This window comes from Peribacillus saganii (assembly GCF_003429095.1).
GTDB classification, from domain to species: domain Bacteria; phylum Bacillota; class Bacilli; order Bacillales; family DSM-1321; genus Peribacillus; species Peribacillus saganii.
Genome location: NZ_QVTE01000030.1, coordinates 57,672 through 115,342, shown reverse-complemented (window position 1 = coordinate 115,342; position 57,671 = coordinate 57,672). Strand labels below are relative to the sequence as shown.

The 57,671-nt window shown below is 39.3% G+C and carries 55 protein-coding genes, 1 pseudogene and 1 riboswitch (2 of these 57 cut by a window edge); of the genes and pseudogenes, 20 read left to right on the top strand and 36 right to left on the bottom strand.

Features of this window, described 5'->3' with window-relative positions; translation table 11 throughout:
• Positions 1 to 1,037: the 5' portion of a glycoside hydrolase family 13 protein gene (locus tag D0469_RS10930; RefSeq protein WP_117326778.1), read on the bottom strand. It extends 646 nt beyond the left edge of the window; the window shows 1,037 of its 1,683 coding nt (coding positions 1-1,037); its start codon is at positions 1,035 to 1,037; its stop codon lies off the left edge, out of view.
• Positions 1,038 to 1,427: 390 nt separating this feature from the next.
• On the bottom strand, positions 1,428 to 2,333 hold the full coding sequence (locus D0469_RS10925) for a LysR family transcriptional regulator (RefSeq protein WP_117326777.1): 906 nt from the start codon (positions 2,331 to 2,333) through the stop codon (positions 1,428 to 1,430).
• A 154-nt stretch (positions 2,334 to 2,487) separates the two neighbouring features.
• Between D0469_RS10925 and gdhA the strand changes: the two genes are divergently transcribed.
• Positions 2,488 to 3,873 (top strand): NADP-specific glutamate dehydrogenase, encoded by a 1,386-nt coding sequence (gene gdhA, locus D0469_RS10920; RefSeq protein WP_117326776.1) that lies wholly within the window; start codon positions 2,488 to 2,490, stop codon positions 3,871 to 3,873.
• 182 nt (positions 3,874 to 4,055) lie between these two features.
• On the opposite strand, the gene D0469_RS10915 is transcribed toward gdhA, so the two are convergent.
• The 3 genes from D0469_RS10915 to D0469_RS21105 all read right to left on the bottom strand — a co-directional run bounded on the left by D0469_RS10915 (position 4,056) and on the right by D0469_RS21105 (position 8,254).
• Positions 4,056 to 5,150 (bottom strand): DMT family transporter, encoded by a 1,095-nt coding sequence (locus D0469_RS10915; RefSeq protein WP_325048948.1) that lies wholly within the window; start codon positions 5,148 to 5,150, stop codon positions 4,056 to 4,058.
• Positions 5,151 to 6,198: 1,048 nt separating this feature from the next.
• Entirely contained in the window at positions 6,199 to 7,857 is a 1,659-nt protein-coding gene (locus D0469_RS10910; RefSeq protein ID WP_117326775.1) for an SWIM zinc finger family protein, read from the bottom strand.
• Between the two features lie 229 nt (positions 7,858 to 8,086).
• Positions 8,087 to 8,254 (bottom strand): hypothetical protein, encoded by a 168-nt coding sequence (locus tag D0469_RS21105; RefSeq protein ID WP_158553427.1) that lies wholly within the window; start codon positions 8,252 to 8,254, stop codon positions 8,087 to 8,089.
• Between the two features lie 343 nt (positions 8,255 to 8,597).
• On the opposite strand from D0469_RS21105, the gene D0469_RS10905 reads away from it, so the two are divergent.
• The 4 genes from D0469_RS10905 to D0469_RS10890 all read left to right on the top strand — a co-directional run bounded on the left by D0469_RS10905 (position 8,598) and on the right by D0469_RS10890 (position 13,463).
• Positions 8,598 to 8,906, top strand: coding sequence for a hypothetical protein (locus D0469_RS10905; protein ID WP_117326774.1), 309 nt, complete (start codon positions 8,598 to 8,600; stop codon positions 8,904 to 8,906).
• 412 nt (positions 8,907 to 9,318) lie between these two features.
• Positions 9,319 to 10,944, top strand: a complete 1,626-nt coding sequence (locus D0469_RS10900) for a PAS domain-containing sensor histidine kinase (RefSeq protein WP_117326773.1) — start codon at positions 9,319 to 9,321, stop codon at positions 10,942 to 10,944.
• 76 nt (positions 10,945 to 11,020) lie between these two features.
• Complete coding sequence (gene pepT / locus D0469_RS10895; RefSeq protein WP_117326772.1) at positions 11,021 to 12,253, top strand: peptidase T; 1,233 nt, start codon at positions 11,021 to 11,023, stop codon at positions 12,251 to 12,253.
• Positions 12,254 to 12,620: 367 nt separating this feature from the next.
• Complete coding sequence (locus D0469_RS10890) at positions 12,621 to 13,463, top strand: STAS domain-containing protein (RefSeq protein WP_117326771.1); 843 nt, start codon at positions 12,621 to 12,623, stop codon at positions 13,461 to 13,463.
• 317 nt (positions 13,464 to 13,780) lie between these two features.
• Here D0469_RS10890 and D0469_RS10885 read toward each other — a convergent pair whose 3' ends face one another.
• A complete protein-coding gene (locus tag D0469_RS10885) occupies positions 13,781 to 14,248 on the bottom strand; it encodes a chemotaxis protein CheW (RefSeq protein WP_117326770.1) in 468 nt (155 codons plus the stop codon).
• A gap of 78 nt (positions 14,249 to 14,326) precedes the next feature.
• Positions 14,327 to 16,384 carry a methyl-accepting chemotaxis protein gene (locus D0469_RS10880; protein WP_117326769.1) on the bottom strand — a complete coding sequence of 686 codons (2,058 nt, stop codon included), beginning with the start codon at positions 16,382 to 16,384 and terminating at the stop codon, positions 14,327 to 14,329.
• Positions 16,385 to 16,569: 185 nt separating this feature from the next.
• Positions 16,570 to 16,660: riboswitch (cyclic di-GMP riboswitch) on the bottom strand.
• A gap of 190 nt (positions 16,661 to 16,850) precedes the next feature.
• Between D0469_RS10880 and D0469_RS10875 the strand changes: the two genes are divergently transcribed.
• The 5 genes and pseudogenes from D0469_RS10875 (at position 16,851) to D0469_RS10865 (ending at position 19,948) form a co-directional block, all read left to right on the top strand.
• Positions 16,851 to 17,246, top strand: coding sequence for a (deoxy)nucleoside triphosphate pyrophosphohydrolase (locus D0469_RS10875; RefSeq protein ID WP_117326768.1), 396 nt, complete (start codon positions 16,851 to 16,853; stop codon positions 17,244 to 17,246).
• Between the two features lie 147 nt (positions 17,247 to 17,393).
• Positions 17,394 to 17,534 (top strand): hypothetical protein, encoded by a 141-nt coding sequence (locus D0469_RS21370; protein WP_199478481.1) that lies wholly within the window; start codon positions 17,394 to 17,396, stop codon positions 17,532 to 17,534.
• A gap of 252 nt (positions 17,535 to 17,786) precedes the next feature.
• Positions 17,787 to 18,472, top strand: a pseudogene (locus D0469_RS21995) (M14 family zinc carboxypeptidase).
• Positions 18,473 to 18,645: 173 nt separating this feature from the next.
• On the top strand, positions 18,646 to 18,834 hold the full coding sequence (locus D0469_RS22140) for a hypothetical protein (protein ID WP_233523026.1): 189 nt from the start codon (positions 18,646 to 18,648) through the stop codon (positions 18,832 to 18,834).
• 277 nt (positions 18,835 to 19,111) lie between these two features.
• The gene (locus D0469_RS10865) at positions 19,112 to 19,948 is read left to right on the top strand and encodes an STAS domain-containing protein (protein ID WP_117326767.1); all 837 of its coding nucleotides are present in this window, start codon (positions 19,112 to 19,114) and stop codon (positions 19,946 to 19,948) included.
• Between the two features lie 237 nt (positions 19,949 to 20,185).
• On the opposite strand, the gene D0469_RS10860 is transcribed toward D0469_RS10865, so the two are convergent.
• The 3 genes from D0469_RS10860 to D0469_RS10850 all read right to left on the bottom strand — a co-directional run bounded on the left by D0469_RS10860 (position 20,186) and on the right by D0469_RS10850 (position 22,254).
• The gene (locus D0469_RS10860) at positions 20,186 to 20,866 is read right to left on the bottom strand and encodes an LrgB family protein (RefSeq protein ID WP_117326766.1); all 681 of its coding nucleotides are present in this window, start codon (positions 20,864 to 20,866) and stop codon (positions 20,186 to 20,188) included.
• Positions 20,863 to 21,231, bottom strand: coding sequence for a CidA/LrgA family protein (locus D0469_RS10855; RefSeq protein WP_117326765.1), 369 nt, complete (start codon positions 21,229 to 21,231; stop codon positions 20,863 to 20,865). Before D0469_RS10855 ends, D0469_RS10860 begins: the two co-directional genes overlap by 4 nt.
• A 129-nt stretch (positions 21,232 to 21,360) precedes the next feature.
• Complete coding sequence (locus tag D0469_RS10850) at positions 21,361 to 22,254, bottom strand: LysR family transcriptional regulator (RefSeq protein ID WP_117326764.1); 894 nt, start codon at positions 22,252 to 22,254, stop codon at positions 21,361 to 21,363.
• 428 nt (positions 22,255 to 22,682) lie between these two features.
• Between D0469_RS10850 and D0469_RS10845 the strand changes: the two genes are divergently transcribed.
• Together D0469_RS10845 and D0469_RS10835 are read left to right on the top strand one after the other, a co-directional pair.
• Positions 22,683 to 23,207 carry a GNAT family N-acetyltransferase gene (locus tag D0469_RS10845; RefSeq protein WP_267897307.1) on the top strand — a complete coding sequence of 175 codons (525 nt, stop codon included), beginning with the start codon at positions 22,683 to 22,685 and terminating at the stop codon, positions 23,205 to 23,207.
• An 827-nt stretch (positions 23,208 to 24,034) separates the two neighbouring features.
• Positions 24,035 to 25,912, top strand: coding sequence for an ATP-binding response regulator (locus tag D0469_RS10835; protein ID WP_233523025.1), 1,878 nt, complete (start codon positions 24,035 to 24,037; stop codon positions 25,910 to 25,912).
• A 210-nt stretch (positions 25,913 to 26,122) separates the two neighbouring features.
• Here D0469_RS10835 and D0469_RS10830 read toward each other — a convergent pair whose 3' ends face one another.
• From D0469_RS10830 to D0469_RS10800, 6 genes are all read right to left on the bottom strand, one after another.
• Positions 26,123 to 27,094, bottom strand: a complete 972-nt coding sequence (locus D0469_RS10830) for a carbohydrate kinase family protein (protein ID WP_117326761.1) — start codon at positions 27,092 to 27,094, stop codon at positions 26,123 to 26,125.
• Between the two features lie 24 nt (positions 27,095 to 27,118).
• Positions 27,119 to 28,588 carry a glycoside hydrolase family 32 protein gene (locus tag D0469_RS10825; RefSeq protein WP_117326760.1) on the bottom strand — a complete coding sequence of 490 codons (1,470 nt, stop codon included), beginning with the start codon at positions 28,586 to 28,588 and terminating at the stop codon, positions 27,119 to 27,121.
• Positions 28,589 to 28,910: 322 nt separating this feature from the next.
• Complete coding sequence (locus tag D0469_RS10815) at positions 28,911 to 30,371, bottom strand: sucrose-specific PTS transporter subunit IIBC (protein WP_117326758.1); 1,461 nt, start codon at positions 30,369 to 30,371, stop codon at positions 28,911 to 28,913.
• Positions 30,372 to 30,531: 160 nt separating this feature from the next.
• The gene (locus D0469_RS10810) at positions 30,532 to 31,515 is read right to left on the bottom strand and encodes a LacI family DNA-binding transcriptional regulator (RefSeq protein WP_117326757.1); all 984 of its coding nucleotides are present in this window, start codon (positions 31,513 to 31,515) and stop codon (positions 30,532 to 30,534) included.
• A gap of 275 nt (positions 31,516 to 31,790) precedes the next feature.
• Positions 31,791 to 33,305: an acetyl-CoA hydrolase/transferase family protein gene (locus D0469_RS10805; RefSeq protein WP_117326756.1), complete on the bottom strand. Its 1,515-nt coding sequence runs from the start codon at positions 33,303 to 33,305 to the stop codon at positions 31,791 to 31,793.
• 128 nt (positions 33,306 to 33,433) lie between these two features.
• Positions 33,434 to 34,078, bottom strand: a complete 645-nt coding sequence (locus D0469_RS10800; RefSeq protein WP_117326755.1) for a LytTR family DNA-binding domain-containing protein — start codon at positions 34,076 to 34,078, stop codon at positions 33,434 to 33,436.
• A gap of 193 nt (positions 34,079 to 34,271) precedes the next feature.
• Between D0469_RS10800 and D0469_RS10795 the strand changes: the two genes are divergently transcribed.
• Positions 34,272 to 34,424 carry a YpzG family protein gene (locus D0469_RS10795; RefSeq protein ID WP_117326754.1) on the top strand — a complete coding sequence of 51 codons (153 nt, stop codon included), beginning with the start codon at positions 34,272 to 34,274 and terminating at the stop codon, positions 34,422 to 34,424.
• Positions 34,425 to 34,968: 544 nt separating this feature from the next.
• On the opposite strand, the gene pdxR is transcribed toward D0469_RS10795, so the two are convergent.
• On the bottom strand, positions 34,969 to 36,372 hold the full coding sequence (gene pdxR / locus D0469_RS10785) for a MocR-like pyridoxine biosynthesis transcription factor PdxR (protein WP_233523024.1): 1,404 nt from the start codon (positions 36,370 to 36,372) through the stop codon (positions 34,969 to 34,971).
• A gap of 108 nt (positions 36,373 to 36,480) precedes the next feature.
• On the opposite strand from pdxR, the gene D0469_RS10780 reads away from it, so the two are divergent.
• On the top strand, positions 36,481 to 37,017 hold the full coding sequence (locus D0469_RS10780; protein ID WP_117326753.1) for a pyridoxamine 5'-phosphate oxidase family protein: 537 nt from the start codon (positions 36,481 to 36,483) through the stop codon (positions 37,015 to 37,017).
• A 239-nt stretch (positions 37,018 to 37,256) separates the two neighbouring features.
• On the opposite strand, the gene D0469_RS10775 is transcribed toward D0469_RS10780, so the two are convergent.
• Positions 37,257 to 37,778: a hypothetical protein gene (locus D0469_RS10775; protein ID WP_117326752.1), complete on the bottom strand. Its 522-nt coding sequence runs from the start codon at positions 37,776 to 37,778 to the stop codon at positions 37,257 to 37,259.
• Positions 37,779 to 38,151: 373 nt separating this feature from the next.
• Positions 38,152 to 38,316 carry a hypothetical protein gene (locus tag D0469_RS21100; RefSeq protein ID WP_158553425.1) on the bottom strand — a complete coding sequence of 55 codons (165 nt, stop codon included), beginning with the start codon at positions 38,314 to 38,316 and terminating at the stop codon, positions 38,152 to 38,154.
• 131 nt (positions 38,317 to 38,447) lie between these two features.
• Between D0469_RS21100 and D0469_RS21095 the strand changes: the two genes are divergently transcribed.
• Positions 38,448 to 38,615, top strand: coding sequence for a hypothetical protein (locus tag D0469_RS21095; protein WP_158553423.1), 168 nt, complete (start codon positions 38,448 to 38,450; stop codon positions 38,613 to 38,615).
• Between the two features lie 114 nt (positions 38,616 to 38,729).
• On the opposite strand, the gene D0469_RS10770 is transcribed toward D0469_RS21095, so the two are convergent.
• Positions 38,730 to 38,912, bottom strand: coding sequence for a hypothetical protein (locus D0469_RS10770; protein WP_117326751.1), 183 nt, complete (start codon positions 38,910 to 38,912; stop codon positions 38,730 to 38,732).
• Positions 38,913 to 39,123: 211 nt separating this feature from the next.
• Positions 39,124 to 39,288, bottom strand: a complete 165-nt coding sequence (locus D0469_RS21365) for a hypothetical protein (RefSeq protein ID WP_199478479.1) — start codon at positions 39,286 to 39,288, stop codon at positions 39,124 to 39,126.
• 417 nt (positions 39,289 to 39,705) lie between these two features.
• Here D0469_RS21365 and D0469_RS10765 point away from each other — a divergent pair, with 417 nt between their 5' ends.
• Positions 39,706 to 40,683, top strand: coding sequence for an SDR family oxidoreductase (locus D0469_RS10765; protein WP_117326823.1), 978 nt, complete (start codon positions 39,706 to 39,708; stop codon positions 40,681 to 40,683).
• Positions 40,684 to 41,361: 678 nt separating this feature from the next.
• Here D0469_RS10765 and D0469_RS10760 read toward each other — a convergent pair.
• From D0469_RS10760 to D0469_RS10735, 6 genes are all read right to left on the bottom strand, one after another.
• A complete protein-coding gene (locus D0469_RS10760) occupies positions 41,362 to 42,657 on the bottom strand; it encodes a uracil/xanthine transporter (RefSeq protein WP_117326750.1) in 1,296 nt (431 codons plus the stop codon).
• Between the two features lie 211 nt (positions 42,658 to 42,868).
• Positions 42,869 to 44,182, bottom strand: coding sequence for a hemolysin family protein (locus tag D0469_RS10755; RefSeq protein WP_117326749.1), 1,314 nt, complete (start codon positions 44,180 to 44,182; stop codon positions 42,869 to 42,871).
• 179 nt (positions 44,183 to 44,361) lie between these two features.
• Positions 44,362 to 45,141, bottom strand: coding sequence for a TerC family protein (locus D0469_RS10750; protein WP_117326748.1), 780 nt, complete (start codon positions 45,139 to 45,141; stop codon positions 44,362 to 44,364).
• Positions 45,142 to 45,167: 26 nt separating this feature from the next.
• Positions 45,168 to 45,443, bottom strand: a complete 276-nt coding sequence (locus tag D0469_RS10745; RefSeq protein WP_117326747.1) for a YkvA family protein — start codon at positions 45,441 to 45,443, stop codon at positions 45,168 to 45,170.
• 13 nt (positions 45,444 to 45,456) lie between these two features.
• Positions 45,457 to 45,846: a sporulation protein gene (locus tag D0469_RS10740; protein WP_117326746.1), complete on the bottom strand. Its 390-nt coding sequence runs from the start codon at positions 45,844 to 45,846 to the stop codon at positions 45,457 to 45,459.
• Positions 45,847 to 45,910: 64 nt separating this feature from the next.
• Positions 45,911 to 46,036 (bottom strand): FbpB family small basic protein, encoded by a 126-nt coding sequence (locus D0469_RS10735; protein ID WP_117326745.1) that lies wholly within the window; start codon positions 46,034 to 46,036, stop codon positions 45,911 to 45,913.
• A gap of 373 nt (positions 46,037 to 46,409) precedes the next feature.
• Here D0469_RS10735 and D0469_RS10730 point away from each other — a divergent pair, with 373 nt between their 5' ends.
• Positions 46,410 to 46,649, top strand: a complete 240-nt coding sequence (locus D0469_RS10730; RefSeq protein WP_117326744.1) for a YkuS family protein — start codon at positions 46,410 to 46,412, stop codon at positions 46,647 to 46,649.
• A gap of 166 nt (positions 46,650 to 46,815) precedes the next feature.
• Positions 46,816 to 47,061 carry a hypothetical protein gene (locus D0469_RS10725; RefSeq protein ID WP_117326743.1) on the top strand — a complete coding sequence of 82 codons (246 nt, stop codon included), beginning with the start codon at positions 46,816 to 46,818 and terminating at the stop codon, positions 47,059 to 47,061.
• Positions 47,062 to 47,162: 101 nt separating this feature from the next.
• Here the strand turns inward: D0469_RS10725 and D0469_RS10720 are convergent, their stop codons facing one another.
• From D0469_RS10720 to dacB, 6 genes are all read right to left on the bottom strand, one after another.
• Entirely contained in the window at positions 47,163 to 47,774 is a 612-nt protein-coding gene (locus tag D0469_RS10720; protein WP_117326742.1) for a class I SAM-dependent methyltransferase, read from the bottom strand.
• A gap of 197 nt (positions 47,775 to 47,971) precedes the next feature.
• Positions 47,972 to 48,673 carry an SGNH/GDSL hydrolase family protein gene (locus D0469_RS10715; protein ID WP_117326741.1) on the bottom strand — a complete coding sequence of 234 codons (702 nt, stop codon included), beginning with the start codon at positions 48,671 to 48,673 and terminating at the stop codon, positions 47,972 to 47,974.
• A complete protein-coding gene (locus D0469_RS10710) occupies positions 48,603 to 48,884 on the bottom strand; it encodes a PH domain-containing protein (protein ID WP_117326740.1) in 282 nt (93 codons plus the stop codon). Before D0469_RS10710 ends, D0469_RS10715 begins: the two co-directional genes overlap by 71 nt.
• Positions 48,885 to 49,350: 466 nt before the next feature.
• Positions 49,351 to 50,244, bottom strand: a complete 894-nt coding sequence (locus D0469_RS10705; RefSeq protein ID WP_158553421.1) for a 50S ribosomal protein L11 methyltransferase — start codon at positions 50,242 to 50,244, stop codon at positions 49,351 to 49,353.
• Between the two features lie 163 nt (positions 50,245 to 50,407).
• On the bottom strand, positions 50,408 to 51,385 hold the full coding sequence (locus D0469_RS10700) for a ring-cleaving dioxygenase (RefSeq protein ID WP_117326738.1): 978 nt from the start codon (positions 51,383 to 51,385) through the stop codon (positions 50,408 to 50,410).
• A gap of 276 nt (positions 51,386 to 51,661) precedes the next feature.
• Positions 51,662 to 53,191, bottom strand: coding sequence for a D-alanyl-D-alanine carboxypeptidase/D-alanyl-D-alanine endopeptidase (gene dacB / locus D0469_RS10695; protein WP_117326737.1), 1,530 nt, complete (start codon positions 53,189 to 53,191; stop codon positions 51,662 to 51,664).
• 598 nt (positions 53,192 to 53,789) lie between these two features.
• Here dacB and D0469_RS10690 point away from each other — a divergent pair.
• Both D0469_RS10690 and D0469_RS10685 read left to right on the top strand, forming a co-directional pair.
• Positions 53,790 to 54,233, top strand: coding sequence for a hypothetical protein (locus D0469_RS10690; RefSeq protein ID WP_117326736.1), 444 nt, complete (start codon positions 53,790 to 53,792; stop codon positions 54,231 to 54,233).
• The gene (locus D0469_RS10685; RefSeq protein WP_117326735.1) at positions 54,221 to 54,508 is read left to right on the top strand and encodes a YxcD family protein; all 288 of its coding nucleotides are present in this window, start codon (positions 54,221 to 54,223) and stop codon (positions 54,506 to 54,508) included. Before D0469_RS10690 ends, D0469_RS10685 begins: the two co-directional genes overlap by 13 nt.
• A gap of 116 nt (positions 54,509 to 54,624) precedes the next feature.
• Here D0469_RS10685 and D0469_RS10680 read toward each other — a convergent pair whose 3' ends face one another.
• The 3 genes from D0469_RS10680 to D0469_RS10670 all read right to left on the bottom strand — a co-directional run.
• Positions 54,625 to 56,085, bottom strand: coding sequence for a protein adenylyltransferase SelO (locus D0469_RS10680; protein WP_117326734.1), 1,461 nt, complete (start codon positions 56,083 to 56,085; stop codon positions 54,625 to 54,627).
• A 531-nt stretch (positions 56,086 to 56,616) separates the two neighbouring features.
• Positions 56,617 to 57,357, bottom strand: a complete 741-nt coding sequence (locus D0469_RS10675; RefSeq protein ID WP_117326733.1) for an amino acid ABC transporter ATP-binding protein — start codon at positions 57,355 to 57,357, stop codon at positions 56,617 to 56,619.
• A gap of 15 nt (positions 57,358 to 57,372) precedes the next feature.
• Positions 57,373 to 57,671: the final stretch of an amino acid ABC transporter permease gene (locus tag D0469_RS10670; RefSeq protein ID WP_117326822.1), read on the bottom strand. It continues 361 nt past the right edge of the window; only the last 299 of its 660 coding nucleotides appear in the window; the start codon falls outside the window, past its right edge; the stop codon is at positions 57,373 to 57,375.

Genomic DNA, 57,671 nt, shown 5'->3' with positions numbered 1-57,671 from the left:
CTAAATTCTTCAGAATCATTGCCCCACCGGGAGATGGCCCTTGGCTGGTCATGGTTGCTCCAGTACAAGCTGTTCCATCCCTCTGTTTCCAGTCCCTTTTGCCATTTTGTAAAGATTTCTTTAAGCTCGGTCAACTTCCATGCTTTTGGGTCCCATTTTCCAAATTTTCCATCACCCAAACCAACGTGCTCAAAATGGAAAACCATGTTTAATTCACGTCTGCTCTCCCCAGTGTACAGTTTTCCTTGCTCAACCGATACTCCGGGCATTTCCCCAACTGTTATTGTGTCATAATTGCTCAATGCTTCCTTGTTCATTTCCTTTAAAAACTCATGGATCCTCGGGCCATTCCGGAAATATTTGCTGCCTTTTCCATATTTTAACCCTTCAACCACATCACCCTGTGGATATCTTGTATCCTTGGAAATGAAATTAATTACATCCATACGGAAACCATCGATGCCTTTGTCAAGCCAAAAACGCATCATTTCGTATACTTCTTTTCTAAGTTTGGGATTCTCCCAATTCAAATCAGGCTGTTTCTTACTGAACAAATGCAAATAATACTCTCCAGTTTGTTCATCGAATTCCCAGACACTTCCTCCAAAAGCCGCTCCCCAATTTGTTGGAGGTTCTCCGTTTACAGGTTCTTTCCAAATATAATAGTCTCTGTATGGGTTATCCTTTGATTTGCGGGATTCTTGAAACCATGGGTGCTCATCGCTTGAATGGTTGACAACTAAATCCATCATGATTTTTATCCCGTGCTGATGGGCTTCCTCCAGCATCCTGTCAAAATCATTCATCGTACCAAAGTCATCCATGATATCCCGGTAATCGGAAATATCATATCCATTATCATCGTTTGGAGACTTAAAAACCGGTGATACCCAGATAACATCAATTCCTAATTCCCTTAAATATGGAAGCTTTTCCGTGATTCCATTCAGGTCGCCAATTCCGTCTCCATTGCTGTCACGAAAGCTTCTCGGATAAATCTGATAAATAACACTTTCCTTCCACCATGTTTTCTTCATCCTCACTCACTCCAATCATTCTCGATTTTGAATACCAGCCATAGGATCAATCTTGCTGCCGCTTATCATTCCGATATTTCTATCACCTTTATCGTTAAATAATGTGCGGAAGCATATGCCGAATGAAAATCATCCACCTTTACAAAAGGACCGGAAAAGAATCTGATTCGGTTGCCAATAGAACCAGCGGGACTTTCATTTTATTGTTGTATTGATAATATTGTCTTTTAACACCTTTAAATGCAATCAGTCCATTCTCCTTAAAACCGAGATATCACCCCTCCAAACTATTAACATTGTGAACCTAATGGTCCCTTTGTATTGTCGTCATTTTCTCCACATCTCCTATATAGTTTTTTCTTTTATATCACTTAAAATCTCCAAGAGTACTTACTTCTGAAAGTCATCCAGCATAATAAAGAAGCCTTTAAGAAACTCATAAAATATCTTTTCTGTCGGCAGCAGCTGGCGTTCTACGGGAATAATGACACCAACTGTGCGGATAACCTCGGGCTGACTGACCGCGACCTTGACTGTGGAGCGCGGGAGACTATCAATCAAAGTAATTTCTGGAATTAGCGTCACACCGAGCCCTGCGGATACTAATCCTTTTATCGCATCAATATCTTCTCCTTCGAATGACACTGCAGGTTCAAAACCAAGTTGCCCGCAAGCGTTCATAATGATTTCACGTAAAACAAATCCTTTAGGAAATAAAACAAATGAATCATCTCTTAATTCATTTAAGTTTAATGATGTTTTATGTGCCAACGGATGGCTGACTGGCAATAGGGCTACAATCTTTTCTGTAAACAGGATGCTTCCTTCAACCTTTTTTTCTTCTTTTGGCACCGGACCAAGCAGTGCCATATCAATCTCCCCTTTTGCAACTCCATCTATTAGATTACGGTAGGATCCCTGCTTCAGCTGAAATTTTACTTGAGGATACATCTCACGAAAAGCTGAAATGGCAGTAGGCAGCGTATAAGCGGCCAGACTGCTTGGAAATCCGATGCGGATTGTACCGTGCTCCGGATCTAAAAACTCTTCAACCTCCCGCTTCGCATTATCAATTACCTTCATTGCTTTCTGCATATGTTTAAGAAATATTCCGCCTATTGGTGTTAACCTAACATTTCTGCCTTCTCTTATGAAAAGATCGACACCTAGTTCTGATTCAAGATTAAAAACCTGCCGGCTGACAGCGGATTGTGCGACATGTAATGCTGAAGCAGCGTCTGTCACATGCTCTCTTTTAGCAACTTCAATAAAATATTGTATTTGTCTCAGTTCCAACTTTATCAACTCCAATTTTGCTTATATCTCATTTTGGCATTAATTTAATCTATTATCCATATTGGATAGATTATTTTAAATGTCATAAAATAAAATAATAATTTACCAACAATTTAAAATTATTTTTAACATAGAAGGAGAGAAGAGTAAGAAAATGACTACTACCTTAGAAGAAGTTATCCAACCAGAAATACAAGATGCGAAAGACTATGTCAATGAAGTGTACGAAACTGTGAAGAAGCGCAATCCAAATGAAAGCGAATTTCACCAGGCGGTTAAAGAAATTCTTGATTCTTTGGTGCCCGTTTTTGCAAAACATCCAAAATATAAGAATCACGGCATACTTGAAAGAATTGTTGAGCCGGAAAGATTGATTACGTTCCGGGTTCCCTGGGTGGATGACCAAGGAAAAGTACAGGTAAACCGTGGTTTCCGGGTTCAATTCAATAGCGCGATTGGTCCATATAAAGGTGGTTTACGCTTTCACCCTTCCGTAAATGCCAGCATCATTAAATTTTTAGGCTTTGAACAAATTTTGAAAAATTCCTTAACCGGACAGCCAATCGGAGGCGGTAAGGGAGGATCTGATTTTGATCCTAAGGGAAAGTCTGATGGCGAAGTCATGCGTTTTGCTCAAAGCTTCATGACAGAACTCTCTAAATATATCGGTCCCGATACAGATGTACCCGCCGGCGATATTGGTGTCGGAGCCAGAGAAATTGGTTATTTGTTTGGACAGTATAAAAAAGTCCGCGGCGGATATGAGGCTGGTGTTTTGACAGGCAAGGGGCTTGGGTACGGTGGAAGCTTAACACGTACAGAAGCGACAGGCTACGGTGCGGTTTATTTCGTTGAGGAAATGCTGAAAGATAAAGGACTTAGTTTTAAAGGAAGCACGGTTGTTGTATCAGGATCCGGCAATGTTTCCATCTATGCAATCGAAAAAGCAACACAGTTAGGTGCAACTGTTGTGGCCTGCAGTGATTCAAACGGTTATATCTACGATGAAAAAGGCATTAATCTCGACACAGTGAAAAGGCTTAAGGAAGTTGAGAGAAAAAGAATTAAGGAATATGTGGAAGAACATCCTCACGCACAATATGTCGAAGGCTGCTCAGGTATCTGGAATATTCCGTGTGACATCGCTTTGCCATCTGCAACACAAAATGAAATCGACGAAGAATCAGCTAAGACCTTGATTGCAAACGGTGTAAAAGCGATCGGTGAAGGTGCAAACATGCCATCCACACTGAAAGCAATTGATGAGTTCCTGAACAACGGCATTCTTTTTGCCCCGGCTAAAGCTGCAAATGCTGGTGGTGTAGCGGTCTCCGCATTGGAAATGGCCCAAAACAGCGCCAGACTATCCTGGACATTTGAAGAAGTGGATGAAAAACTGCACAAGATTATGGTTGATATTTATCAAAACAGTGTGAAAGCCGCCGAGGAATATGGCTTCACGGGCAATCTTGTAGTTGGTGCGAATATCGCAGGTTTCTTAAAAGTAGCGGATGCAATGATCGCACATGGTGTTATTTAATCAATATACAATACAGAAGGTGTTTCAAAAGTTCGCTTTTGGGACACCTTTTTGTTATTTAAAATTATCTTTTTGATTCTGGGTGACAAAAAAAAGAAGAGCAGTCCCAAATAGTTTATACTGTCTGTTTGATCCCCTACTCTTCTATAAGGCCCATTATATGCATGGGTTATGTGGTACATTTACACAGTGTACTTTTTTTTCATGTTCATCTGCTGATTCCTTTTCCGTTTACGAATCAATTCTTCAAAACCTCCTGAACCAAGTACAACACCAATTAAAATAAAAACAAAGCCTATCAGCTGTGCAGCTGCAATTTTCTCTTTTAGAAAAATTACGGATCCAATAAGGGAGAAAAACGGGCTCAGATTGATGAAGATCGAAGCTTCTGCCGCTCCTACCTTTCCCATTGAAAAGTTATAAAGCATATGCCCTAAAGCGGTAGCAATGACCGCAGATGCAAAAAATAGTGCCCACAGGCCAATTGAAGCATTCTGCATGCTTGCAAGGCCTTCAGGTTCAAGAGCCAGACTGATAAAAAACAGAATGACGGATCCCATTACAAGCATATAACCTGTCATTAAGCGAGGATCAAGGGTTTTTGATACTTTTGCTATAAGCACAAAACTGATTGCTTGTGAAAGAACAGATAGGAATACGGAAACATCACCGGACGCAATGCCATGAAAACCTCCGCCACTTTGCAGCACGATACAGCCAACCCCTGTAATTCCAAGCAAAAAGCCCACTGCCCTAATGACAGTCATTGTGCTCCCAAGGAACAAGACAGCAAGCACCGCAGTTAATATGGGACCCAGACCAAGAATAAGCCCGCCATTGGATGCCGAGGTTTCTGATAATCCCACAGCCAAAAAGTAATGGTGCACGACTACATTAAAAAGTCCGCCAATAAAGACGTAAATGAATTCCTTTTTTGTTAGCATTCTAACCTTTTTAATAATAGAAAGAATAATAAAGACACTGACTCCCCCTAAAAAAATACGAAAAGCCGTCATTGTAACAGGCATGAAATTTGTTACAAGTATTTTTGTCGCAATGACGTTCAATCCCCATGAGATCATGACACAAAATAAAATCAGATAAATCTGTTTTTGTTTCACCTGTTTCACTTCTTTCAAATATGCTATATCCATGATAACAAAAAGGGGGATGATATGAAGTTCTTGTTTGTTTTTTGTTAATTCTGTTATTCTTTGATGTTGATTTCCCGCGATAAGCGATACTCCTGAAAATCGTTTAATAAAGAAAACCCTCAATGCGCCGAACCCTTTAGGTCAATCCCGTGATTGGCGGCAGAGTACGTCCCGTTTCAAGGATACTTTTTAAATTGCTAAGAATTGCTGGCCAGCCATTATTAATGCCAAAGAATCCTTCACTTTCACCAACGAAATCTGCAGGCAGTAAATCTTCGTGTTTGAGCCTTAATTTTACAGTTCCAGCATAAAAGTTACTCTAGGGGAGCGTTCGCATACTGTTTTATCTTCTACCGAGTTAAAAGTATAGGAAAGAAGACGATACGGTTCATTCTTTAATACTTTTCCTGATCTACCACCTTCCCATTCTTGTCTAAGTAAGATATGGTTGAGCCTTCTGACCAATCAGATTGTACTTCTATCCAAACCAGTATTGTTTTGTAACATCATCGCTGTTAGAGCTTCCCGCAGTTTTTCCTGAGTTGTTGCCACGTAAGAACATAAACAATTTTTATATCTATCATTTTATTCCTCCTCAAAACTTTTTTCCGATTTACTCCATACTTCAACCCGTAGCCCGCTTATGCTTAAACGGTTTAACAAAAACATTACACAGCAGTTATTCTACATACGGATTTTCACGGAATTCTCACGGAATTAATTTTATCTTCACGGAAATCAGTAATCTATAGATTTACCAAAAAGGACCTCTTGGAATGAAGGCCATTGGGGGAAACACATAAATATTTCGGCTAAATCTGATTTACCGGGATTTTTTTATTGCTGTTAAGCGAACTTTAATAGATGGTGACGACAAATTGCGCCTGTTTAGCTGTGAAAGGTCTTTATTTATCCCGACTCAGATTTGCATAATGGATTATTCATACTGTTCCTCCACATGTGACGCCCCTGTTTAAGTAAAGGAGAGCAGCCTTTTAAGGCCTCTTCCCCATTTTTAAATAATAAGGGCGAAGGTTAAGCCCGGACTCTCCAGCGAATTTTGCAATGACCGCACACTGAAATTCAATTTTCAAAGATTTTCAGGTGGACTTTCCAATTAAGGAATCGTTTGAACAAACAAAAATGTCTGCATTCTCTGTGACATGACGCCTTACTTGACCTTGCCTAGCTCGTCCAGAAATGCCGGTCTTCTAATATACTGCTGTGTTAACCTCCCTATTAATGCCTTAGCATTTTCACTTCCACAAGCTTTTTTATATATTTTGATAATCCGGCACACTGCTTTATACTTTTTCCTGTCCGATGCAGCCTCTGAGGATAGTTCTATTAAGTTTATAAATATCTCGCTTACTTCTTGAGGGTATTCTTTAGTAAGGTAAGGATAATGCTCGGTTATAGACATAATGTGACGCCTGCAGTATTCCAGCAGCTTTGCAGTTTGTTTTTCTTCGATTAGAATTTTTTCATATACTGAAGATGTATGTCGTACCTCAAAGGCTTCCAAAATATTTTTCAATACTCTTTCCCATTGCTGTGGCTGATATAGTTGTTTTAGCTTTACATAATACTCGTAATCTTGACCTAAGAGTAGTCCCATGGCCAATTCACGCTGCTTTTCTACATGCCCCATTTTCCCATAGATTTCATACAAAATTTCCCGCCACTGCTTGACAAGCCCTCGATATTGGCTATCCGACTTCTCTCCGTCAATACATAACCGTTCTGCTTCCTGAAAATCTTCTCGTTCCAATGCGATATGAATCGCCTTTTCACGAAATTCACTATGGTGAATATTTTGCCAGATAAATTGCTCAGCTTTTTCGGACCCTTCACAGGATTCTATGATATCCAGCTGAAGGAGCTTTATATTTGAAATGTTATGATCACCACTCCAAGATGAACCGTCAAATTTCTTAAGCATCTTCTCAAGGTGCTTCATGACTTTGTTGCGCAATTCAGGGATACCGGCAAAGCGTGTGCAGACTTTCAAGAGGGCATCACTCCATTCTTCCCACCCATCATAGCGTTTGTGAAGTGCCTCCTTAAAAATCGAATCAAACACCCTTTTTTGTTCATCTTCTTTTAAGGAGTATATTCCTCTCAATACTGCATTATCAATCAGGTCAATACTTCCATAAATTACTTCACCAAGATTCCCATCAGAATCATCACAGTACTGAATCATTTCTACCACAATCGATAGGACAGCAACCGAAAGATTGACTGTACTCTCAATCTTCCCCTCTTCCATTCTATTGGAAGCGGTTTGCAGCGTTTGATGGGCTCCCTGAAGCGCAAGAGAAACATCCCTCCACTCGATAAACCCTCTTCGTTTATATGGCCGGATAGATTCCTTGATCAATTTCTTCGCAGCTGTAATTTCATCATCGGTCTGCACATATTTCAGCATCAGCTTCGACTCAATTTCCGGATATTCTTGCATTAACTTCACAACAAGGTTCACGAGATCCTCGCTTGACTGCTTAAGAAGAATCGTTTTCAAGTCTGTTTTCGTGTAAGGAACCTTGCTATCTTTTGGTTTTTTTCTTCTCTCTCTTAAAGCTAAAAAAACTGCTGCCTGGTGTTTACAAAAGTCACCCTCATATGGACAAACACACCATGTATCGATTATTTCTTCATTATAATCAAGATAGACCTCTACCGAATAGATTTCAGATCCATCCACACTAGCCGTATAATGGCCCTTTTCGGTTTCTTCCAAAGATAAAATATGGCCGTTTTTGTAATAATCCTTCCCGCGCTTTAGGATTGTATCTTTAAAAGACTGTTCGAAATTAAAAAGATCCATTATATAGTTCCTCCCCTAAGAATGAATTAAATCATTTGAGATTAATCCAAACACAAAAACAAGTTCTCTTTAGTATTCTTATCCGCTAATTTCAAGGAGATTAATAGTAGAAAAACTATAATTGTATGAAACCCCTATTTTACTTATTATTTTACATCTGTTATACAAAATTCCGAAATAAGAAGCTTTTTAAATCAAAAAGGGAATCCAATAAACGGATTCCCTCTCTTTATCTTCCTCTGGTATCGCCGCCGCCGAGACCTGCCGGACCAGCCGCATTTCTGTCGTTAAATTTGCTTTTACCTTGACCTTGTTCTTGGCGGGATGTTTTTTCATACTCTACATCCTGATCCATGTCTCTTGCTTTTTTTAATAGCTCATCATTTCCATTGCTCATAGGATTTCACCTCCACCCTTATTTTGCCCTTTTATTTGTATGCTAACTCTTTCCCTTTCAAAAGCTCTTTTTAACGACGCAAGAATGAGCGCGAACGGGAGGATATTCACTCATTAATTGATTCAGCAGCATATCTTTTGTAATTTCGAGCTCATTAACATCCCTGTTTAACACATCTCGCCCTCCCCTTCTTAAATTAGACGAATATCCCAACAGTTTTAACCCATGAAATTTTACATTTATTTAAATTTATTTCTAGTTAATATAAGTTTAATACTTCCAGGTTACGTGAAAAATACCATTAGAGAACCAAAAAATATCTACTGGAGATGGAGGAGACATCATGAAACTTCTATGGAAATCCAAATTTCTGACAGCCGGGCTGGCTGCAAGTTTAGCATTAGGATTAGCTGGCTGCGGAGGAAATCAAGATCCGGCACCTGAAGAACCAAACAGTAATCAAGAAGACCAAAAGCTTCAGAAGAGTGAAATAAAAGAGTGGAAAGAGGATCAAGAAAAGGTTGAAGACGGAGTAGAGGAATTACACAAAGAACATAATGATACTGATACAAAAAACCCAAATGTACCAAATGATCCAGCTAATCCGGAAGAAAAGCAGGAGATGGAGCAGAATGAGGGTTATGCTGGCTAGCATGGGCTTAGAATGGTACGCATAGTCAATACAGTAATAGAATTGCAGGCTTATAGAACATACGATCTTAACTTCAAGCCAGCATTACTGATGAGGTACCCAAGCAACACCAATATGATTAAACGCCTGAGTTTAGAAAATAAACTCAGGTTTTTTATGTTTGTAAAACGACTGCAGTTCATTTTTATGTAATCAAGATGATTTCCAACCATTTTTATTTTTTCCCCTATTATTAATAAGACAAATATCCTATATGTTATGCCTGGGTTTTGTTATAATGATATATTGGTATGTCTTTAGTTATAAAGTCATTATTTAGTTTATTAAGCTCATAATTTTCTGCAATCTTTTTGATTTAATTTGGTCCTTTAAAATGTGTAATCCATTAACAACGAGGGAGAACGTATTACTAATGTCTAAAGGAAAGATTATATTAATATATATTTGTTTTGGAATAGTATGGGTTTTTGGGACTGATTATTCCATTGATAAACTAATAGCAGATCGAAAGTTATCTTTGATTATTCAAGAAATAAAAGGCTTATTGTTCGTCCTGTTCACAGGATTGCTGCTTTATTTTTATCTTGCTAAAAGTGAAAAACTGTCGAAATTGAAGGAAGAGGAGCGCCGGCTTCATACCTTGATCAACTCCATGGTCGATTTTGTCAATTTCAAAGATGGCGAGGGGAGATGGATTGAAGCAAATGAATTCGGACTTAAGTTGTTCCAATTAGAAAACATCGATTATAAAGGAAAGAAGGATTCTGAGCTTGCCAATTACTCTGGATTTTTCAAAGAAGCGCTAAGTTTTTGTGAGGTTTCAGATGAAGAGACATGGCAAAATAAGACGATAAGCAGATGCGAAGAAAATGTGCCATTGCCGAATGGTGATATAAAAACATTTGATACAATCAAGGTTCCTTTATTTCATCAAAATGGTTCAAGGAAAGGACTCGTTGTAATTGGCCGAGACATCTCCGAAAGAGTGGCAGCGGAAAAAAAATTATCCGAGAAGCAGCAGAAATACCAATCATTGTTTAAATATAATCCTGATCCAGTCTATATGATGGACTTAAAAGGTTTCATAACCAACATTAACCCACAATTTGAATCCATATTCGGCCTTCCCCATGACGAATTGGTCGGCACTTCTATTTCTGATTATACTTTTCACTCCGCAGAAGAAAAAGATAGGTTAATGGAATCTTTTTTACATGTGATAAACAATAAAACCGGCATTAATAGTGGTGATATAAGGCTTCAAACAATAAATGGGACTAGGATATTTGCCTGCACTTTTGTTCCAATGATGATAGATGATGAGCTAGCAGGAATCATCAGTTACGCAAAAGATGTTACGCAAATACGGGAAACCCAAGAGATACTTCGAAAAACGGAAAAGCTTTCTGTGGTTGGTGAGCTTGCCGCCAGTGTGGCCCATGAAGTTAGAAATCCGTTGACCTCCCTCAAAGGGTTCGTTCAATTGCTTCAAACCAGTGAAGACGAGTACAAGCATTATTATTCGATCATGCTCAGTGAACTGGACCGAATAAATCTGATAGTTAGTGAGCTGCTAGTGCTCGCAAAACCGCAGGACCTACAATATGAAAAGCATAGCGTAATTCACCTTATGACGGATGTGAAAGCACTGCTAGAACCTCAAGCTAATATTGATGGAGCAAGGATATCCATGGATATTAAAGACCCGCTTCCATTGATATCCTGTGAAGCAAACCAATTAAAGCAAGTGTTTATCAATATTATCAAAAACTCTATTGAAGCCTCCAGCCAAAATATTAATATAGTTTTTGAGCAGAATGAGGAGTGGATTTACATTAACATTAAGGATGACGGCTGCGGAATGGAGGAAGACCGGATAAAGCATTTAGGTGAACCCTTCTATTCTTCAAAAGAAAAAGGTACCGGTCTTGGGTTGACCGTAACCTATCGTATTATTGAAGCCCATCACGGAAAAATTTCCTTCAATAGTGTACTCGATCAAGGCACTGAAGTGAAGATCCTGCTGCCAATCGGCTAAACAGGCATATAGGCGTCCACACATTGTGTGGACGCCTATTTTTCATGATAAGATGAACAAAAGGAGTTGAGGTTAAGTGAAGAGCGAAATCATTGAAAGATTTGTTTCTTATGTAAAAGTAGATACGCAATCAGATGAAAATAGTGAAACCACCCCTTCTACATCCGGGCAGCTTACTTTAGCTCGCACGCTGGTTGACGAATTAAAAGAGATTGGAATGCAGGAAGTTACAATGGACGAAAACGGGTATGTTATGGCAACTCTTCCTCCAAATACTGAAAAGCAGGTTCCTACAATTGGATTTTTGGCACATGTGGATACTGCTACTGATTTTACAGGGGCCAACGTTAATCCTCAGCTCGTAGAAAACTACAGTGGAGAGGATATTACATTAAATGATTCATTACATATTGTCTTATCTCCACAGGACTTCCCTGAACTGTCGAATTACAAGGGCCATACATTGATTACAACAGACGGGACTACACTGCTTGGCGCTGACAATAAGGCCGGAATTGCTGAAATAATGACAGCAATGAAATATTTAATTAATCATCCGGAAATAAAGCATGGCAGAGTAAGGGTTGGGTTTACACCGGATGAGGAGATTGGCCGAGGCCCGCATAAATTTGATGTCACCGCATTCAATGCCCAATTTGCTTACACAGTGGATGGCGGTCCGCTTGGTGAATTGGAGTATGAGAGTTTTAATGCAGCAGCAGCAACAATCACCATTAAAGGCAACAACGTTCATCCGGGTACAGCAAAAGGAAAAATGGTGAATTCTGCAAAGATAGCCATGGAATTAAACAAAATGCTCCCAGCTGAGGAAGCTCCAGAATGGACTGAAGGTTATGAAGGTTTCTATCACCTAATTTCGATTAACGGCGATGTTGAGCAAACAAAGCTTCACTATATCATTAGGGATTTTGACAGAGAAAACTTCAATAAACGAAAAGCGACGATTGAACGTATTGTGGATCAGCTGCGCGATCTCTATGGAACAAACAGCTTTACCCTTGATATGAAGGATCAATATTATAATATGAGGGAAAAAATTGAACCGGTAAAGCAAATAGTGGACTTCGCCTATGAGGCAATGGAGAACCTTAATATCAAACCGGACATCAAGCCCATCCGCGGCGGCACAGACGGTTCCCAGCTATCCTACATGGGACTGCCAACTCCGAATATTTTTACAGGCGGCGAAAACTTTCACGGCAAGTATGAATATGTCTCTGTCGACAACATGATTAAAGCCACCATGGTTATCGTTGAAATTATTAAGTTATTTGAACAAAAAGCATAAATCATAGGTATTCAGGTCCCCGTCGGTGCAATTTATGCGAGGAACCTGTCCCCTATTTATCTCCTATCCTCCAAATAAGCAACTCAACTGCACTGAGGCTTTACTTACAATAAACCTATTTAATCAAACGTTTAATTAATACTCCATTACAAACACAAACAAACACCGGAGTGTTCGTTACTTATTATAACAAAGTTAAGCTGGAAGATTTAAATGCCACGAAACACCAAAATTCTATGCCACCCAGTCAAATTTATTACTGAATGAATAAACATCTAATGGCATTCTAACCTGCTATGAGCAATCCTTTCTTTTAAACGTTTAAAGAAGCTATAATTGAACTATCATGATTGTCGGAGGTTTTGAAATGTATGATAAGGATAAAGAATTGTATGACTATATAATAAATAATTCCGCCAATATTAGTTCACAATGGTTTGGTGAAAGAACTCATATTAAGGGATCTATATATTCTAAAGATGCCGATTTATCAATTGAACAAAAGCTGAAAGAGCAGCATAAATACACTATTGATTTAATAGCAAGCGGTTTTTTGGATGATAGAAGTATTTTTCAAGATAAAATGAAAGAATGGACGAAGTTTGTTGTTACAAGCAGGATTGAGTACGACACGCCAATATTTGAAGTATTGCAAGCTCTTAGCAGGACAAGAAGAATCATTTGGGGATTTGTAGAGGATTATATAAAGGGAACAGAAGAGATTGACAAACAGGATGTGCTCAGATGGAATTCCATATATAATACAACCTTGGACACGTTAATCAATGAATTCTCAAGAAGCTATTATAATGCCACAACGCATAAATTAAAGGTCCAGCAGGAGCTCATTGATGAAATCAATAGTCCAGTTATTCCCGTTGTGGATGATGTGGCGGTTTTGCCACTGATTGGGCTTATTGACGAATCTAGAGCAGAATCTATTTTGCAATCCATACCTGATAAATGTGTTAGAAAAAATATAGCTCACCTTGTAATTGATGTTTCAGGCGCAAATTATTTGGATACATCAGTTGCTCACAGACTGTATCAGCTAATAAATGTAATCAGTTTGCTTGGAATAAACTCAATCATAGCCGGTGTCCGGCCTGATGTAGCTCAAACTGCCATAAAATTAGGTATAGACTTTAGCCATTTAAAAACATTTAGCGATTTAAAACAGGCACTCCGGCATTTTGGGGTAAGGAGATAGAATTAGGATTGATCATAGATACAATAGAGCTGTTTATAAGCCCCCCTACAATTGCTGAACAGGTTTGTATATTCGTTTTAGAATAGAATTATTTATTAAGGAATTGCAAACAGCATCACAAAAAACGTATTCAAAAAAAAGGATGGACACCGAATTTTTACTTTCTTGAACACCGGTGTCCATCCTTTTAAATTACGAGATTTTATAAACATTCATTAGGCTTTTTGTTTGCCTGCACAGATCATTTACTTGCACCACAGAATGATTATAGCTTATGGATTATCAAGGGGAATATTCTTGCCAAAACAGTTAGGGGTCTAAGTTGTTAATTGTTCCATTTGTTCCCGAATTGATTCAATATCACCTAAATTAACTACTAATTTTTCCAGGTTCAGTAAAGTGACAAATCCAGTATCAGTTTGTATTACTCCTGATAGATAGGTCACATTTGCAGTTACCAGGCCATTTACTTCGTTTATGTCTTCTGAAAGTACATCTACGATTTCTTTTGCATCCTCAACAATGATTCCAACGATAGAATCATTGAGATTCACTAGGATAATTTTATTGCTGTTACTCTTTTTAAACGGTTGGTTAAATAGTATTTTCGCGATATCTAAAACAGGTATCACCTTGCCGCGAACATTTGTAATACCCGACATATAATCTGGCACTTGAGGCAATTTGGTTAGGTCCAGCATTTTTTCAATCGAACTGACACTGGAAACCGGGATACCATATTGTTGTTTACCTGCCTGAAACACCACATACTTCTCAGATTCCATTATATTACCTCCTTTTGACACTCTTTTGGTTTATAGGATTTAGCAGTATTCGCTATGATGATATTGCCATTGAAAAAATTACAGCTTAAATTGAGAAATAACTTCTTCAAGATCGATTGCCATTTTTGCCAGCTCTTGTGCCGCATAAGATACATCTTCCATAGAGGCACTCATTTGCTGAGAGGATGCTGCCACATTCTGAGAATGTTCATTCACATCTACAGAAGTCTTAGCTACATTTTCAATATGGCTAACAACTTCCATTATTCGGTTTTTCATCTTTTCCATCGCTGAGCCCACTTCTGATATATCAGTGGATACAGCCATAACGGACTCTTTAATCTCTCCAAAGGCTACACCACTTTCGTTAATAAGCAGTAATCCTTCTTTTGCAGAACTCGAGCCCTTATCTACAAGTTTCATAGATTCGTGGATACCATCCTGTATATCAATAATAATATCATTTATTTGCAGTGCTGATTGGCTTGATTGTTCAGCAAGCTTTCTTACTTCATCTGCCACAACAGCAAAGCCTTTGCCGTGGTCTCCAGCTCGAGCTGCTTCTATGGCAGCATTCAGTGCCAATAAATTTGTTTGTTCTGAGATAGACTGTATCATCAAACTCATTTGGCTGATTTTGTTCGACTTTTCATTCAGTTCACTTATTTTTTCAGCTGAGGAAGAGACATTCTTATCAATTTCGTTCATTTGCTGTACTGTTTTATCTACAACATCACTGCCTTGTTTCGCTGCTTCCGCAGAGTGATTAATAGAATTACTGACATTCATCATGCTTACTGATACATCTTCAACATGCTTAGTCACTTCATTAATAATTTCTACTGCATCCTCCATAGCGTCGTTCTGTTCGTCCGTTCCTGCAGCAACACTTTGAATAGATTCAGATATTTGATTGGATGCTTTTTGGTTTTCTATTGAACCTGCTGCCAGCTCCTCTGAAGTTGCCGATAACTGTTGAGTTTCACCGGCAATTTTTGTAATGACTTCTTTGAGGCTATTAGCCATGATATTGTAATTCTGGGCCATTTCCCCGATTTCGTCATTTGCCTTTATAGTAACTCGTTGAGTGAAATCACCTTTAGACATAGCTAAGGATAAACTACTTATTTTGTTGATGTCACCTGTAATTCTCAAGCTCATGTAAATAGAAACCAATACTGCTGCAACAGCCACAATTGCGCCAATTAACAAGAGTGCCCCGCGAATGTCATCTGCTGCTGCAGACAATTCACTCTTTTCAATAACAGCTATGTACTTCCAGCCTTCATTATCCGAACTAACTGTATTTAGCATATAATCTTTCCCGTTAATTTCCGCTTCAAATGTCCCATCTTTTTTTAAATCCTGAAGTTCTGGAACCTTTAGCTCAGAGATTGGTTTGAAATTTAATTTGGGATTTTGTGGATTAGCAAGAATTGTTCCATCACTTTGCGTTAAAATAACATAACCATTCTTACCGATTTTAATGTCCTTGATTATGCTTGTCAGACCTTCCAGACTAACATCTAGCCCCAGCACACCTATCTGCTGTCCATTTTGTTCAATGGTCACCACGTTACTTACGATAATTCCTTCTTGTCCAGTAGCCGCGTAGGCACTTGTCATCGTTACTTCACCTGGCTTCTCGGCTGCTTTGGTGAACCAAGGCCGTTCTCGAGGATCAAAACCTTGTGTCGTAGGTCCTTCAGGATACTGGATATACCCTCCAGCAGACGTTCCCATATAAACATAAGCTGCAGTCGGATGCGTTTTACCAAATTGGGAAAACACTTCATAAATGCTCTTTTCTTTAGTTCCATTTTGGGATGGGGTCATTTCGATCGAATCACCAGCAGTTTCATCAACTGCTGCATAGGAGGTGATACTGTTATCAGCACTTTTTACCGTTGGATTAGTTGCTAACAACTTTGCATTTTCTCTAATAGATTCAAAATACATTGAAATCGCATTATCAACCTGTTTAATTTCCCGTTCACTGGACCTGATATATGCTTCCTCAGTAGTGTCACTGACATTATTATTAACGAAGAAACCAATGAATAAGATAGGTATTAGTGACAGTAGTAACGAATATATTAATAGTTTTGCTTTAAATGAGAACTTCAATTTTTTCATAACAAAACCTTCCTAACGCAGGAAAAAGCAAAAATAATTCCTGTTCCGTTTATTTTTCAGCATTTGTCTCCGTATCGTGTTTGACTTGCAAGCAATCTTTTTTATTAAACATCCCCCTTATTAAAAGCAAACAAAAAATGGCCAATTCCAAAGAAGATGGAATAGCCATTCTAAGATTAGGACTACTCGGCAACCTGGCAATCATAGTTCTATTATTAGAACCTTAGACCCAAAGCTTTGCGTCCTTACCTTTCGATAAGTTTGCCTTTATCTAAATTAATAGTATTATTTTCGTGTGATATATTACCCATTCTGAACAGTAGAATTTATAATATACCATACTGTGAAAAATTTCAACAACAAAAGTATGCTGTATTCTTATTTTTAATGTTAACAAGGGCTGTGGAGAATCCCTTTCAATCATAAAACAAAATTCCCATACAATTGATTTTTCAGGAGGATTACAGTGAAAAAGACGGTTAAAGTGGTTGCATCGATGATCGAAAATGAACATAATGAAATACTATGCGCTCTAAGGTCCCCTAACATGCTAATCCCGAATATGTGGGAGTTTCCTGGCGGCAAGGTTGAAAAGGACGAGGATATTTACACCGCAATAGTTAGAGAAATTGAAGAAGAGCTGCGATGTAAGGTCGAAGCAAAAGGGCTATTCCATGAACACACTCATGAGTACGGCACATTTATCATTAACTTGAGTGTGATTACATGCAATATTATCGAAGGTATTCCTGTTGCAGCTGAGCACGCAAAACTAATTTGGCTTAAGCGGGAAAGTCTTTGTTCGTTAAAATGGGCTCCTGCTGACATACCTGCTGTGAAGAAATTAATGAATGGGCAGTAGTTTTATCCTCTATAGGATTGGTAGTGAATAAACCCAACCGTCATTTTCAAAGCCTTCATTTTGAACTCTTGATTAACACCTCCCCTCTCCAGGCTTATTAACATAAATAAAGCATACAAGGACATGATAAGGCAGGAGGTGAAAAAAATGAAAACGAAGGATGACTTTTCAGAAGGTGCAAAAGTGACAAAGGATAATCAAACGTTTGCTCCTGAAAGCGGAAATGAGAAAAACAAAAATCAGCAAGCCAGTGGATCATCAGGCAGTGGGAATAACGGGAGTAAATAATCACCTGTGAATAATAAAGCAGCGAAGTCTATCATTTGATAGACTTCAAGTAAATTCATTATTAAAAAGAATCATCTCTAGTAGTTTTATCTAACGACCACATTTCTAACTTCAACCATTATCCGTTTAAAAATAACCAAAATTACCCCAAAACAATAGATATTTGTTTCTATTAAATCCTCAAATAAAATAGAGTAGAATGGGCTTAATAGTCTTTCTATTCAGGCTATTAAATTTTTTTTGAGGGATAATATGAATTTGAAGAAAAAAGTTCTTGTCTTTTCATTATCAGGTATAATAGCGTTTGGCGGATCAACAGGAATTTCGATACCGGTAAATGCTGTTGGCGAAGGACCGGACCCCGGTAATGGTTCAGTTCAAACTTCAATCCTACATACTTATGAAAGCATGGTCGATTATCTTAAAACTCAAGATAGCAAACAAGGTGCAATGGAGCTTGAGGTTATCGGAAAGACTGTAAAAGGCCGTGATATTTACCTCGCTAAATACAATTCAAATCCAAAGAATCCTACCATTTTATTTTTAACCCAGCAGCACGGAAATGAACAGCTGACAACAGAAGGTCACTCGAATTTATTAAGCACCTTGGCACAAACAAAACCAAGGGTCTTCTCGATAAAGTAAACATTCTTGTCATCCCTATGCTTAACGCTGATGGTGCAATGGGAGATGTGAACTTCTCCCTTGAAGATTATCATGCCGATGGCGATCGCCACTTGACTCGCTATAATGCAAACAAAATTGATTTAAACCGTGAACATGATAAAGCAACCAGCGAACTGGAGATTGAAATAAAATCCTTACACGAAAATGTATTCACAAAATACCAAATCGACTATATGATCGATCTGCATCACCAAGGTTCCTTAAGTGAGACAGAAGGAGAACTTGTGTCAGGTTCGATAATGCAAATGTAAAACCCGAAGTTTTAGAACGATCTAAAAAACTTGGTGCTGTCGTTTATAACTCTATTGAAAATACGGGCTGGGGCCATATAGGAAAATATGTTGGCGGATCAGGTGAAAATATTGGACGTAACGAAGCAGAAGTACGCTACGATATCTCAACTCTTTTGTTTGAAATGCGCGGAATGTCCGATCACTATAATGAGAGCTATGCACTAGGTCAAAAGAGCAATGGCTATTTAATAAAGCAAACCGTTACAACATTGGATTCTACAGTTAGAGCAAATGCGGATGGATCAATCGAAACGGTTGATACAAGCTTTTGGAATACACTACCGGAGCAAAAGAGCCATCCAGGCGAAGAATCAGAATAATATATTGATACCCATCCCTGCATCCTGCAGGGATGGTTTTTTCTATTGGCTACTGTTAAAGATTTTTGTAGAATTGTTAAAAGACATTATTTTCCATCCTCTCCTGGTGCGCTGAATGCTTGGCTAAAGGGAGAGTTTAGACGAAGAAGACGTATTAATATTAGATAAAAATCAAGTTTACAAAAAGATATAGCAAATTACAAAAAGATATAACAATATTCAATTGTATGATTAAAGGATATAATCAAAAGTAAAACAGTGACTTGGAGGGAGAGTTATGAATTCGTTTTCAAAGGTTGCTAATTATCTGACTATACACGCCGAATCATTAGCAATTAGAGTCGTTGATGATATTGTCCAAAGACTTGAGCTTGCACTTTCTAAAGAAGATTTAAAGTATTACTACAGCGTTTATACTGACTTTATAACGTTTTCGGCAGAAGGCTTAACCTTAAATGAATATGAAGTCCCGCCAGGTTTTTTGGAAATGAGCCAAAAAAACGGCGAAAGGCAAGCAGCCCTCAAGGGCAGAATATCAGGAATAATAGGACGCTATCCCCAAATTCGTTTCGGTCTTATTGAACAAATCTCGAAAGTCTCCTTAAAGCATGGCGTTACAACTGAGGAAGCTATTGAAATAAATAAACGAGTTAACTATATGCTTGATACCACCGTTACTCAGACCATACTTGCTTTTGAACGGCAGACCGATAGTGTTATAGATGAAAGAGAAAGAGAATTAATTGAAAAACAAAAAGCTATTAATGAATTATCAGCCCCTATTGTACCTATCCATGATGGCATTGCCATTCTTCCTTTGATTGGCAACATTGAACCTGAAAGGGTTGAACATATCTTCAACAGGGTAATACCGGAAATTCCTCGATTAAAGGTTAAGTATCTTATCATGGATTTTTCGGGAATTCTTACTATTGATACATACGTTGCAAGTCAGTTATTTAAAATTAATGATGTTCTCCGGTTATTGGGGATCAATATGGTTTTTACTGGTATTCGGCCAGATTTATCGATAAAATCTGTTACTGCAGGAATTGATTTTTCATCCATTAAGACATACGCATCTGTGTTACAGGCGATAGAAGTCATAAAGTAATATATTAAATTGATCCCACTAAAAACATCTGTAGACCCATTGGTCAACTAAATCAAATAAAAATGGTCAACCAGAAATCTGGCTGACCTTATATTATACAAACGGGTGCTATCGGACTTATGTTGGGTATATATCCATTGATGAGATATCACAGTAACGTTTGAAAACTTCACTGTATTTCAGGAAGGTATTATTCAACGATTTATATGATTTGTCTGTTAAAAACATGGCGCCTTGTTAAATCCCAATTAAAACAGGTATAAGTGAAAATCCCCATATTAATGTGATCCATGCAGCGAAAATCATGGCCAGGGAGGAGAATGTCGCTTCTTGTTCTCCATAATCCAGCGCTTTATTGGTGCCTGCTCCATGTGCGCCCATCCCAAGGGCAAGTCCTTTGGCAATTGGTGTTTTAATTGATAGCCACCTAATCACCATGGGGCCGACAACAGCGCCGATTACACCGGTCAGGATTACAAAGACAGTTGTCAAAGTGGGCACCCCTCCTATTTCTCGTGAGACTTCAATCGCAAATGGAGTGGTTATCGATCTTGGAAGAATGCTTGTAATAAAGTCATATTTTAAATGAACCAATTTAGATAAGCTATAGGTAGAAAATATTGCTGCAAGAGTTCCCGCCGTAATGCTGACGATGATAGTACCCATATATTTTTTAATGATAGTCAAGTGTTTATAGATAGGAATTGCAAATGCAACAGTTGCAGGCCCCAGCATGTGCGTAAGCCATTTGGATGCTTCAAGATATTGATTTGCCGTTACATGCATCAAGCTTATGAGACCAATTAATACTATAGGTGCAAGTAATAAAGGCTGAAAGACCGGGATTGCCCACTTCGAGTAAGCTTTTTTAGCCATACGGTAAACAAGGTAGGTAATAATCGTAAACAACAGAGTCATAGAACATCACTTCTTTTTCTGGCAGAAATTTTTTCCGCGGTAATGGAAGTGACACCCATCACAATGATGGTGCTGACTCCAATCAACAATACAATTCCAATTCCCTGCAAACTCAAAATGTCATCATAATTTACGATTCCAACGGCTGATGGAATGAAGAAAAGCAACAATTCAGCCATGAGCCAATTTGCACCTTGTTCCACCCATTCCAGTTTAATCAATTTCAATTGCAGGGCCAGGAAGAGAAAAATAAGACCAAACATGGAGGCCGGAATTGGAAGCGGGACAAAATGTTTGAATAATGCACCGGCGAAAAGAAACACATGTATAAATAATACCTGAATGATAATAACTCCAAGTTTCATCGTTATGTCCTTTCTGCAGCTGGAAAAACAATTTGATGCTTTCCCTGCTTTGAAATTTGTATTCTAATATAATGTTACGACGGTTTTTGCCATTCGTAAAATACATATTCAGAATAAAATACATAACGATTAATTATAATGGGTTATCTTCCTTTCATTTAAAATAAATTCAACAAACATCCTCGCTGCATTTGAGAGATAACGATTCTTTTTAGTAATAACAGCCAGTTTCCATAATACTGCGGGTTTTAATCCAATTATTCTTAATTCGTTATGAAACACCCTGTTGCAGATAGGTTCAGGCAGAATTGTAATCCCTAAATTTGCAGCTACCATCTCAGACATAAAGTCCCATTGAGAGCTTTTAAATAAAATTTTCGGTTCAAAACCCTCGGAAATAAACAGATTTCTCATAATATCATGTAAAGCAAATTCTTCACTATAAAATATAAATTCCTCATTAATCAATTCATTAATACACACATTGTCCCGGGAAGCAAAGCGATGCTCACTGTTCACAAGTAGCTTCATTTCCTCTTCGACAATAGGAAAGACATTAAACTCCTGATCATCAATGGGCTGTACAGCGACCCCCAGTTCAATTTCACCCTCCTCCACACTCTTTACAACCCGCGCTCCACCATACTCAGTAATATTCATTTCGATGTTCGGGTATTTTTGATGAAACTTCGCCAACACCTGAGGAAAGAATAGACTGCCAATAAAAGGGGGGAGACCTATATTGATCTTGCCTCTTGTTAAGTTCGTCATATCATTCAAGGTTGTCGACATCTCATCAACAAGGACAGCCATTTTCTGAGCATACTCCATCACAACCATTCCGGCGTCCGTAATTTCACTTGTTTTATTTGTGCGAATAATTAATGTCATACCCAGTTCTTCTTCTAATCCCATGATCATTTTACTTAAGGCCGGCTGAGAAATATGCAGAGATTCTGCAGCTTTCGTAATGCTCTTATGCTTTGCAACCTCTAAGAAATACTTGAGTTGCCTTAATTCCACGGTGAACACCTCCGTTTGCTTTTTACCAGGACAAAAAATCCTAGTTACAAGTGAAATGTACGAGCTGTATATGCGCAACCCCCTCTTCCGCTTAGCAACACTCATCTTTTTCTTCAATTATAAGGTTATTAGTTTCCGAATAAATCGACTGTTTTACTCAAGAGTGCTGTTGTAGTTACTCTCCGTTATAGTGTCTTTCATTTACGCTATAAGGAGCTGATCGGTGATTACTAATGTATCTTCCACTTTCGTTTTGTTTATATTCATTATTGGGCTTAGCTATATATTCCTTCGGGTCGCGCTGCCATTTTGATGGCAAGTTGTCCTCTGCAAATTTTTATTATAAATAAACTTTACTAAATACACTTATACAAGGACAATTATTTAAAAAAAGAGAAAAATTTTTTAGGAAAGGAAGGAGATATTTTTTGATACGGAAGGCCTTAATTAGTGACTTGCCAGAAATGCTGGAAATCTATAATCACGCAGTCTTAAATCTTACGGCAACCTTTGATTTAGAGGAACAGAGTCTGCAGGAAAGAATAACTTGGTTTGAGAAATTTGGCGAAAGCTACCCTCTCCTAGTTGCCGAACTGGATGGTGGAGTTGCCGGTTACTGCGGTTTATTGCCATATAAAGAGAAGGCTGCATACGCAAAGACCGCAGAGGTGTCAATCTATCTTTCAGAAGATCACCGCGGGAAAGGGATTGGTACTTCTCTAATGAAGGAAATTTTACATAGAGCATTTCAGCTTCAATATCATACGGTAATCGCTGTTATTACCAGTGGAAATATAGTTAGCGTAAAGCTTCACGAAAAATTCGGCTTTGAGTTGGCCGGAAGGTTCAAAGAGGTTGGATTTAAATTTGGGGAATGGCAGGACGTAAGTTTTTATCAATTAATGCTTCCATCAAAGAGCAAGAAAAGTTCCAATGATAAGAAATCATACTGAATGACAGAGATAAACCATTACCAATATTTCATGATTGTATCCCCCCTTTTTAGATGATAGTTTAAAGTTTAGGCATGTCTGCTTGTTATTTATCTTTTGGCTTTGTAAGCATGCCTGTGATTGCCGCTCTAGTGGCGGTTTGGGGAGCCTCGTCGGCACTCGCGCCTGCGGGGTCTTCCTTAACCCGTTCGTTTTTCCCGCAGGACGTTGTATTGGCTTCCCGAATAAACAAAGCACGAGAAAAGCGGATGCATTTTCGAGGTGTCTCGTACCGTCCACTTCAATCAACTAAGTGCCTCAAATCTACAATAAGGCTTTAACATGCTATTTATTAATTTTCTTTATTCAATTCATTAAAGAATAAATCAACCGATACTACTGCTTATATTGTTATATCATCACAGTTTCAAAGAGGGGAAACAATGACTTATTCCAGATACATTAATGAAATTGACCTGAGCAATACGGGTATGATTTGTAAAATAATAAAGTCGGGAACTGATTTTATCCACACATTTTGTGATGGTGATTTACTTTATTGGCTGGGAATGACGCCGGAGGACGTAGTTGGAAAAACAGCTTATGATTTCTTCCCTTCTGACCTGGCGGATTCAAAACAGCAGTTTTACAAGAGGGCTTGGTCAGGAGAGTTTCTTCAATATGAAACATTCCTTAATAACGTTTACTATATCACGACTGTAAGGCCAATATGGCATAATAATCAAGTTGTCGAATTACTAGCTACGTCAGTCAATATTTCTGAAAGAAAAAGCAGAGAAGAAGAAAATCGGCAAAAAGACGAGCTTTATCGTTCAGTCGTCAATACCATGACCGAAGGTATTCTTATCATTGATAAAAGCGGTAATTTTACACCATTAAATGCGAATGTTAAAAAACTTCTCGGCATTGTATGTGAAACATTTGACGCTGAGACAATAAACACCCATGGGATAGAATTTCTCAATAAAGAGGGCACATTATTGAACTATTCTGAGCTTCCAGGATTTAAAACTTTAGCGTCTGGAGTTTCAGTTAATAATTTTATTTGTGCTTTAAAGCAGAATAACAAAATAAGATGGTTTTCTTTAAACTCCAATCCACTGATAATTGCTGGAGAAACAGCAGCTTTAGTCTCTTTCTTCGAGATTACCATACAGAAGGAACAACAAATGCAGCTAAGGCAATCCAACGCCTTCCAAAAAACTTTATTAGATAATCTGGAAAGCGGAATTGTGGTGACCGATCAGAATAGAAACTTCAGCCTTATTAATAAGAAAGCGTTAGAACTCTTCAATTTATCTGATGAGGCACAGTACTTAGGAAAATTCGCTCCTGATTACCATACAGTTTGGAAAAGTGAAGAGAGAGATACGGTAAATAAACAGGTTGTTGCTTCAATGAATCGTAAAGTGAACGTTAGCAGAGAAATTGAAATGGACAACGGAAAAGTGGTGTCAGCAAGCTATATTCCATTCAGTGCAGGTGAAGAAATTAGTGGCAATATTTTTGAATTTGTTGATATCACCAATCGCAAAAGATTAGAAAGAACTATTATTCATGCCAAGGAACAGGCAGAAAAAGCAAATAGGTCTAAATCAGAGTTCTTAGCTAAAATGAGCCATGAGCTCCGAACTCCATTGAATAGTATTTTAGGTTTTGCACAGTTATTGGAAATGGATAAAGCTTTAAACAAAAAACAGCTTGATTTTGTCCTTGAAATTTTAAATGCTGGCAGACATCTCCTTCACCTCATTAATGATATATTGGATTTATCTAGAATCGAAACCGGAAAGCTGAGAATGGAGATGGATTCCGTCCACCTGGATAACCTAATTGATGAATGTATAAATATTGTTCAGCCTTCCGCAATGAGTAAAAACATAAAGATAAAAAAGGAATGCCACGAATACCAAAATATATTTGTTAAGGCTGATCCCCTCCGCTTAAAACAGGTTTTATTTAACCTTCTTGATAATGCAATAAAATATAACAAAATAAATGGAGAAGTAACTATATCAGTACAAAGGGAAGCTGATACATTGACACTCCACGTTATGGACACAGGTGAAGGATTCTCTTCGGACGAATATGAAAATATTTTTCTTCCCTTCTATCGCATAAATGACACCAAGGAACAGGGCAATGGCATTGGATTGCCTATCGTCAAACAATTAATATCGTTAATGGAAGGCAATGTAGGAGTATCAAGTGAAAAGGGCAAGGGGAGCGATTTTTGGGTTAATCTCAAAGTTGAATTACGCCAGTCATTAGAATCAAAGCAACAAATTGAACAAGATAATATCTTTATAAGTGCAGACGCAAGCTTCCGGATTCTCTATATTGAAGATAATCAATCCAATATTCATTTGATAAACCAAGTATTTAAATCCTTGCCAAATTATACACTAATATCTGCGGAAAATGGACGAGATGGGATAAAAATAGCCAGTCAGGAAAAGATTGATCTCATCCTGCTGGATATAAATTTACCCGATATAAGTGGAGAGGCTGTATTTGAACGGTTAAAGAAAGATTCAGTTACCAGACAGATACCTATCATTGCCCTCAGTGCAAACGCTATGGAAAATGACATTAAACGAGCTTTAGAGAAAGGGTTTATAAGCTACCTTACAAAGCCCCTTGATATACAGGAATTCTTAAATATTCTAAATCTTACCTTATTAAAAATGGAAGAAAGACACTGAGTACATCAAGTTGGGCAGTAAGCCAATATTTGATTCAAAGGCAAATGCCAGCAGGGGAATGTATTTTCATTCATATGTAAGTTGGAATCATCTTTTTTGTGAAACCCCGTATTTAAAGAAAGAGATGCTGCTAAATCTAGCGGCATCCCTTTTTATTCTATATAACTATAAACTTCCGGGTTTCCTGGCAGCATTTTCACTTTATACTATTTATACATTGGCCATCAGATCCAGGATATCTTCTTTAGCAGGCAGTGAACTAATTGCACCTTTCCCTGTTGTAGTTAGTGCACCGCTCGCATTGGCGAATGCCAGCAGCTCCTGATAATGGTCTTTACAAAAATCAGCAATACTTTCTTGGGTAACATGCTTTTCCAGCAATTTATACAAGAAGCCGCCTATAAATGCGTCCCCGGCACCCGTTGTATCCTGTACGTTTACGGTATACCCTCTGGATTCATATTTATTTGATTTCAAATAAAGTTCGGCTCCATTGCCCCCTTTTGTATACACGACAGCCTTTACATCACCGACAAAAAGAGATTCGATTGCTTCTGTTGGATTAGTTACATTCGTAATGAAAGGCAATTCTTCATCTGAAACTTTAATGATATGGGCCTTGGGTACAAACTCCAGAATGGTTTGCCTGCAATCTTCAGGATTATCCCAAAGCGGCAGCCGTACATTTGGGTCAAAAGAAATTAAACTTCCATTCGCTTTAGCATGTTCGATTGCCTTTATATGAGCATATTTAACCGGACTTTCTACCAGATCAACCGACCCAAAGTGAAGAATATCACCTTCTGAAAACCAGTCCCCGCTTATCTCTTTTTCAGAAAGCAATAAATCAGCGGACGGTTTCCGGTAAAATGAAAAGTCCCTTTCCCCGTCCTCCCGCAGCGATACAAAAGCCAAAGCGGTGTTTGCTTCATTTGTCCTCAAAATTTTATCAGTTTGAACTCCAGCCTCTATTAGAGTCTCAATAAGAAAATCACCAAAACCATCTTTCCCCAGCTTTGTAATCATGGAAGCTTCCCCGCCATATTTTGCAACCGCCGCAGCAACATTGGCAGGTGCCCCGCCCGGAGCGCGCTCAAACCCTGAAACATCCTTCAATGCCTTTCCTTTCTGAATTGGGATAAAATCGATAAGAACCTCACCTATTGAAAATAACTTGCCCATATCCTCGCTCCTCCGAACAAATATTTACAGTTCCCACTTTTGTGCGGTAACATCAGCACTTCCATTTTTCGCATAAAAACGGATTTGGCTGCTGTCCTTCCCAGGAAAAATACGTCCAGTAAAAACTTCTTCTCCCTCATTGATAAATATTTCAACCGAAGACGTATCTACAAACATATGAAAAATAATTTTTTCCGCATCCAGCCAGCAAGACCTAGTTGTACCGTATTTATTAGCAAACTGTTTGCCCGATTTACTTCTATCGAAGATTATCTTTTTTTGAATGGCATCATATTTAATCACCGTTTTTTCTGATTCGCTGGCACGGATTTCAATACCAAACTCCTCGGCGTCAAAACGGTTTACTTCACATCGGAATTCAAATCTGTTTCCTCTGAAGTCATCAAATGACTTGGTTTCATTCTTTAACACCGCATTAACAAAGCTTTTTTGTTTTCGAAGTAATTCCAGTTCCTTTACGGGCCTCTGGATAAGCTTTCCTTTCCTTATAAATAGTTCCCTTGGGAGCGTTAAGCAATGTGCCCAGCCGTTTTTGTCAGTTGGATATTCGACTTCGGGCAAGCCCATCCATGCGACCATGATTCTTCTGCCATTTGGATCTATCGTTGTCTGAGGAGCATAAAAATCAAACCCCCGGTCGAGCTCCTGGAAACCGCCATGTTCAAATGTTCTATCCGCAAAATGTAATTTATCACCAATTATATAGCCCGATTGATAGATATTTTGATAAGCATCACCAGAGGGAACAATCCCTTGTGGTGAAAAAATCAAAACACCCATGCCGTCAAGCTCGAAATAATCAGGACACTCCCACATATAACCGAATTGCTTCAGCCTTGTTTCAAGCTCTCCTTCAAACTGCCACTCCGTCATATTTTGGGAACTATATAAAACCACACAGCCAGTTTCATCTTCGCGCTGGGCTCCGATGACAGCATAATATGCGTTATCTTCTTTCCAAACCTTCGGGTCACGGAAATGATCTGTATATCCCGCGGGTATTTCAGCAATTATAGGTTTTTCCATTTTTTCAATGTGATCTTCATCATCCATCACAGCTAGGCATTGATAAGGGTGCCTTATCCAATTTTCATCACGTGTATTTCCAGTATAGATTAAATGCAGCTTGCCATCACGTTCAATTGCACTTCCTGAATATGCTCCCTGGCTGTCATACTTATTGTCCGGTCTTATGCCAATCCCGGCATCCTCCCAATGTACCAAATCTTTTGATTTCATATGATACCAATATTTTAAACCATGAACAGGTCCCAATGGGAACCATTGATAAAATAAATGATAATGACCGTTATAGTAAGCGAATCCGTTTGGGTCATTCAAGAGTCCTGTTCGAGGCTGAATGTGGAAGGATTGACGCCAAGGGCACGAATTCACTTGCTCAGCTAGTGCTTCAATAAATTCCGGCTTCTGATCTTCGAGCCGGCTATATCGTTGTTCTTTAGTCCATTCCATCTTTGTCTCTCCTTTATAGAAAAGCTGAAGCACCTGGCAATGGGGAATTCGGCAGTGAATTCTCACTTAGACCCGCTGCAGCCTTCGTCCAGTGGGGACACCAGAGCACTACCGCGTCCTCACAAATGCTGTTGCATTGGTTCGTGCCAGGTGTCCCTGCGGAATTGTTTCTTGTCCTGTGCGGCGGGCTTTATTTTTACTTCGCAAAAAAATTGCTGGGTACTTCAGCTAGACTGTTGTCAATGTTGAAAAAATTATGCATTCTACGTGAAATAAATACAGGGAAATCTGCTTGCGATTTCCCTGGCGTTTTTTTATGGCTTTAGCTAGCTTTTTGTTCTCTGGTTCCTTTATTACCAAATGCCTGTTTTCTCGAATCACGTTTTCCAAGCACAATAGTAACCAAGAAGGCTACTGCAAAAGTAATTGCCATACCCAAGATATAGAACGTAATTGTTCCTGGTTTTATGGAGATAATGCCAGGCAGCCCTGCAGCACCTAAAGCGATTGCTTTGACCTTAAATAATGAAATAAATGCAGAGCCTGCGGCAGCACCAGAAATGGCTCCTATGAAAGGATATTTCAGTTTAAGGTTTACCCCAAACATGGCTGGTTCGGTAATCCCAAGCAAGGCTGAAATACCGGCAGCTGAAGCAGTTCCCTTAATTTTGGCATCACGAACCAGAAGCAGAACCGCAATTGTTGCCGCACCTTGCGCAATATTAGACATTGCTGCAATTGGAAAGATAAAGGATCCGCCCGTCTTCGCCATATCCGCTAGCAGCTGTGTCTCAACTGCAATAAAGCTATGGTGCATTCCGGTAATAACGATCGGTGCATATAAAAGCCCAAACAAGGCCCCTCCGATGAAACCGGTTGTATCGTAAAGCCATACAAGGCCGTCAGTCAATAAATTACCAGCGCTGCGTGTAATTGGACCAACAAAAATGAATGTAAGCACACCGGTAATGAAAATTGATAATAATGGTGTTACCAGGTTATCAAGAAAAGATGGTACCCTTCTTCTTAAGAAGGTTTCGATTTTGGCTAGGATAAAGGAAGATACAAGAACAGGCAGCACACTGCCTTGATATCCTACCTTCTCAATCTCGAACCCAAATATCTTCCAGATTGGAACTTCTCCTTTTGCCATCGCATCAGCGTACCCATAACCATTTAATAAATCCGGATGAACCATCAGCATTCCAAGCGCAGCTCCAAGATAAGGATTTCCGCCAAATCTCTGGGTTGCTGAAAATCCTATTAATATTGGCAGGAATACGAATGCCGCATTAGCAAAAGTATTAATCAGAGCAGCCAAGTCCGCCATATTAGGATACGCTTCTATCAACGATTGGCCTTCAATAAAGAAATCTTTTGCTGTTAATAGGTTGTTTAATCCCATCAATAAACCGCCGGCTACGATTGCAGGGATGATCGGGACGAAAATATCCGAAAGCATTTTTACGAATCTTTGAAGCGGATTCAATTTCTTTGACCCCGCACTGCTTACATCCTTCGTTGACATTTCGGATTGGCCTGTCAGCTTAGCAAATTCTTTATACACTTCATTAACCGTTCCTGAGCCAAGAATGATTTGATACTGTCCGCCAGTTGAAAAGGTTCCTTTTACAACATCCATCTCATCCAGTTTGGATTGGTCAATGGTTTCTTCGTTGTTTAAAACCAAACGTAATCTTGTTGCACAATGCGCTGCAGCATTGATATTTTCTTTGCCGCCAATGGCAGCCAGGATTTCCTGTGCTATGTTCGAGTAATTCAACTTATCTCACCCTCTTTTTTCGGAACCGGTTCCAAATTATAATAAAAAAAGGAACCGGTTCCACATTTATTAAAAAAATTTAACTTTATCATTCAAGAACCGGTTCCATCTGATTATTAAACAATAGTGGAACCGGTTTCACAACTAGATTATAAGATTATTATTTCAACTTGTCAACGCTTTCTCGTTCCAAAATTTTATATCGCGAGAATGTTATTTGATTTATTTCTTCTTCATTAACAAGCTTGACCATATTCCGTGCAGCCAAATTGCCGGCTTCGCGGTAGTAAAATTTGGCAGTGGTTATACTTGGATGGGTGATTTCAGTGATTTCATAACCGCCGAAACCGGTGATTGAGAGATCATCCGGCACGCGCAGCCGATTCATATGAGCTGCTTTTAACGCTCCTAAAGCAATATTATCTGTCGCGCAGACAATGATGGTTGGATTAAATTCCTCCAATATTTCAGGCACTTTTTGTATGGAGTGTTCGATTTTAAAGCTTGTCTCAAAATAGCGTACTTTAGAGCCAGGTACTTCTTCTACCGCTTTCCTGAAGCCTTCTTTTCGCTTAATCCCTACCGCGACATCTTTTTCCGTAACACCCAGGTACGCAATTTTCCGGTGGCCATTTGCCAAAATATATTTCCCCAGCTCATAGGCTGCATCATAGTCATTATGAATCACACTATGAAATTGGTCGTGCTGCTGGCCAACCAGCATTACAGGAAGCTGGACAGTTCTAAATGCTTCTAAATGCTCAGTGGTAATTTCCGTTGCAAGCAAAATGATACCTGCAACCTTTTGCTTGGCCAGGCTATAGATGTTTTCAATTTCACGTTTCAAATCCTGGCTTGAATTGGAAATAACCATCTGGCAATCAAGCTCCCTCAAGTGATCGTCTATCCCAATCAAAGTCTGCGAAGTTGCAAACGAATCCAGGCGAGGAACAATGGTGCCAATGATATTTGTTCTTTTCGCTTTCAAGCTCTGTGCAAATTTATTCGGTGAATATCCGGTAGCGGCGATAACATTTTCAATTTTTTTCTTTGTGGTCTCACTTATGGAGCCACCGTTCAAGTATCGCGAAACTGTACTTTTCGCAACCCCTGCGATTTTAGCAATATCAGAAATTGTAACCATGTTTTCATCTCCAGCGCAGCCAATAATTTGATATAAGTATACATGATTTAATCAAACGTTTGATTGGAAAAATTTCAACAGTCATATTACTGCTTTGAATTACAAACGTGCACGCACCCTTATACAAGAATACGTGCAATGTGTTCTCAGCATTGGCTGGCTAGTGTGCGTTAGGCATGTAGGATACTTGGTTTAGACTTAAAGGTTCCTGCCAGTTAAAAACACCCTGCTGCATTTTAGCAACAGGGCATTTTTTATCCATTCCTTCAACTAGATCAAACATTCTGTAATGCTTGATCTAACATGGTTCCATTTTTTGCGAAATTTGTGTGCCAGGAAAGAGCCTTCTCCAAGACATGTGGAGTTTGGCCGCCTCTTGTGAGGGCTTCCTGGTAATAGTCCCATAATTGTTTGCGGTACATTGGATGGGCACAATTTTCAATAATTAACTCCGCCCGTTGCCTTGGCGCCAGTCCACGAAGGTCTGCGTACCCTTGCTCGGTGACAATAATGTCGACATCATGCTCTGTGTGGTCCACATGGGATACAAACGGAACAATACTTGAAATTTTTCCATCCTTGGCAATAGATTTTGTAACGAAAATGGCCAGCCTTGCGTTGCGGGCAAAATCTCCTGATCCGCCGATTCCATTCATCATTTTTGTTCCCGATACATGCGTTGAGTTTACGTTTCCATATATATCTAATTCAAGAGCTGTGTTAATTGAAATCAAGCCGAGACGGCGGATAATTTCCGGATGGTTGGAAATTTCCTGTGGCCTCATGATTAATTTATCCCGATATTTTTCAAAATTTGAAAAGACCTGTTCCATTTTTGATTCCGAAAGCGTAATCGAACAGCAGGAAGCAAAGCTTACCTTTCCTGCATCGATTAAATCAAACACGGCATCCTGTAATACTTCGGAATAAACCTCTAACCCTTCAAACTCTGAATCTAACATCCCATGAAGGACTGCATTGGCAACCGAACCGATCCCTGATTGAAGCGGAGCCAGCCGTTCTGTCAATCTGCCGGAACTTATCTCACTGCGAAGGAATGTAAGCAAATGCTGAGCCATAATTTGTGTTTCTTCGTCCGGGGCCACAATCGTCGAAGGAGAGTCGAGTTGGTTTGTAAACACGATACCCTTTACCTTTTCAACATCGATTGGGATTCCAGCCGTTCCTATACGGTCATTTGTATGAGTGAGTGGAATCGGGGAACGGTCCCCTTGTTTTCCAGGCTCGTATAAATCATGCAAACCTTCCAGCAGTTCTGGTTGTGCGGTATTAATTTCAATAATAATCGATTTTGCATGCTGGGCAAACACCATGGAGTTGCCGATTGATGTAGTTGGAATCACCATTCCATCTTCCGTTATGGAAATCGCTTCCAAAATGGCGTAATCTATCTGCTCTAACACGTCAGCACGTACTAATTCAGCCGTATGGGACAAGTGATGATCAACGAATAACATGTTACCCTCATTTATCTTTTTGCGCATAGTAGCATCTGCCTGGAACGGTAATCGTTTATTAATAATGCCCACTTCAGCAAACAGTTTATCCACATCAGATCCGAGAGAGGCCCCAGTATAAACATTGACTTTAAAATCTTCCTGTTCTGCTCGCTTCACAAGGGCAAATGGAACCGCTTTCACATCACCTGCACGGGTAAAACCGCTTAATCCTAATGTCATGCCATCTTGGATCCAAGATGCTGCTTCTTCCGGTGTAACAACTCGCTCTCTTAGGAGCGGGTCTTTAATACGTTCATTTCTTATCTCCATAAGATACCCTCGTTTTTCTAATTTTTAGAATTATTTTACCCTTTAGAAACTACTAAATAAGGATAATGGGATACTTTTATGGAAAATTAGGACAAAGCAGCATTTTTTAATCATTAGCCAGCATTTTTTTAAAACCCAAGCAGCTTTCGAAAATAACTTGAGTAAGACTGGCTGACTGGGATCCTCGCTTCATTTTTCATCGCAAGCAGAAATGTGGAATGTGTGTCAGGAAAAATCTCTTTTATGAAATTTACATTGATAATAAAGGAGCGATGGCATCTGATAAACGAATCCCTTGGAAGAAGATATTCAAACTCCTGCAGAGTATGTTTATGTGTACCTGAAACCGATTGTGTACAAACATGTGTTTTACGATCTTTGGCTTCCAAATAGATCACTTCCTGAAACGGAACAGGTGTCCAGCCATCATTTGTTTTTACGGTTACGACTGACTTTCCATCCGTAAGTGCAGGATAAATCGCTGTAACACAGCCTTCCACAACACCATCTCTCAGAAAAGGAACAGCCATGCCATGATACGGAACTCCGAATAAGTCCCGGTTAATAAATTCCGACACTTTTTGTTTACTTAATAAAGCCTTATGGGCAATGGTACCTTCCTTTATAGGATCTCCGGGCCTGATCTTTAAATCAATCCGTTTACTGGGCCGATAATAGATATATTCCATTGTATTAGAGACAGCAATCGATATTTCATCCGAGAACAGCTCTCCGATTACCTCTAAAAGAGATGCCTCTGTAATATTTTCCATTTGTTAATACACCCTTTGTTATGTAGTCTAGGGTTAGTGTACAACTTTTTAGGAAGGGTTTCTATCCAGAAATATTACTCCCTATCTGTTCATATAGGTATTTTTTCATTCAAATATTCAAATACTTAAAAGGATATTCAAGTAATATCATTCTTCTCAGATTATCTTATCCTAACTATGAGGTGATTCCATAATGAGTTATCGCGGTCAATTAGATCAACATTCTCAGCTGTTTCACCATAATTGGACAAGACCTAAGCGTTTTAATTCTCAAGTAAATGGGCATACCGAAATGTCCAGATCGAATTTAATCTTAAGAAGTAATGCAAAGGCTCACAGATGGTAATAGATATTTCTGAGAAACAAACAGAGGAAGGCGAAATAGCCTTCCTCCGTTTTTGTGACAGATAGATGCCTGGCAAATACTCACATTTCCCAATCTAGAACCAGTCTTTTCTTTAGTAGCGCTGAGCTTTAGTTTAGGTTACTGAAAATTAATTTACTGTAAGTTAAGAGCAGGCTATATTTAAATTACCTAGCTAAAAGGAGATTTAAATCGCCATCATTGAAAATGGAAATTTACTATTATTCTGCTCCTGGAATTATGTATACTGCTGTCAGTAGGCTCCTGGGGTTTCCAAGCACATAAACAGGAAATCACTAAATTAGGAATGGAATTGGCACTCCCATCCTAATATCGATAGTATGAGAACTTTTATCGCTCCGAAGTCACCTTTTCTTCTGCCAACTCCTTATCGGCTGGTTTGGAGCTTGTCATTTTCGGGTTTGGTGCAGCAGCTTTATCGAAGTGAGGAATTCCGCTTTTAGGCAGGATAATTATTGCTGCAGTGATAATTAATGTCTGCTTACTGCTGTTATGGAAGCAATAATCATGAAAAAAACTTCCAGATGTTAGCCAGTTGTTTTATCCCTTTACCTATCATCTCTTTAGACAGCCCGCCAAATCCAAGCATCACAAAACAGGCTGGGACCTGGTCTTCTTCCAGCCAATTCTTGGCGGGTGAGTACACTTGAATCCCATGTTCCGCTGCCTTCCTTATCAGAGTGTCGGCATCCCCCTCCCTTAGCTTTATCAATATATGCAGTCCAGCCCGCTGGCCGATAATCTCCACATGATCGCCCATATACTCACCTATCGACTTCAAAAGCACCTGGTGTTTTTGCTGGTAGACAGTTCTCATCCTGCGGATATGCCTTTCAAAATAACCCTCCTTCATAAATATTGCCAAGGCTTTTTGGAGGATCGGTGATGCTGATTGGCTGTATGGGGTAATAACCTCAATTCCCTGTTCAACAAGAGAAGGCGGCAAAATCACATAACTGATACGTGCAGCTGGTAAAAAGCATTTTGAAAAAGTTCCGCAATAAACAACCCTTTCGTCCTTATCCAGGGATTTAAGAGAAGGAATCGGCTTCCCAATATACCTAAACTCACCATCATAATCGTCTTCTATAATGTAGGAATTCGCTTCACAAGCCCAATGCAGAAGCTGCAGCCGTTTTCCGACAGGAAGCACCATACCCATAGGAAATTGGTGGGACGGGGTTACATAAAGTGCACGAGCGGCAACATCCTGCAGCTCCTCAATACAAATACCGTCTTTTTCAAGTGATATGGGGACGATATAACAACCCTCATCAAGAAATACTGAGCGTACTCCTTCATAACCGGGGTTTTCCATCGCGACATTGTTGTTGCGTAAAGATAGCAGCCGCGCAAGAAAACCTATGGACTGCTGTGTGCCACCGAATATAAAAATTTGCTCAGCTGAACAAGTAATTCCTCGAGCTTTCCGTACATACTTTCTTATTTCGTCCCGCAATTCAGAACTCCCTTGAGGTAGACCATACAAGAGAATATCTTCTGTAGCGCCGTCCAAGGCAGCGTTAATACATTGCCTCCAGATTCTCTTAGGAAACAGTTCCAATTCTATATCCCCATATTTGAAATCATATACAATTTTGGGTGTTGCTGCTGGCTCAGGCAAATCTAGGGCTTTACTATGAGTCGGAATAATCACTTGTTCTTCAATCTGCACCACAATAAAACCGCTTTTGGGACGGCTTTCCACATATCCTTCCGAGGCTAGCTGCTGATAAGCATTTTCTATCGTCTGTTTACTCACTTGCAGTTCTTTTGACAAAAACCGTATGGATGGCAGCTTTTCACCTGCTTGCATCCTACCAAACTCTATTTCTGTTTTTATGTATTCATATAATTGAACATACAAAGGCAGAGTTGCATTTTTATCTAAAAAAAGGGTAAATATCAACGCGAACACCTCTATTCTGACCAGGTTAAATATCCTTGAACTGTCTCTTTTTAGCAGTACAGAAAAAGAATAAGATTATTTTACCACAACACCTGGGAGGATTAATAAATGAGACAAGAAGCATTAGCCTGCAATGACCAAGAAAAAATTGAATCTTTTCTAATAAACGCCCAAACAGGTTTCTTAGGACTGGCAGAAGGCCAAATTCCATATGTCGTACCAATGAATTTCATTTGGCATAATGGTGCAGCCTTCTTTCACGGAGCAAGCGAAGGCAGGAAGATTGAAATAATGAAACAGAATGTAAATGCAAGTTTAGTAGTATGTGAAAACTTCGGGACCCTTGCAAACCCAGTACCTGCGAAAACCGACACTTCTTACATGAGTGCCATGGTTTCCGGGAAAATACAATTTGTAACAGATCTAACTGAAGCGACTAAAGTTATGCAGCTCATGCTAAATAAGTATGTACCAGGGTATTATGATACGCCGCTTTCAAAAAGTCATGTTGAGAAATACCGTTCTTCGCTTGGCAGCAAAACTCTAGTGATCAAGCTGGTGCCTCAGAATATCTCAGCAAAGGAAAACCCGATGAATGAAGGTATGAAATTTTATACTGGCCGGTCTGTTAAAACAGACCTATAAGCCCAATAAAAATAGCATAGAGAAAGCACATATCCCTCTGCTTTCTTCTATGCTTAATCCGCTTATCATCAATTAACAATCCGAAAGTATAAATCAAATTCTCAATTCCCGTATTCGGGTTTGTCATAACGCTAAACCAAAATGCTTTCTCTTGCTTTCGACTCGTTTCCCCGAGTTATGAGCAGGATTTTGTATGAAAACTGCATACCGCTGGCACTCTTATCCCTGCATATGCACAATCAATCCTTAAATAATGAACTAAGATCTTCTATCTCTTTTTTCGCTTCTTCTGATAAAACAAATCCCTTTTGATTTTTCATGCCATCACCATCATTAATTCCTTCTTCTTGCAGTTTGATTCCTTCAGTGTATTTTTCAAGAGATTTTTTTGCTTTTTTTTGCAGATCTAATAAATCACCATTATTCATTTGGGAATCACTTTGGAATTCCAAGAGAAGTTTATTCACTTCATCTTTGGAAATAGCCATAATATCCAATGCTCCTTCTAGATCATCTGTACTTTGGGCTTCTCTAATAATAGTGTCTGACTCTTTGGTGATTTGGTTCGCTAATTTGATCCTTTGTTTCACTTTTTCCAACATGTTCTTTTCATTATTTGTTAATTGGGTTTCATTTATTTGAAAATAAACCTTATCTCCCTTCTTCTCCCCTCTTTCAGCGGAAGCTTTTCCATTATTACAGCCCGATAATAGCATTAGTAATATTGAAATTATAAGAAATAACCTATTTTTACCTATCATAATATCCCCCTATTTTAAAAGATTCTTAAAATAGTTTATGAATTATTTCATAAGATATGCCCTTTTTAGTAGAGCAGCAGATTTCATTCCTTCTCATTCTCTCCCTTATTTTCAGTAGACTCCTTTATCGGGACCCCTGATATTGATATCATCATATCTGATGCAGCGTCCTCCCTAAAATCCCTTCTTGAGTAATTTTTTTAAAATATCTATTACCTCTGAGTACATCTTTAATATAGAGATAGCGGTTTCCCATTTAATAGTCCCAGCAGGTTTATTTACTATACCCATTTCTTTTAGAACACAGAAGACCCGAATACAGAACTTCATTTTAGTCCTGCAATCGGGTAAAACACAAAATGAAACGGTCTTATCAGATTCTTTCGGATGTGCCGCCCATTAAGTCGTTGCCTGAACGATTGCTTTCCAATGATGTCCGGTCATCCAATCCAGCAAGTTCAGGAGATGTTTTCACTACTTTTTGGCCACCCTTGATATCAGGTGCGGCGTTAGAATCGTTTCCATTGCGTTTACTCATGCAGCTTCCCCCTTATATTGATGTGGTTTTATTATGCGACTGATAGATATTTCATATACAAGGAAAGGCTGAGAGTATAGGACTACCATGATTGGAAGAATATAATAAGATATTAGAAGGAGGCATTCTTAATGGCGAAAGATAAGGACAAAAGTAGAAAATTGACCGTTGATAACGAGGAACCCGCAGTAAAAGGAACTTTAGAAAGTGATAATGCGTATAGCAGCGCTGGTTTAGAGAATGACCGGCGAACTCGTGAAGCTGTAAGTGGAAGAAGCTCTGAAAGTCAACCAGAATAAAGGCATCCGTATTTGGCTGCCTTTTCCTTATCTTAATATTCTCACGTTGAATTGTGCACGGGATTAGACAATGTCAACCGCAAGTTCCATATTAATCACGCTGGTATTGCCCCTTTAACGAGGCATGGCACCCGGTGACCTTCTTTCTTTTTTTAAATTATCCAGCTTTCCGGTATTTTCAATATCACCGGTCGCCTGATACCCAGCGATTTCCTCGTTGGAAGTGGTGCCATACAGTCCCATGCCTCCCAGCCCTACATGAATATCTTGTTCTGAACCATTTCGCTTTTGATTCATTATCCTCACCTCCTGAAGATAATGTAACCATTAAGCACAATCTTAATAGTAGCGTTTTTTCCATGCCAGTTTTTAGAGAATTTCCTTTACTTTCCTTTAACTTGCTTTAAGGGTTGCATGAACATTATTAATGCCTGTATCAATGATCACTGCTGGATCAAAAATACAGGCTTTTTATTTACCTATTGTTATGATGTATCTGCTAAAAAATTCAAATGACCGGATAGTTAAAACCATAACGCGGGTTGGTGTAAAATGGCGGTCTCCAGCCAATTTCAGACATTGGCCAGGAATGAGCGTCATATACCATCGTTACCTTGGCGTCTGAGTGGTTCACCAGCAAAAGTCTTACTTCTGGATTAAATTCAAATTGCAAAGCTTTAGCCCCCTCTAGTCATTAATTCTTACGTGTTACCTTATTCAATCCCTTTCAATGTGGAGCCAGTACTACCCTGCCTATTAACAGGAGGTACAGGTTCCTTCGCGAATAACTTTCTCTGTTTGGGATTTTTGGCATTTTACTTTATTTAGGAACATGCACTTCAATTTCTATTGCCACATACGGTAAACAGAACGTTTATAACCCAGGAGGATTCCAATGAACCGAGAAAAAGAAAATCGTGAAATTCCTGAAAACGATGAATATCAAAAGATGGACTCAATGGACCAAATGATGAACCAGCAGTATAGCTACGATTATCAACAAGCGAGTGAAATGCCGAAATATCAGATGCCCCAGTATCAGATCCCCCCGTACCAAATGAACCAATATCAGCATGATAACGGAATGCAGATGGGGCAGCTGGATCAAATGAAACTGCAACAGATTCAACAGCTGCAACAAATGTTTGATGCGAACAAAGTTGAACATCCATACCCGATGTACCCTAACTATGGGCGAATAGTCCGATATGAGGAAATCCCAATAAATTTACCAGAACAGCGTCAGCTCTTTCATCCGGGGGTTGAAGGGTTAATGGTTCCCCGGCCGATTATTGAAAATCCAAATTATCGAGGAAGCGGGAAACTAAAAGGAAAGATTGCGCTCATTACAGGCGGTGACAGCGGAATTGGCGCGGCCGTAGCGATTGCTTTCGCCAAGGAAGGTGCCGACGTAGCTATTGCTTATTTAAATGAACATGAGGATGCAAACCGCACAAGAATGAGAGTCGAACAGCTAGGTCAACGCTGTTTGTTATTGCCGGGTGATTTGCGGGATAAAGGACAGTGCATCGCCATTGTAGAGGAAACAATAAGAATGTTTGGATGCCTGGATATTCTCTGTAACCATGTAGGTATCCAATTCCAGCAAAAGAGCTTACTTGATATTACTGACGAGCAATTTGATGACACCTTTAAAGTAAACATTTACTCACATTTTTACACAACGAGAGCCGCACTTCCCTATATGAAACCCGGAAGTTCCATCATCCAAACTTCATCTGTAGTAACCTATGTCGGAGAAAAACAAATGATTGACTACACTGCTACAAAAGGTGCCAATGTTGGCTTTACACGTGCATTGGCGAAAAACGTAGTAGATAAAGGCATCAGGGTAAATGCCGTTGCACCTGGCCGGATTTGGACTCCTTTGATCGCCGCTAGTTTCTCATCAGACACAGTTGCCGTTTACGGAGCTTTTAATCCAATGCAGCGTGTGGCTCATCCATTTGAACTGGCGCCAACCTATGTTTATCTGGCTTCCGATGATTCTCGTTTTGTGACCGGCCAAGTCCTTCATGTAGATGGTGGGGAATCGACGCATTCTTAATAAGCAAACAGCCAAGCTAGAGCAGTAATATATAATGGATTTACCTTCCATATTAAAAATTGCTTCTTTGTTATAAAGAAAAAATATTCCTTTAATAGCTAAATGTAAAGAAATTACATGGATTGACCCTTATAAAAATGGGAGTGGCAAAGCAAGAGCATTAAAGCAGAGGCAAAACGGATGAAAAGCGCTTTAGGCGATATAGCCGGTTGCAGAACCATTTTGCATGGTTTATTACATTTCCGCTCTGACAATTTGGACTAAGAATAGACATTCCTCTTATACTTTTGCCATTCCATGGAATTGAGTTCAAATAGCCAAATCATGGGATGGCTTTTTGTAATAAGCGTTGTACATATCGTGCATTTTAAGCCTTTTGTTTGAGTCACTATTGATTCAAGCTGATTAAAAGGGATGCAGCATATAACCCTGATGCCATATCTCTGTGCAATTTATTATGTACAGAAGCAAATAGACTGGGGTTTATGTTTCCTCACAGTTTACTTTAATCACTTTCAAAAATAACCTATCCGATTTTAACAAAAATCTATCCAATTTGATGAATAATCTACCCAAAAGCCACGCTAATCCTATTATCATGCCAAATAAATCTTACCTAACCAAAAAACGGCTGACCTGTAACAATGTATGCAACAAGTCATCCTGGACTTAAAAGGTTTATATATTCTCAATTTCATAAGCATGCCAGCGTACGAACCGCTCCAATAAAATAGAAATCACCACACCGATGATAAGCCCATTTGAAATGATCGGCTGGATTACAACGGGAAGCTCTGTGAACATGGCTGGAGAAGAATTCATTAGACAGACTCCTGCTAGAACAGGCACTGCAAGCCTAAAGATGGTATTTGAATTGAATGTGTACCCATTCAGACTGCTAAAAGACGTTCCAAACAGCTGCAGGTAAGCTACAAATAAAACGGCATTACCTACCGTTATCGGCATGGTTACCAAAAAAGAGCCGAAAACTGGCACTAAGCCAATTAGCGTTAGCAGTCCGCCTCCGAGGAGGAATGGCAGTCTTTCGAAAATCCTGGTGCTTTGCAAGAAACCAATAGAAGAAGTGAATGGAGTGTATGGGACTAGCCCAAATCCTGTTCCCATAGCCGTAAAAATGGATGTAATGGCGAAAGAATATCTGAATTGCTTATTTGTTGGTTTCTCTTGAAGCAGCTCTGCTCCTGCCAGAATAGACGTAATTGTGTTACTTAGATTGATGACTACCGCAAAAAAAGTCACTGTAATAATTCCAATTTCCAAATTGGGTTTTCCCAATGGGAACATCACAAAAGAAATTGATGATTTAACGGTTTGTGCCTGTTCATGGGGAAACAGCAGTGAAAACCCAAGCCAGCCAACTATTAAGCCAATTAATATCGAAAAGTTGCTTATTGTTTTATTCCCTTTAACTTTCAATGCTATGACAAATATTACGATCGCAATGGAATACAGGCTAATGGCCGTATCCAGCGTTCCGGATTCATTAACTTTAAGCATACCTTTAAAAAATATAAATATAAGCTGGAAGGTAAGCAAAAAAAGATAGACCGACATGACCATCGGACTGAATAAAGCACGAAGGAGCGCTATTCCATTGAAGGCAGCAAGAAGCAGAGTGAAAAGACATGCTAACAATACGCCTGTAGCAATCCCTCCCCCGACAGCAGGTAAACTCATCCCCATAGCTGGAGCTGACAGTGCAAGGTTTAGAATAACCCCCCATAATACCCCGGAATGGCCCTCCATCACAGGCAGCCGATGGCCCAGCAATCCTTGAAATATACAAACGATCCCCGTAACAGTAAGGGATATTCTAAGCATCATTTCAAACGTTTCAGGGGGCAGTTCAAAAGCTGAAGCAATGGAAATCGGCACTACCACAGTGTTCGCAAAAATAAAGAAAAGCCACTGAATGGAAGAAAAAATGGTCAAAGAGGAAAACCAGTTTTTCATGAAAACACCACATTTCTTCTAAAAATTTCCTGACATTTAAGAATATTGTTTTTTCAAGATTAATTTCATAATTATACCATCTTTCTTTACATAACTGATATCCTTGGTTCGTTTATTTGCCCGAACCATTAAATTTTTTCTTATATGCAGAAACACCACCAGAAAAAAAGCTCATCCAGGTATGAACACTGAATGAGCTTTTTACTTTCGTTTAATCTTTGTCCTTCACTTGCACCTTAATCTTCATAATCCGCTTATCATTCATTTCTTCTACTATAAACAGCATATCATTATATTCAATGGATACGTGTTCATCTGAACCTGGTATATAGCCCAGCTGACCTATAACAAAACCGCTTAATGTGTCATATTCTTGAGTAGGCAATACCCGTTTTAAAGTTTTCTCAACGTCATATAGATTTGACATTCCGGAAATTAAGAATGTGTTTTGATCGATCTTTTTTATTTGTTGGGATTCTAATGCCGGTTCATCATACTCGTCAAAGATATTGCCGACAATTTCTTCAAGCAGGTCTTCAATTGTAACAATTCCATCCGTACCGCCATATTCATCCACAGCGATTGCCATGTGAACATTTCTCTTTTGCATCTCTCTAAACAAATGATCGTTTCTTTTAGTTTCAAGCACATACAACGGTTCCCTGATCATTTGCTTTAAACTGAAGGATGTGTGATCACCAATTTCCAAAAACTGAATTAAATCCTTCGCATGGAGTATACCGATGATATTATCGATGTTGTTTTCATATACCGGGAATCTCGTGTATTTTTCAGTATTTATAATACGGACAGTTTCTTTTAATCCGTACTCAATTGGAATCGCGATAATGTTGGTCCGGTGTGTCATTATATCTGATACTGTTTTATTATCGAATTCAAAGATATTATTAATCATAATCTTTTCGGATGCCTGGATGGTGCCCTTTTCCTTGCCGACATCCACCATCATTCGGATCTCTTCTTCTGTCACGTGTTCATCCTCGGCGTTCGGATCGACACCGAATAAGCGGACAATCAGGTTCGTTGACATCGTAAGTAGTCTGACAAAGGGTGCCGTTATCTTTGAAAGTACTGTTAAAGGCGTTACAACCATCATGGAAATGGCTTCTGCTTTTTGCAGGGCAAGCCGCTTTGGGACAAGCTCGCCTAATACCAAAGTAAAATATGATAATACCAGGGTAATGACTACAACTGAAATTGTTTCAAGCAGTTCTTGTGAAATAGGGACACCCAGCTTATAAAGAGCTGCTGCCAAGCTGCCTGCAAAGCTGCCGGCCGCGAATGCGCTAGCCAGGAATCCGGCAAGGGTGATTCCGATTTGAATTGTAGCAAGGAACCTGCTTGGTTCGGACAGAAGGTTTTGAAGCATCAATGCCTTCTTATCTCCACGATCAGCCATCATCTTAATTTTATTATCATTTAATGAAACTAAAGCCATCTCAGATGCCGCAAAAAATGCATTTAACAAAATCAGTACTAAAAGCACCAATAATTCAGCTGTCAAAAAAGTCCAACCTCCAGGGAACAAATATTAACTATGTCTTATCATTGTAACAACAAGTGGTAACTTATATTCAGCAGGTGTTTTAGCACTCTCTTGCCTTTAACCTGTCTTTGTGTTTAGTAAACCTGAAAATAGATGCCCCCTTTGAAGAGAGCAGCTTTTGCTACATTGATTACCGATTATCCCTCTGCCGAGGTAAGCTCATCTTTCTTCTCCTTTGATAAAAACCAGCCGCCTAAAGCGATCAAGATGAGTACCGTATAGAATGTCGCTTTCCATCCGAAAGAGCTGGCGAATCCTTCAGGCAATACAGCCAGTTCTGGGTGTGAAAGTGTGTAGACGGAGAGCTTTACCCCTACCCACCCTACGATCATAAACGCAGCAATTTCAAGTCCTGGCCTTGTATGGAGTAGCTTTACAAAGTAGTTAGCAGCAAATCGCATGATTAAGAGTCCGATAAACCCTCCGGCAAAAATGACAAGGAACTTACCACCATCAAGACCGCCAATATTTGGCAGGTCTGTATTTGGGAGTGCAACCGCCAACGCGACAGCTGCCAAAATGGAGTCAACTGCAAATGCAATGTCAGCAAGTTCCACTTTAAACACAGTGGCCCAGAATCCTGACTGCTTTTTTTCCTTTTTATCCTTGCTCTTTTCGTCACCTTTTTTGATAATCACTTTTCTAAATATGTGGTTGAACGCAATAAATAGGAGATATAGCGCACCTATCGCCTGAACCTGCCAAACATCGACGAGGAACGAAATTGCGAATAGTGAGGCAAAACGGAAAACGAATGCCCCTGCAAGCCCGTAGAACAGGGCCTTTTTTCTTTCTTCTTCTGGAAGATGTTTAACCATAATTGCCAATACAAGCGCATTATCTGCCGCCAAAAGTCCCTCAATCGCGATGAGTAGCAATAAAACCCATCCGTATTCCAATAAAATCGATAATTCCATCTAATATAATCCCCCTTTTACGTTTATCAGATAAGGCCATGTTTATGTCTAAGCGAATCCGGTGCCAATGCCACCATTCTTTCTAATACGAACCCAGCGATCACCACATCATCGACTATTCCTATTAAGGATAGGAAGTCCGGTATCAAGTCGAAAGGGAAGAACGCATAAGTCAGGATCATTAACACACCGAGCGCTTTTTTGTGAGCCTGAACATCCTTTGATACAAAGAAATCCTTTAAAAATGGTATGAACTTCCAAAATTTTAAAATAAATTTGATTCGTTTAAAAAACTTGAACAATAGAATCACCTCTTTATCCCACTATTTGGATTATATCCTGGTCGATACTTTTCACTCCCTCATTAAAAGTAAGCCTTGTTTTAAAACGGTAAGAAATATCTTCGTTTGAGACTGTGATGGAAGCTGGCAGCTGAAAAGCGAATGGAATTTTATTCGTTTCCTCAGAATGAATCCTTGATGTTGAAAGCATGGTTGTTGTATCAATAACCGTTTCGCTACCTTCTGCTTTATCTGTCATGACAAGATCACAATCGATTCGTCTAATCTGCTGCTCGATTGTGCCGCCCATGACTTGAAAATACCCATGAACTGGATTGCCTGCCTTATAAGTGTCTTTTTCTAAAATTAGATCAATTTTTGCTGAGCCAATTCCTAACAATGACATGTACTTCCTTAATAACACTTCATTACCCTCCTGAATTGATTTAATTTATAATGACTTTGATTTAACTCTACAGCTGCATATATTAGTTTTTGGCCATATGCTTCTCATCAATCCGCTTTTCAATCTTTTCTAGCTGTGTCCTATCCTTTAAAAGTTCATCTTTGTTCTTCTTAATTAGTTCTGCAAACGACATTCTTACTTTTTTCATACTCAATCTCTCCTGTTATCAAATATTAAATGACCAATAAAAAAACCTTTACCCTATTCGGCAAAGGTTTTTAGAAACAAATAAAGACCTTTACCATTTGGTAAAGGTCTTGCTAACAACGGTCAGGTTGCCAACAAAGCCGGGAGCTGAACTCCGAAATGACGACTTTGTTGTAAAAGCTACTCCCCTTTAGGAGACTGCTATTCAACTATTTATATTTATTATATTATACTGACTATTTGCATCTGTCAACAGAAAATACTAGTAAATTTTATCTTATTCACACACCTATACCAAGAATAATAAGCGGGAGAAGCATAAAGAATAATATATCCCCTTTAAGCAAAGGATATTTTTCGAGGAGGTGTTATACATGGCGAAGATTGGTGTAGAGCAGTCACTTACAAATGTACAGCAGGCATTGCGCGACAGAGGTCATGAAGTAGTCCAGTTAAGACAGGAATCTGATGCAAACGGCTGCCAATGCTGCGTGATTTCAGGACAGGATGAAAATGTGATGGGCATGCAAGCCACTTCTGTTCAATGTTCCGTTATTGATGCAAGCGGCCTAACAGCCGAAGAAGTATGCCAGCAGGTGGAAAGCAGAATTTGATTGAATACCAAATGCAAAACAAAATTTCCAATCCTTTTTAAAACATTTTTTATCTATCACATTGATTACAGGAGACTGCAATTAAAAATGAAGGGGAGCAATGCTTCCCTTCTTAGCTTTCCATCTCATTTTCATACTCGACAAATTATAGAGGGAGGAAGCCTCAATGTCTGACCGAAACCCGCTTTCCAATGAAGGCAATTTAGACTCAAAAAGTGATAACAATGCTGAATCAACACATCATAATGCTGTAGACGTTTCAGGGTTATCAACGAATCGGGATAAAAATCCTCAAATAGGGTCGCGTGGCCGGGGACCCATCATTATTAATGATCCCGATTCAACAATATTAAATGAAGCAATTTTTGAAAATGCAGACCGGGAATATTACGATCGAGACCAATTCCGATAGTTTAACTTAAACTTGGGTCAAGGAACTTGCGTTTCTTGACTCTCTGAATTTAGTTTATTTAGGTACTTTGTGTTTTTAATTCCTAAATCCTGTAGTCTGCTTTAATAATAGGATAATCGGTAAATTAAGAATCTCTCGTAAGGGTTATGTTCAGATAAACCTGGCAGCGTGACTTCCTCCTTCAAATCGAAGAGTGTCTGGTTTTCCAAAAAATAAATGTAATCATCGGATGGATAATATAAAATCAGCTCTATATCCCTCTCTGCTTTTTCTACTGAAATCAATATGTTGTTGATGATAATCCGAAACACCTGAATTGAAAACGGATTGAAAAAATAAAACCGGTTATCGGCTGAATCTATCGGATAATCTTCAGCCAAGCCGTGATAGAATTGAAATTTATCTCTTCTATTTTTGAAATTCTGAAAATAACTATTTTGGTTTGCTATCGCTTTATGGTAAAAGTCATCATTCATTTCCACGCCTACAACAGAGGCATTGTAGACATAGTTAACATAGAAGCTTAAACGCCCTTTCCCGCAGCCAAAATCAACCATGCGGTCCGTACGCTTCATTTTGTAATTACTGGAAAATATCTCGAGGGCACTATATGGCGTTGGTTCATAGCGGTGATAATGCAGGGACTCGTTAAATCCTTTTTGATCACCACTCGTTTTAACATTCAGCAGCTTATCGTAATAATATTCTTTCATTGATCCGCTCCTTACACGAAAAGCACACGCGCCCTGGCAGAGGAAAAACGGCTAAGGTCGCCACGTCCTGTTTGTCGTGGCTTTATTTTCCTGCGGAAAAAAAGTTGCTGGGCGCTGGAGCTAGACATCTGTACTTGTAAAAAAGTTAAACTTACTTATGTACTAAAGTGCAGACGCGACGGAGTAACAGCATAGGTCTATCTCGCTAAATAATATTTAATAGAGTAAGCCATCATGCTATGGCCTTTCGGTGTCCAATGGAAACCATCAGGAGCAATCAGGCCGCTTTTCGTAAGCTGTGCATCGGACCCCGCTCCACCCCCTGCTTTAATCCAGGCATTCGCATAGTTGTCTACAAGCTGCACTTTTTGCGCCTTAGCGACTTTACGGATAACCTCATTATAACTATTAAGCCATAGCCGGATTCCGCCTTTATCCACATACAGCTGTTTTTTCTCTGGATACTTCAAATAGTAGAGTGTTTGATGTACAGGTATACTTGTCATTAACAATACTTTTATTTTTTTAGCTTTTAATTGAGTAACCATGCTGGTAATATTTTGCTCAAATTTTGCCTTATCAACCTGGGGTCTGCCATTATCAAGTAATAGCCCATCATTTTGGCCAAACATAATTGACACACTAGCGGGTTTTTTTCCAATTACATCAGAATTGAAACGTTTCATTGCCTGGTTTGTATGGTTGCCGCTAATCCCTGCATTCACTGCACCTGTCAGGACGACCCAGCGATGATTTAAGTTATATCCATACGATTGAAAGTATGTCCCTGCTGTATTGCTGTCCCCAAAACCAACAAAACCGGCAGCGTCAGCTCTTGCCGAAACAATCGAGAGCAAAAGAAAAGAAACAGCAATACAACTCATTATTAATTTCCTCATTATTAACCCTCCTCAACATTCCTACTTTTTTCCCGGTAATTCCCTGGCGGTCAGCATTAATAATTCTTTTATTTGTAACCACAGCCACGTCTCTCACCGTTTTGCAGGCAATCTCTGCGGCATCTCCCTCAATCAGAATATCCTGTATCTCTTGTGGAACCTGCGTTTCTTCATAAAAGGTCCATGTCATTATTACGCTAACATCCGCCATAAGTATTCCCGCGTCTATTATTTATAAAAAAGCCATAAAACAACAATAGCATATCAAAAACGTTTGAGGGATATTCATTTTTAATATTCAATAAAACAGTGTTTGCCTGCCGGTTTTTTTTAGCTGGCCCACTTTATCAATCCGGTTGCAGAAATTGCTTAGCGCCCTGGTCAGAGGAAGAACGTTTAAGATTGTAACGTCCACACAAAACTAACACTTTGTTCGTTGAATATATCTCTGCCGAGGCCTTCCTTGTCCTATTACAACGGCACTCTGTTCTGTTCCGCTTCCTGACAAAGGAACTAGACTTAGTTCTGGAACGTCCTGTTCGACAGGGCTGGAGCAGACATCTGTACTTGTTAAAAAAGTGATTTGTTATTATCTATTAAAAAAGCTGCCATATTGGCAGCTCGCTCAAAAACTCACCAAACAATATAAACATTAATCAAGGCATTATGCCTCTAACTCATATTCTTTTCTTCGTAAGCAACGCAGTCACCCATTCTTCGGAATGTACAATTTTTTCAGCGACATATCCTTTTTCTTTATATAGTAATAAGGTTTCTTTGTAGTTCCAGTCGACCATGCCTGATAACAACAGCTTTCCATCCATTAACAGATGGCTATTCAGAAAAGGCAGTAATTGTTCAATTTCTTTTGCCGCGATATTCACAAAAATCCAATCAAACACACCCTCTATTTGAATGTCAGGAAGCAGGACATTTCCTTGTAAAACAGAAATATTATTCTCTACTTTGTTTAAACCTGCATTGTACAACACTTCTGCTTTAACATCCTCGACGTCTACAGACATCACCTGTTCTGCACCAACAAGAGCTGCACCAATGCTTAATAACCCCGCTCCCGCTCCCAAATCAAGCACCCTTTTCCCTTGCAAATCTTCTTTTAAAATAAAACGCAGGCAATCTTGGGTCGTTCCATGCAATCCCGAACCAAACGCCCTGGGCGGTTCAAAGTGGATAACACGGCCTTCCACCTTTTCTTGCGTAAGAGTTGGCTTTATGAACCACCCATTCCCTAGATCGATAACCGGAAAAGGCTGCTGCCAATCTTGTGTTTCAATAAATTTATACTGAATGTCTTCCGTTCCCACCTCTAAAATCGCGGCTAACTCTTCCCTGGCTTTTTTTGAGTCAACTGAGAAAACGTTCGTTTTTTCTAAAATAACTTTTAATTCAACATCAACATCCTTGAGTTCAACAAACCCATATCCATTTTCCTCAGCAAACTGTTCGATTGGCTGGTCGTAATATGTATTGTAAAAACCATATTGATTTAGTTTTTCAATCGCTTCATCTGCTTTCTTAAGCAGCATTGTAATCGTAAATTCATGTAACATCCCATTCATCCTCATTTTATGCTAAATTATTTACCATTCTAAACCATTGGTTATGCTTTTTCCACACCCCCTCCCATGCATTGCACAGAGTTCTACCGAGACACTTTTTTTACACAAGAAAGACCACCCCCATGTTAAATCAGCATTAGGGTGGTCTTTCTTATTATTCTTTGATAAATTGTTGTGTACTTCTCACAGTGTCAATCGGCCGAACCAGCCGTTCAATTTGTTCACGCTTCGGTTCCAAAAATGGAGGCAATGACAATTTTTCACCCAAAGTTTCATACGGCTCATCGCCCATGAATCCTGGACCATCGGTTGCAAACTCAAATAAAATCTGCGGAGAAACCCTGGAGTACAAAGATCCAAAAAAGAAGCGATCAACAAAACCGGATGTTTGGAATCCAAAGCTTCTTAACCGTTTATCCCACTCTTCCAGTACTGAACGGTCGTCCACCCGGAATGCAGCATGGTGAACCGTACCATACCCCTGCCGCGCTTGAGGAAGAATTGCATTATACTCTGCTACCACCTGCGCACCATTCCCTCCTTCACCAACTTCAAAAAGATGGAAAGATCCTTCTTGAGCAATTTCTTTAAATGATAGAACCTTCTGCATCATGTCCTTAAAGTAATCGAAGTTAGAAACACGAACAAAGATTGGGCCTAAGCCGGTAATAGCATACTCAAGCGGGATCGGCCCATTCTGCCATGGTGTACCAGCCTCTACACCTTTATTATTTTCATCTGAAATTAATTGATATTGCTGGTCATCAAAATCAACGAAAGACAGTGTCTTTTTACCAAATTGCTCTGTAATCCCGGAATGCTTTACCTCTAGACGGTCAAACCGCTTGACCCAATATTCAATGGCTGTATCACTTGGTACCCGAAAGGACGTTTTAGATATTTCATCCGTACCATGAACACCTTTTGGAATGCCAGGAAAATCGAAGAACGTCATATCTGTACCCGGACTGCCTGTATCATCGGCAAAAAACAAGTGATATGTCTGGATATCATCCTGATTAACCGTTTTCTTTACCAATCGCATACCTAAAACAAATGTGAAAAACTCATAATTCTTCTCTGCGCTGCTTGTAATAGCTGTGACGTGATGTACTCCCTTTAAGCTGTTCATAATTATTCCTCCCATCAACCTTTTATCATGTTTCGTACTACATTCCTCTAAGGGAATGATATCAACCGTTACATACTCTTTCATTTTTCCTAAAATTTCTAGTATTAATCATTTTATATGGCACAAAAATAGTCTTAATTCATATATCTTTAATTCAAGATAAAGATAGCATGTTTATATTTTACTGTCAATAAGCAGGCTTCTAAAAAGTTATCATTCACTGGAAAATAAAAAAGCTGCTCCGAAGTGAAGTGACTCCTGGAACAGCTTTTTAGTTTATTTTTTAAATTCATGAGCCGCTAGTTCAATTACAATCGCGTCTTCTACCTTAGACACGGAAGAACTGAGATGGTTATTATTCATAATAGAGAAAATCAGTTTCTCTCCGTCCTGTGTTGTTACATAACCCGAAAGAGTGGAAACCCCGGTTAATGAGCCAGTCTTTGCCTTCACATTTCCTTTTGTCGATTGATGTGTCATACGGGAACGCAATGTTCCTCCAACCAAACGGTCAGTTATTCCTGCTACCGGCAGGGAATCTTCAAATGAAGGGAACCAGCTTTTATCCTGTAAAGAATAAAGAAGTTCTGTTAGCTCGTTGGCTGGGATCAACGTTTTATGAGACATACCCGAGCCATCCCGGAGAACAATCGTGCTGCTATTAAGCCCTGAATCTGCAAGCCATTCCTCAAGTACTTGAAGACCTTTATCCCAGCTGCCTTCCCCGTATACTGCCTTCCCCATTTCTTTGGTAAGCGTTTCGGCATGCCCGTTATTGCTCAGCTTCATAAATGGAATGAGCAGTTCCTTTAGCGGCATTGATTTCTTAAGGGTCAGAAAAGTTGCATTCTGTGGAGTAACGCCCATTTTTTTGTCTGATTTTCCGATCAGCTTCACACCATTCTGTTGAAGAGACCTATTGAAAATATCAAGTACATAACCCGCTGGCTCCCATACGGCAATCCAGCTTCTTGATTTCGATCCATTCAACGGGATTGTACCTTCTACTATAATCTTATTTGTTCCATGCTCTCTAGTAACCGAAATTCTTTTTGGTTCATTCTCTCCAACTGTTTCTGTTTTATTTACAATAGCCACATAATCGGTTGTAGGTATCAGTTTCACTTGAGCGCTCTCTCCAATTTTAGCTGCTGGGCTTGCCTCCACGATGACCGTTCCAGCGTCATAATCTTCATTTGGAGAAAGGGTCAGCGCTGACACTTGAGCACCGGTATAGTTAAACTCATCGGACCAATTCAAATCCTGTGAGTAGCGGACATCGTCATACCAGCTATCATCAGCAATCAAGTCTCCTTTAATCTTATGTATACCTTTTGCTTTTATATCCTTTGCAAACTGATCAAGATCATTTCTTAAAAGAGTAGGATCACCCTTTCCCTTTAAATATAGATTTCCTTGAAGAACTCCACCCGTAACAGTTCCATCAGTCCATATTTCCGTAGTAAATTGATAGTCTGTTCCGAGTTTTTCCAATGCTGCTGCGGCAGTTATCAGTTTCATATTGGAAGCAGGGTGCAACCGTGTATTACCGAGATTGGAATATAAGATTTCCCCTGTTTTGGCGTTTCTGACACTAACTCCTGTTAACGCTCCTTCCAGCCCCTCGTCCTTTAATAAACTGTCTATCTTAGCTTTTAAAGTTACCGGCTGGGTTATATTTGATTGAGCAGTTTCCCCTGAGGCCGATGCAAATAATGCCTGATTCTCGGCGGAAAATGGAAAAAGTATTAATAAGGCCATAAGGAATAATAAAAAAGGCTTTTTCGGTTTCTTATTTTGATACATATACACACACCCCTTTCACTTGATAATACGAATCTACAGTATTTTGGAAAAATATTTAATAGTTTGAAAATATAACCATTCGATGTACCCAGATACAGATGTAGGATAGGCCAAAAGGTGTTATTCTACTCGTTAGTGTAAGCTTATGACTAAAAAATTGAATTTAATAGGTTCAAACTGCTATAAATTATAATCCATGGATTACTTTAAAAAGGTAAGACATTAAAACTCTTTTATAATTTTTCACCTCAAAAAATTGATGCAATCTATTGACTACTGCTTACTACTGCATTATAATATAGCTAACAGTTAAGAATTACACTGTATTCATAATTTTAATATACTCCAAAGGGGAGTAGCTAACAGTTATGTCGTCATTACGTGATGGTTCCATCACCGGCCTAACTGGCAACATTATGTTGTTTGCGAGACCTTTGCCAGATTGGTAAAGGGATAAAATAGACGTTTCAAAACCTTTATCATTTGGTAAAGGTTTTTTTAAGTTCTATTTTAGGAGGCGACTTGCTATTTAAAAGTTTCTGGCTATCCCATATTTAAAATAATCTATTTTATACTAAATAACATGGAGGTTAATACAATGAAAAAGATTTTAGCAGCTTTACTATCGGCAGCGCTTATTTTTTCTCCTGTGGGGAACTTTGTGTTTCATGATTCTTCAACAAAGGTGGAAGCTAAATCATACAAGTCTGGCAAGAGAAGTTTTAATAGTAACAACCAATCTAACAACAACAATTCGTTTTTCCAAAATAAAAAGGCAGAGAGCACTACCAAGAGTAAGTCCTCAATTGATAATAAAAAAGGCGGATTTAGTTCTGGCGGTTTAATGAAGGGCCTTATGGTAGGAGGACTTGCTGGACTGCTATTCGGAAGTTTAATTGGAAACATGGGAATGCTAGGTTCTATTTTCGGATTACTTATAAACATTCTGGCGATATTCCTTTTAATCTCAGCTATACGGGGCATTTTCTCATATTTCCGTAATAAAAAGAGACACGGGGAGTCAAGCTCATGGAGAAGATAATCATTTCTGAGCAGGATATTATTAATGCTATTTGTGTTTATATTTCTCGCAAAAAACAAGTGAAACCCGAAGAAGTTGAAGTAGAACTCCTATATGATGATGAATTAGGTTTTTCTGCTGAAGCATATGTATATGGCCGAAAACAAGTGCTTATTACAGCAAACATTATAGAAGCTCTTCGCTTATGGCTTGATGAATTTATGAATCGAGATCCTTATACCGGAATTGAGCTAGTTTTAGATGATAAGGAAGGTATAATCGCAGTTATCAGATAAAAGAAGCCAGCTTCATTTTTCTCAAAAAAAGCTTGTATAGATTCTTAAACTGAACTCTACAAGCTTTTTTTATTTCCGACAACAAAGAGGAAATACTCATTTCTATTGCTTTTTTATCATGTACCGCAAAAGGTTTGATAAGGAATGTTTGATTGCGCAGGGAGTGTGCAGTACTCAGCCTGTTCAGGAGAGTGAGCGTAAGGGCTTGAAAGAACCTCTAACAGCCGCTCCATTACACTGTAGTCTCCTTCTTCCACTGCGGCTTCCAGTGCTTCTTCAACCCTATGGTTCCTAGGAATTACCGAAGGGTTGCTGTTTTGCATCAAATGTTGGGAAGACGCTTTCGAGTCATTTTGCCTGCGTAATCTTTCCTGCCATACCTTATGCCACTCGGTAAATTCCGGTGTTCCATGCAGTACCATATCCTCATGTCTTTCAAACGTTAATGCCCGGAAGGTATTGGTATAATCTGCCCGATGCTTCTTCATTATATTTAGAAGGTCCGCAATTAGAGTTCCATCCTCTTTCTCTTCATTAAATATTCCCAATTTTGCCCTCATACCGGAAATCCAATTATTCTGATATAGCTCCGGATAGACTGAGATGGCCTCCTGAGCAATTTCGACAGCTTTCTCCTGATTTTCATGAAGCAGCGGCAATAGACTTTCAGCAAATCGGGCAAGATTCCAACCGCCAATACCTGGCTGGTTTCCGTATGCATAGCGGCCTTGAACGTCAATGGAGCTGAATACCGTTGCCGGATCATAAATATCCATAAAGGCACAAGGACCATAATCTATTGTTTCTCCGCTTATGGTCATGTTGTCAGTGTTCATAACTCCATGGATAAAGCCAACCAGTTGCCATTTGGAAATTAGCCGCGCTTGGCGCTTGATCACTTCCTTAAGCAATGAAAGATATCGGCTCTCATCAGCTTCAACCTCTGGATAATGGCGTTTTATTGCATAATCAGCCAGGACTTTAAGTTCCTCAGCTGTACCCCAATTTGCAGCGTATTCAAAAGTGCCGACTCGCAGATGGCTGGCAGCCACGCGGGTCAAAATGGCTCCTGGCAGCGGGGTCTCCCGAATTACTGGCTCACCGGTTGAAACTACGGCCAGGCTGCGGGTGGTAGGGATACCAAGCGCATGCATGGCTTCGCTGATGATGTATTCGCGCAGCATCGGTCCAAGTGCCGCTCGGCCATCGCCTCCGCGGGAATATGGCGTTCGGCCTGGCCCCTTTAACTCGATATCAAGCCGATCACCATCGGGAGTGATCTGTTCACCAAGGAGCACAGCACGGCCATCCCCTAACTTTGTAAAGTGCCCAAATTGGTGCCCCGCATAAGCTTGAGCAAGAGGCTCCGAGCCTTCCGGAATTCGATTGCCAGCAAACACCGCTATGCCATCTTCACTTTGCAGCTTCTCCGTATTCAATCCCAGGGATGCTGCCAGCGGAGCATTAAAAGTGATCAATTTCGGTGAACTGACAGGGTGCGGATTTTGAGCGGTAAAAAATGTCTTAGGCAGACGGGCATAGCTGTTGTCTAAATTCCATCCTGTTTCTTTTGTCATCGTATCTCCTTTTCTTCCTTTGACTTTTAGTATCATATTACTTCTTTGATTTATTTAGGTATCTACTCTCAATATAAGCACAAGACAGCCCTTTTTAAAGTCTACTTCTTCCAACTAATTATACCCTTTCCAAACAAATACAACGCACTTTAAACACTTTTGACTACGTACTAAATCCAGTGATGTTAGGGTTAAAGAAATAAAGCAAACCTACTCTTGCATTTCTTCCCTATATCTATAATTGCAGCTAACAACAATTGACCATCATTTTAAAGAGCAAACACAAATACTCCTTAATAAAAAAAATCCCCCAAACGAGCAGTTTGAGGGAAATCAAAAAACATCTTCATTATTAGGTTAAACCCTGTATATACTTAATATCCAATTAAGCGGGAATTCATACGAATTAAGCTAAAGACCCGTTTACGCGAAAACTGATATGAATTCTCACATGTAATTGGCTCTGTATCACTGCAGCACGCTCCTATATCCCGCGTAACTGCTGTACTTTTCCGTTAACAAAATATCACTTCAAACTCGGTTCAAAAAGGCTTTTGTACGTTCGTTTCGAGGGTTATCAAACAACTCGGATGGATGGCCGGATTCGATGATTTCTCCATTGTCCATGAAAATAACACGATTTGCTACTTCCTTAGCAAATCCCATTTCATGTGTAACAACTATCATTGTCATTTGCTCTTCAGCCAGGTCCTTCATTACCTTCAATACTTCCCCTGTCAATTCTGGGTCTAATGCTGATGTAGGTTCATCAAAGAGAAGGATTTCAGGATTCATCATGAGAGCTCTTGCAATGGCTACTCTTTGTTTTTGGCCACCAGATAAATTTGCCGGATAGGCGTTCGCCCTATCGGTAAGTCCTATTTTTTTTAAAAGTTCTGTGCTTCTTTGATGAATAACGGATGTTGGCTCGTTCTTCACTAATTTAGGAGGCAGCTCAAGATTTTCTTTAACGGTAAGGTGCGGGAACAAGTTAAAATGCTGAAAGACCATTCCCATTTTAGATGTGATTCTCTTAACCTCTTGAGGTTTCGAGTATACTCCATCCTTGACTAACTGATCACCTGCTACCTTGATGCTGCCGCCGTTTATTTCCTCAAGATGGACCAAACTGCGGAGCATTGTGCTTTTTCCTGACCCAGAGGGACCGATAACTGCAACCACGTCATTTTTATCTACATTAAAAGTTATCTTTTTTAATACTTCCAGATCGCCAAACGATTTTTTAAGGTTGGATACTTCAATGATAGCCACATTCACCAATCCTTCTTATTCAAATTTAAATCTCCGCTCGATCACTTTAAAGACTACCGTTAATACGAGTGTCATAATTAAATAGATCAAACCCGCTACAAAAAACGGTACAATCGTAAAGTCACGATTGACAGCAGTCTGGGCATAGTGCAGCAATTCCGGGACTGCAACCGCATAAAGAAGAGCGGTATCCTTAACCAGTGTTACCGATTCATTTGCAACAGCCGGAAGTGCAACACGAAACATTTGAGGCAATATTATCCTGGTGGTTGTCTGCCATTTATTCAAACCAAGAACCTGGGATGCCTCGTATT

Bases quoted from the DNA above. Each gene is read 5' to 3' on its own strand.
- D0469_RS10865 (WP_117326767.1), top strand. From the start codon at position 19,112: ATGAATTCGTTTTCAAAGGTTGCTAATTATCTGACTATACACGCCGAA.
- D0469_RS21105 (WP_158553427.1), bottom strand. From the start codon at position 8,254: ATGAGCAATGGAAATGATGAGCTATTAAAAAAAGCAAGAGACATGGAT.
- D0469_RS10775 (WP_117326752.1), bottom strand. From the start codon at position 37,778: ATGATAGGTAAAAATAGGTTATTTCTTATAATTTCAATATTACTAATG.
- D0469_RS10830 (WP_117326761.1), bottom strand. From the start codon at position 27,094: ATGGGCAAGTTATTTTCAATAGGTGAGGTTCTTATCGATTTTATCCCA.
- D0469_RS10690 (WP_117326736.1), top strand. From the start codon at position 53,790: ATGAAAAAGATTTTAGCAGCTTTACTATCGGCAGCGCTTATTTTTTCT.
- gdhA (WP_117326776.1), top strand. From the start codon at position 2,488: ATGACTACTACCTTAGAAGAAGTTATCCAACCAGAAATACAAGATGCG.
- D0469_RS10730 (WP_117326744.1), top strand. From the start codon at position 46,410: ATGGCGAAGATTGGTGTAGAGCAGTCACTTACAAATGTACAGCAGGCA.
- D0469_RS22140 (WP_233523026.1), top strand. From the start codon at position 18,646: ATGTCCGATCACTATAATGAGAGCTATGCACTAGGTCAAAAGAGCAAT.
- D0469_RS10685 (WP_117326735.1), top strand. From the start codon at position 54,221: ATGGAGAAGATAATCATTTCTGAGCAGGATATTATTAATGCTATTTGT.
- dacB (WP_117326737.1), bottom strand. From the start codon at position 53,191: ATGTATCAAAATAAGAAACCGAAAAAGCCTTTTTTATTATTCCTTATG.
- D0469_RS10780 (WP_117326753.1), top strand. From the start codon at position 36,481: ATGAGACAAGAAGCATTAGCCTGCAATGACCAAGAAAAAATTGAATCT.
- D0469_RS10760 (WP_117326750.1), bottom strand. From the start codon at position 42,657: ATGAAAAACTGGTTTTCCTCTTTGACCATTTTTTCTTCCATTCAGTGG.
- D0469_RS10890 (WP_117326771.1), top strand. From the start codon at position 12,621: ATGTATGATAAGGATAAAGAATTGTATGACTATATAATAAATAATTCC.
- D0469_RS10700 (WP_117326738.1), bottom strand. From the start codon at position 51,385: ATGAACAGCTTAAAGGGAGTACATCACGTCACAGCTATTACAAGCAGC.
- D0469_RS10750 (WP_117326748.1), bottom strand. From the start codon at position 45,141: ATGGAATTATCGATTTTATTGGAATACGGATGGGTTTTATTGCTACTC.
- D0469_RS10805 (WP_117326756.1), bottom strand. From the start codon at position 33,305: ATGGAGATAAGAAATGAACGTATTAAAGACCCGCTCCTAAGAGAGCGA.
- D0469_RS10835 (WP_233523025.1), top strand. From the start codon at position 24,035: ATGACCGAAGGTATTCTTATCATTGATAAAAGCGGTAATTTTACACCA.
- D0469_RS10810 (WP_117326757.1), bottom strand. From the start codon at position 31,515: ATGGTTACAATTTCTGATATTGCTAAAATCGCAGGGGTTGCGAAAAGT.
- D0469_RS10905 (WP_117326774.1), top strand. From the start codon at position 8,598: ATGAAACTTCTATGGAAATCCAAATTTCTGACAGCCGGGCTGGCTGCA.
- D0469_RS10715 (WP_117326741.1), bottom strand. From the start codon at position 48,673: ATGAGGAAATTAATAATGAGTTGTATTGCTGTTTCTTTTCTTTTGCTC.
- D0469_RS21095 (WP_158553423.1), top strand. From the start codon at position 38,448: ATGGCGAAAGATAAGGACAAAAGTAGAAAATTGACCGTTGATAACGAG.
- D0469_RS10825 (WP_117326760.1), bottom strand. From the start codon at position 28,588: ATGGAATGGACTAAAGAACAACGATATAGCCGGCTCGAAGATCAGAAG.
- D0469_RS10910 (WP_117326775.1), bottom strand. From the start codon at position 7,857: ATGGATCTTTTTAATTTCGAACAGTCTTTTAAAGATACAATCCTAAAG.
- D0469_RS10705 (WP_158553421.1), bottom strand. From the start codon at position 50,244: ATGTTACATGAATTTACGATTACAATGCTGCTTAAGAAAGCAGATGAA.
- D0469_RS10885 (WP_117326770.1), bottom strand. From the start codon at position 14,248: ATGGAATCTGAGAAGTATGTGGTGTTTCAGGCAGGTAAACAACAATAT.
- D0469_RS21100 (WP_158553425.1), bottom strand. From the start codon at position 38,316: ATGAGTAAACGCAATGGAAACGATTCTAACGCCGCACCTGATATCAAG.
- D0469_RS10680 (WP_117326734.1), bottom strand. From the start codon at position 56,085: ATGACAAAAGAAACAGGATGGAATTTAGACAACAGCTATGCCCGTCTG.
- D0469_RS10720 (WP_117326742.1), bottom strand. From the start codon at position 47,774: ATGAAAGAATATTATTACGATAAGCTGCTGAATGTTAAAACGAGTGGT.
- D0469_RS10765 (WP_117326823.1), top strand. From the start codon at position 39,706: ATGGGGCAGCTGGATCAAATGAAACTGCAACAGATTCAACAGCTGCAA.
- D0469_RS10725 (WP_117326743.1), top strand. From the start codon at position 46,816: ATGTCTGACCGAAACCCGCTTTCCAATGAAGGCAATTTAGACTCAAAA.
- D0469_RS10880 (WP_117326769.1), bottom strand. From the start codon at position 16,384: ATGAAAAAATTGAAGTTCTCATTTAAAGCAAAACTATTAATATATTCG.
- D0469_RS10800 (WP_117326755.1), bottom strand. From the start codon at position 34,078: ATGGAAAATATTACAGAGGCATCTCTTTTAGAGGTAATCGGAGAGCTG.
- D0469_RS10735 (WP_117326745.1), bottom strand. From the start codon at position 46,036: ATGAAAAAAGTAAGAATGTCGTTTGCAGAACTAATTAAGAAGAACAAA.
- D0469_RS10900 (WP_117326773.1), top strand. From the start codon at position 9,319: ATGTCTAAAGGAAAGATTATATTAATATATATTTGTTTTGGAATAGTA.
- D0469_RS10710 (WP_117326740.1), bottom strand. From the start codon at position 48,884: ATGGCGGATGTTAGCGTAATAATGACATGGACCTTTTATGAAGAAACG.
- D0469_RS10860 (WP_117326766.1), bottom strand. From the start codon at position 20,866: ATGACTCTGTTGTTTACGATTATTACCTACCTTGTTTACCGTATGGCT.
- D0469_RS10770 (WP_117326751.1), bottom strand. From the start codon at position 38,912: ATGAATCAAAAGCGAAATGGTTCAGAACAAGATATTCATGTAGGGCTG.
- D0469_RS21370 (WP_199478481.1), top strand. From the start codon at position 17,394: ATGAAAACGAAGGATGACTTTTCAGAAGGTGCAAAAGTGACAAAGGAT.
- D0469_RS10795 (WP_117326754.1), top strand. From the start codon at position 34,272: ATGAGTTATCGCGGTCAATTAGATCAACATTCTCAGCTGTTTCACCAT.
- D0469_RS10855 (WP_117326765.1), bottom strand. From the start codon at position 21,231: ATGAAACTTGGAGTTATTATCATTCAGGTATTATTTATACATGTGTTT.